The 57,320-nt window shown below is 63.4% G+C and carries 50 protein-coding genes, 2 rRNA genes and 2 pseudogenes (1 of these 54 running past the window's edge); 17 read left to right on the top strand and 37 right to left on the bottom strand.

All coding sequences use genetic code 11. The features are described 5' to 3' along the window. The 11 genes from pks13 to CZ338_RS05760 form a co-directional block, all read right to left on the bottom strand. On the bottom strand, positions 1-2,055 hold the beginning of the coding sequence (gene pks13 / locus CZ338_RS05810; RefSeq protein WP_087117355.1) for a polyketide synthase Pks13. 2,739 nt of this gene lie to the left of the window's left edge; 2,055 of the gene's 4,794 nt are visible here — the first part of the coding sequence; its start codon is at positions 2,053-2,055; the stop codon falls past the left edge of the window. Between the two features lie 83 nt (positions 2,056-2,138). After that, positions 2,139-3,914 (bottom strand): FadD32-like long-chain-fatty-acid--AMP ligase, encoded by a 1,776-nt coding sequence (locus CZ338_RS05805; RefSeq protein WP_087117354.1) that lies wholly within the window; start codon positions 3,912-3,914, stop codon positions 2,139-2,141. 37 nt (positions 3,915-3,951) lie between these two features. Further along, the gene (locus CZ338_RS05800) at positions 3,952-4,884 is read right to left on the bottom strand and encodes a cutinase family protein (RefSeq protein ID WP_087117353.1); all 933 of its coding nucleotides are present in this window, start codon (positions 4,882-4,884) and stop codon (positions 3,952-3,954) included. Between the two features lie 26 nt (positions 4,885-4,910). Beyond that, positions 4,911-5,402 (bottom strand): DUF732 domain-containing protein, encoded by a 492-nt coding sequence (locus tag CZ338_RS05795; RefSeq protein WP_087117352.1) that lies wholly within the window; start codon positions 5,400-5,402, stop codon positions 4,911-4,913. Positions 5,403-5,415: 13 nt separating this feature from the next. Next, entirely contained in the window at positions 5,416-7,389 is a 1,974-nt protein-coding gene (locus CZ338_RS05790; RefSeq protein ID WP_087117351.1) for an alpha/beta hydrolase-fold protein, read from the bottom strand. A gap of 119 nt (positions 7,390-7,508) precedes the next feature. Further along, positions 7,509-8,765, bottom strand: coding sequence for a glycosyltransferase family 87 protein (locus tag CZ338_RS05785; protein ID WP_162287312.1), 1,257 nt, complete (start codon positions 8,763-8,765; stop codon positions 7,509-7,511). Between the two features lie 13 nt (positions 8,766-8,778). Continuing rightward, positions 8,779-9,792 (bottom strand): alpha/beta hydrolase, encoded by a 1,014-nt coding sequence (locus CZ338_RS05780; protein WP_087117349.1) that lies wholly within the window; start codon positions 9,790-9,792, stop codon positions 8,779-8,781. 99 nt (positions 9,793-9,891) lie between these two features. Next, on the bottom strand, positions 9,892-11,700 hold the full coding sequence (gene zomB / locus CZ338_RS05775; RefSeq protein ID WP_087117562.1) for a flagellar motor control protein ZomB: 1,809 nt from the start codon (positions 11,698-11,700) through the stop codon (positions 9,892-9,894). A 10-nt stretch (positions 11,701-11,710) separates the two neighbouring features. Beyond that, positions 11,711-12,694, bottom strand: coding sequence for a decaprenyl-phosphate phosphoribosyltransferase (locus CZ338_RS05770; RefSeq protein WP_087117348.1), 984 nt, complete (start codon positions 12,692-12,694; stop codon positions 11,711-11,713). Then, positions 12,691-13,230, bottom strand: a complete 540-nt coding sequence (locus tag CZ338_RS05765) for a phosphatase PAP2 family protein (protein WP_087117347.1) — start codon at positions 13,228-13,230, stop codon at positions 12,691-12,693. Before CZ338_RS05765 ends, CZ338_RS05770 begins: the two co-directional genes overlap by 4 nt. Continuing rightward, positions 13,220-15,166 carry a glycosyltransferase gene (locus CZ338_RS05760; protein WP_087117346.1) on the bottom strand — a complete coding sequence of 649 codons (1,947 nt, stop codon included), beginning with the start codon at positions 15,164-15,166 and terminating at the stop codon, positions 13,220-13,222. The genes CZ338_RS05765 and CZ338_RS05760 overlap by 11 nt, the downstream gene beginning before the upstream one ends. Before the next feature lie 555 nt (positions 15,167-15,721). Between CZ338_RS05760 and CZ338_RS05755 the strand changes: the two genes are divergently transcribed. After that, positions 15,722-16,891, top strand: a complete 1,170-nt coding sequence (locus tag CZ338_RS05755; protein ID WP_204211880.1) for an HNH endonuclease signature motif containing protein — start codon at positions 15,722-15,724, stop codon at positions 16,889-16,891. 54 nt (positions 16,892-16,945) lie between these two features. Here the strand turns inward: CZ338_RS05755 and CZ338_RS05750 are convergent, their stop codons facing one another. Further along, the gene (locus tag CZ338_RS05750) at positions 16,946-17,179 is read right to left on the bottom strand and encodes a three-helix bundle dimerization domain-containing protein (protein ID WP_087117344.1); all 234 of its coding nucleotides are present in this window, start codon (positions 17,177-17,179) and stop codon (positions 16,946-16,948) included. Between the two features lie 320 nt (positions 17,180-17,499). On the opposite strand from CZ338_RS05750, the gene CZ338_RS05745 reads away from it, so the two are divergent. Next, a complete protein-coding gene (locus tag CZ338_RS05745) occupies positions 17,500-18,756 on the top strand; it encodes a glycosyltransferase family 87 protein (RefSeq protein ID WP_087117343.1) in 1,257 nt (418 codons plus the stop codon). On the opposite strand, the gene CZ338_RS05740 is transcribed toward CZ338_RS05745, so the two are convergent. Both CZ338_RS05740 and CZ338_RS05735 read right to left on the bottom strand, forming a co-directional pair. After that, positions 18,665-20,293 carry a cation:proton antiporter gene (locus CZ338_RS05740; protein ID WP_087117342.1) on the bottom strand — a complete coding sequence of 543 codons (1,629 nt, stop codon included), beginning with the start codon at positions 20,291-20,293 and terminating at the stop codon, positions 18,665-18,667. The genes CZ338_RS05745 and CZ338_RS05740 overlap by 92 nt on opposite strands. 162 nt (positions 20,294-20,455) lie before the next feature. Beyond that, positions 20,456-21,028 (bottom strand): TetR/AcrR family transcriptional regulator, encoded by a 573-nt coding sequence (locus CZ338_RS05735; protein ID WP_087117341.1) that lies wholly within the window; start codon positions 21,026-21,028, stop codon positions 20,456-20,458. 75 nt (positions 21,029-21,103) lie between these two features. Here CZ338_RS05735 and CZ338_RS05730 point away from each other — a divergent pair, with 75 nt between their 5' ends. After that, positions 21,104-21,778 (top strand): GAP family protein, encoded by a 675-nt coding sequence (locus tag CZ338_RS05730; protein ID WP_087117340.1) that lies wholly within the window; start codon positions 21,104-21,106, stop codon positions 21,776-21,778. On the opposite strand, the gene glf is transcribed toward CZ338_RS05730, so the two are convergent. Then, entirely contained in the window at positions 21,775-22,962 is a 1,188-nt protein-coding gene (gene glf / locus CZ338_RS05725) for a UDP-galactopyranose mutase (RefSeq protein ID WP_087117339.1), read from the bottom strand. The genes CZ338_RS05730 and glf overlap by 4 nt on opposite strands. Positions 22,963-23,104: 142 nt before the next feature. Between glf and CZ338_RS05720 the strand changes: the two genes are divergently transcribed. Continuing rightward, positions 23,105-25,180 (top strand): N-acetylmuramoyl-L-alanine amidase, encoded by a 2,076-nt coding sequence (locus CZ338_RS05720; protein WP_235839468.1) that lies wholly within the window; start codon positions 23,105-23,107, stop codon positions 25,178-25,180. On the opposite strand, the gene glpK is transcribed toward CZ338_RS05720, so the two are convergent. From glpK to serS, 4 genes are read right to left on the bottom strand one after another with little or no spacing between them, the layout of a single operon-like run. Then, entirely contained in the window at positions 25,181-26,701 is a 1,521-nt protein-coding gene (gene glpK / locus CZ338_RS05715) for a glycerol kinase GlpK (RefSeq protein ID WP_087117337.1), read from the bottom strand. A 22-nt stretch (positions 26,702-26,723) separates the two neighbouring features. Continuing rightward, positions 26,724-27,545, bottom strand: a complete 822-nt coding sequence (locus tag CZ338_RS05710; protein ID WP_087117336.1) for an HAD family hydrolase — start codon at positions 27,543-27,545, stop codon at positions 26,724-26,726. Between the two features lie 57 nt (positions 27,546-27,602). Continuing rightward, entirely contained in the window at positions 27,603-28,478 is an 876-nt protein-coding gene (locus CZ338_RS05705) for a lysophospholipid acyltransferase family protein (RefSeq protein ID WP_087117335.1), read from the bottom strand. Between the two features lie 7 nt (positions 28,479-28,485). Beyond that, a complete protein-coding gene (serS, locus tag CZ338_RS05700) occupies positions 28,486-29,748 on the bottom strand; it encodes a serine--tRNA ligase (protein ID WP_087117334.1) in 1,263 nt (420 codons plus the stop codon). Between the two features lie 60 nt (positions 29,749-29,808). Here serS and CZ338_RS05695 point away from each other — a divergent pair, with 60 nt between their 5' ends. Beyond that, positions 29,809-30,873 (top strand): septum formation family protein, encoded by a 1,065-nt coding sequence (locus CZ338_RS05695; RefSeq protein ID WP_087117561.1) that lies wholly within the window; start codon positions 29,809-29,811, stop codon positions 30,871-30,873. A gap of 22 nt (positions 30,874-30,895) precedes the next feature. Further along, positions 30,896-31,243, top strand: coding sequence for a metallopeptidase family protein (locus CZ338_RS05690; RefSeq protein WP_087117333.1), 348 nt, complete (start codon positions 30,896-30,898; stop codon positions 31,241-31,243). A 12-nt stretch (positions 31,244-31,255) separates the two neighbouring features. Here CZ338_RS05690 and CZ338_RS05685 read toward each other — a convergent pair whose 3' ends face one another. The 3 genes and pseudogenes from CZ338_RS05685 to pheA all read right to left on the bottom strand — a co-directional run. Further along, on the bottom strand, positions 31,256-31,885 hold the full coding sequence (locus CZ338_RS05685) for a histidine phosphatase family protein (protein WP_087117332.1): 630 nt from the start codon (positions 31,883-31,885) through the stop codon (positions 31,256-31,258). Beyond that, a pseudogene (locus CZ338_RS11405) lies at positions 31,879-32,304 on the bottom strand (ACT domain-containing protein); the annotation flags it as partial. The pseudogene CZ338_RS11405 and the gene CZ338_RS05685, both read right to left, overlap by 7 nt. Before the next feature lie 3 nt (positions 32,305-32,307). Further along, a pseudogene (gene pheA / locus CZ338_RS11400) lies at positions 32,308-33,024 on the bottom strand (prephenate dehydratase); the annotation flags it as partial. A 24-nt stretch (positions 33,025-33,048) separates the two neighbouring features. Here pheA and CZ338_RS05670 point away from each other — a divergent pair. Then, the gene (locus CZ338_RS05670) at positions 33,049-33,759 is read left to right on the top strand and encodes a CPBP family intramembrane glutamic endopeptidase (protein WP_087117331.1); all 711 of its coding nucleotides are present in this window, start codon (positions 33,049-33,051) and stop codon (positions 33,757-33,759) included. 232 nt (positions 33,760-33,991) lie between these two features. Continuing rightward, positions 33,992-35,365 carry an LCP family protein gene (locus tag CZ338_RS05665; protein ID WP_087117330.1) on the top strand — a complete coding sequence of 458 codons (1,374 nt, stop codon included), beginning with the start codon at positions 33,992-33,994 and terminating at the stop codon, positions 35,363-35,365. Here CZ338_RS05665 and CZ338_RS05660 read toward each other — a convergent pair. The 3 genes from CZ338_RS05660 to CZ338_RS05650 are packed head-to-tail and all read right to left on the bottom strand — an operon-like array spanning position 35,362 to position 38,492. Beyond that, positions 35,362-36,747 carry an amino acid permease gene (locus tag CZ338_RS05660; RefSeq protein ID WP_087117329.1) on the bottom strand — a complete coding sequence of 462 codons (1,386 nt, stop codon included), beginning with the start codon at positions 36,745-36,747 and terminating at the stop codon, positions 35,362-35,364. The genes CZ338_RS05665 and CZ338_RS05660 overlap by 4 nt on opposite strands. A gap of 29 nt (positions 36,748-36,776) precedes the next feature. Further along, positions 36,777-37,688, bottom strand: coding sequence for a DUF5926 family protein (locus CZ338_RS05655; protein WP_087117328.1), 912 nt, complete (start codon positions 37,686-37,688; stop codon positions 36,777-36,779). A gap of 24 nt (positions 37,689-37,712) precedes the next feature. After that, positions 37,713-38,492 carry a glycerophosphodiester phosphodiesterase family protein gene (locus CZ338_RS05650; protein ID WP_087117327.1) on the bottom strand — a complete coding sequence of 260 codons (780 nt, stop codon included), beginning with the start codon at positions 38,490-38,492 and terminating at the stop codon, positions 37,713-37,715. A 187-nt stretch (positions 38,493-38,679) separates the two neighbouring features. Between CZ338_RS05650 and CZ338_RS05645 the strand changes: the two genes are divergently transcribed. Further along, a complete protein-coding gene (locus tag CZ338_RS05645; RefSeq protein WP_087117326.1) occupies positions 38,680-40,620 on the top strand; it encodes an alpha/beta-hydrolase family protein in 1,941 nt (646 codons plus the stop codon). Between the two features lie 12 nt (positions 40,621-40,632). Here CZ338_RS05645 and msrA read toward each other — a convergent pair whose 3' ends face one another. Next, positions 40,633-41,274, bottom strand: coding sequence for a peptide-methionine (S)-S-oxide reductase MsrA (gene msrA, locus CZ338_RS05640; protein ID WP_087117325.1), 642 nt, complete (start codon positions 41,272-41,274; stop codon positions 40,633-40,635). Positions 41,275-41,486: 212 nt separating this feature from the next. Between msrA and CZ338_RS05635 the strand changes: the two genes are divergently transcribed. After that, positions 41,487-42,089, top strand: a complete 603-nt coding sequence (locus CZ338_RS05635; RefSeq protein ID WP_087117324.1) for a superoxide dismutase — start codon at positions 41,487-41,489, stop codon at positions 42,087-42,089. 251 nt (positions 42,090-42,340) lie between these two features. Further along, complete coding sequence (locus tag CZ338_RS05630) at positions 42,341-43,549, top strand: MFS transporter (protein ID WP_087117323.1); 1,209 nt, start codon at positions 42,341-42,343, stop codon at positions 43,547-43,549. Here CZ338_RS05630 and CZ338_RS05625 read toward each other — a convergent pair. Next, positions 43,535-45,031: a TM0106 family RecB-like putative nuclease gene (locus tag CZ338_RS05625; protein WP_087117560.1), complete on the bottom strand. Its 1,497-nt coding sequence runs from the start codon at positions 45,029-45,031 to the stop codon at positions 43,535-43,537. The genes CZ338_RS05630 and CZ338_RS05625 overlap by 15 nt on opposite strands. A gap of 129 nt (positions 45,032-45,160) precedes the next feature. Here CZ338_RS05625 and CZ338_RS05620 point away from each other — a divergent pair, with 129 nt between their 5' ends. Both CZ338_RS05620 and CZ338_RS05615 read left to right on the top strand, forming a co-directional pair. Further along, positions 45,161-45,799, top strand: a complete 639-nt coding sequence (locus CZ338_RS05620; RefSeq protein WP_087117322.1) for a DUF6474 family protein — start codon at positions 45,161-45,163, stop codon at positions 45,797-45,799. A gap of 115 nt (positions 45,800-45,914) precedes the next feature. Beyond that, a complete protein-coding gene (locus tag CZ338_RS05615) occupies positions 45,915-46,229 on the top strand; it encodes a histone-like nucleoid-structuring protein Lsr2 (protein ID WP_087117321.1) in 315 nt (104 codons plus the stop codon). 5 nt (positions 46,230-46,234) lie between these two features. Here the strand turns inward: CZ338_RS05615 and CZ338_RS05610 are convergent, their stop codons facing one another. Both CZ338_RS05610 and CZ338_RS05605 read right to left on the bottom strand, forming a co-directional pair. Continuing rightward, the gene (locus tag CZ338_RS05610; RefSeq protein ID WP_087117320.1) at positions 46,235-46,873 is read right to left on the bottom strand and encodes a LuxR C-terminal-related transcriptional regulator; all 639 of its coding nucleotides are present in this window, start codon (positions 46,871-46,873) and stop codon (positions 46,235-46,237) included. Next, positions 46,870-48,132 carry a sensor histidine kinase gene (locus CZ338_RS05605; RefSeq protein WP_087117559.1) on the bottom strand — a complete coding sequence of 421 codons (1,263 nt, stop codon included), beginning with the start codon at positions 48,130-48,132 and terminating at the stop codon, positions 46,870-46,872. Before CZ338_RS05605 ends, CZ338_RS05610 begins: the two co-directional genes overlap by 4 nt. A gap of 4 nt (positions 48,133-48,136) precedes the next feature. Here CZ338_RS05605 and CZ338_RS05600 point away from each other — a divergent pair, with 4 nt between their 5' ends. Both CZ338_RS05600 and CZ338_RS05595 read left to right on the top strand, forming a co-directional pair. Further along, positions 48,137-48,721, top strand: coding sequence for a DUF2020 domain-containing protein (locus tag CZ338_RS05600; protein ID WP_407919366.1), 585 nt, complete (start codon positions 48,137-48,139; stop codon positions 48,719-48,721). A gap of 21 nt (positions 48,722-48,742) precedes the next feature. Beyond that, a complete protein-coding gene (locus CZ338_RS05595; RefSeq protein WP_162287311.1) occupies positions 48,743-49,795 on the top strand; it encodes an SGNH/GDSL hydrolase family protein in 1,053 nt (350 codons plus the stop codon). 13 nt (positions 49,796-49,808) lie between these two features. On the opposite strand, the gene CZ338_RS10970 is transcribed toward CZ338_RS05595, so the two are convergent. Then, positions 49,809-49,961 (bottom strand): hypothetical protein, encoded by a 153-nt coding sequence (locus CZ338_RS10970; RefSeq protein ID WP_087117318.1) that lies wholly within the window; start codon positions 49,959-49,961, stop codon positions 49,809-49,811. Between the two features lie 4 nt (positions 49,962-49,965). Beyond that, the gene (locus CZ338_RS05585; RefSeq protein ID WP_087117317.1) at positions 49,966-50,796 is read right to left on the bottom strand and encodes a class E sortase; all 831 of its coding nucleotides are present in this window, start codon (positions 50,794-50,796) and stop codon (positions 49,966-49,968) included. Positions 50,797-50,849: 53 nt separating this feature from the next. Between CZ338_RS05585 and yidC the strand changes: the two genes are divergently transcribed. Then, positions 50,850-52,052 (top strand): membrane protein insertase YidC, encoded by a 1,203-nt coding sequence (yidC, locus tag CZ338_RS05580; RefSeq protein ID WP_087117316.1) that lies wholly within the window; start codon positions 50,850-50,852, stop codon positions 52,050-52,052. Here the strand turns inward: yidC and CZ338_RS05575 are convergent. The 4 genes from CZ338_RS05575 to CZ338_RS10965 all read right to left on the bottom strand — a co-directional run bounded on the left by CZ338_RS05575 (position 52,040) and on the right by CZ338_RS10965 (position 54,406). Next, a complete protein-coding gene (locus CZ338_RS05575; protein WP_162287310.1) occupies positions 52,040-52,678 on the bottom strand; it encodes a TetR/AcrR family transcriptional regulator in 639 nt (212 codons plus the stop codon). The two genes, yidC and CZ338_RS05575, sit on opposite strands and share 13 nt — an antisense overlap. A 160-nt stretch (positions 52,679-52,838) precedes the next feature. Next, on the bottom strand, positions 52,839-53,105 hold the full coding sequence (locus CZ338_RS05570) for a GlsB/YeaQ/YmgE family stress response membrane protein (protein ID WP_087117314.1): 267 nt from the start codon (positions 53,103-53,105) through the stop codon (positions 52,839-52,841). A 150-nt stretch (positions 53,106-53,255) separates the two neighbouring features. Then, positions 53,256-54,158, bottom strand: coding sequence for a universal stress protein (locus tag CZ338_RS05565; RefSeq protein ID WP_087117313.1), 903 nt, complete (start codon positions 54,156-54,158; stop codon positions 53,256-53,258). Positions 54,159-54,259: 101 nt separating this feature from the next. After that, a complete protein-coding gene (locus CZ338_RS10965) occupies positions 54,260-54,406 on the bottom strand; it encodes a hypothetical protein (RefSeq protein ID WP_204211876.1) in 147 nt (48 codons plus the stop codon). Positions 54,407-54,425: 19 nt separating this feature from the next. On the opposite strand from CZ338_RS10965, the gene CZ338_RS05560 reads away from it, so the two are divergent. Then, entirely contained in the window at positions 54,426-55,400 is a 975-nt protein-coding gene (locus tag CZ338_RS05560) for a pseudouridine synthase (RefSeq protein ID WP_204211874.1), read from the top strand. 63 nt (positions 55,401-55,463) lie between these two features. On the opposite strand, the gene rrf is transcribed toward CZ338_RS05560, so the two are convergent. Continuing rightward, positions 55,464-55,581 (bottom strand): 5S ribosomal RNA (gene rrf, locus CZ338_RS05555). 187 nt (positions 55,582-55,768) lie between these two features. Beyond that, positions 55,769-57,320 (bottom strand): 23S ribosomal RNA (locus CZ338_RS05550); the annotation flags it as partial.

Raw genomic sequence — 57,320 nt, 5'->3', positions numbered from 1 at the left:
CGTCTGCTCGTCATCAAGAATGATGTCCAGCATGGACCAACCGGATTCGAATCCAACCACCTTGTCCAGCTCCTGGATCCGTGCGCGGAACGCCGGTGAGAGCTCCACTAGTGGCTTGACCATCTTGCGGTGCTGGGAACCGAAACCGGAGTAGACGAACACAGGACCGGTAACCTGCGGCGAATCCGCCGATGCGACACCCTGGGTGACCTTGCCCTCCGCCACGTAGCCGAGGCGCTTGCGCGCTTCCTCAATGGTAGAGGCGGTGACAACTGCGCGGGAGCGGCCGTGATTGCGGCCGGCCAGGGTGCGGGCGACAGCGCGCAGGTCTGCCTTGTCGGTCAGGGACTCCGCAATGGCACCGGCGAGCTCGCGGCGGCGCGACGGCAGCAGACCGGAAACAGGCAGGAGAACCAGATCCGGATTCGCCGGGTCGATGAGCCCGGCCGACGGCTCAGGTGCTGGGACGTCGTAGTCCGCTGGGTCAAAGTCGCCCACGACGACGTGCGCGTTCGTGCCGCCGAAGCCGAAGCCGGACACGCCCGCGATGCGGCGGCCGGAGTACTCGGGCCACTCGCGGGGATCTTCGACGACCTCGATCTTGGTCGCGTCGAAGTCGATGAATTTGTTGCCTTCGGTGAAGTTCGCCGTCGGCGGGACCGTGCCACGGGTGAACGCCTCGAGCACCTTGATCATGGCCACGACACCAGCGGCGGACTCGGAGTGGCCGATATTGGACTTGGCGGAACCGAGGAGCAGCGGGTCCGCGTCCGGGCGGTTCACGCCCAGGACCTGGCCCAGAGCCGTCGCCTCGATCGGGTCGCCGAGCGCGGTGCCGGTGCCGTGGGCTTCCACCAGATCGACCTGCGCGGGATCCACGCCGGCGTCGGCGTAAGCGCGGCGCAGCACATCCACCTGCGCCTCCGGGTTGGGGGCGGTCAGGCCGTTGGAGTGGCCGTCAGAGTTGGTGGCGGAGCCTTTGATCACGGCGAGAACCTCGTCGCCGTCAGCGATCGCGTCCTCGACCCGCTTGAGCACGATGAAGCCGGCTGCCTCCGCACGCACGAAGCCGTCCGCGTCGTCGGAAAACGCACTGATCTTTCCGGACGGGCTGATCACACCGAGCTCCGCGAAAGCGGTGGAAATGAACGGGGATGCCAGCACGTTCACGCCGCCGGCGAGAGCCACGTCCGCTTCGCCGCCACGCAGGGCGCGCACCGCGTGGTGCACCGCCACCAGCGAAGACGAGCACGCGGTGTCCACGTTCATGGACGGTCCGCGGAAGTCGAAGGCATAGGAGATGCGGTTCGGAATGATTGAGCTCGACGTGCCGGTCAACGCGTACGGGTGCGCGGATGCCGGGTCCGAGGTGATCAGCATGCCGTAGTCGTTCGAGGACGACCCGACGAACACGCCTACGGACTCCCCGCGCAGCTCATTGGCGGGAAGGTTCGCGTCCTCGAGCGCCTCCCACGCGAGCTCCAGCATGATGCGCTGCTGCGGGTCCATGTTCTCCGCCTCCAGCGGAGACAGGCCGAAGAACTCGTTGTCGAAGGTGCGGATGTCATCCAGGTACCCGCCCTGGACGTTCTGCTCGCGCATCTTGGCGGACATCACCGGGTCCTGCGAGTACTCGCTCCACCGTCCCTCCGGCAGTGGGCCAGTGACCGAGCGGCCGGCAACCAGCAGATCCCAGAACTCGTCAACGTTCTTGGCGCCCGGGAAGCGTCCTGCGCGGCCTACGATGGCGATGTCACCGCCGGCCAGCCCAGCGGCGCGGGTGCCGCGGGCGTCGCCCGGGGCCGTCGATAAGCCGTGCCCCTCTTTTTTGGGCGCGAGGAGTCCGTGCGCGAGCGCTTCGACCGTCGGGTACTGGTAGGCGACCGTCGGGTCGAGCTTGATGTCCAGCAGACGCTCGAGCTCGCCCGAGAGCACGACGACATCGCGCGATGAGAGCCCGAGGTTGTCCAGCGGAACAGACGGATCGACCGTGTCAGCCCCCGTCGCATCGGAGATCCACGACTGCAACCAGGTGGTGAGCTCGCTTTCCGTCATGCTTACGCCTCGGATCCTTCCTCATTTTCGGTGATCATTCTTACGGCCTACCTATCGGGCATAGCGCCCGGCGCGTTAACGTTTCAGTCTTCTTGCAGGAACTTCGCGCGGTTGACCATGCGCGCAATCTTGCCAGAGCTGGAACGCACGATCTCGTTCGGCGCGTAGAAACGGATGACTTCAGGGCTGATGCCGTGCTTGTTGGACACAGCGCCGCGGATCGCGTCCTCGGCGATCGCGTCCCCGGCTTCATCGGCGCCTTCGACGCGCTCCACTAGCACGACAAGCTTTTCGACGTCCTCCCCCTGCACCGCGAACGCCGCCACCGAATCTGGGCGCACGTGGTCGGAAGCCTCCATGACGGTGGCTTCGATGTCCTGCGGGTAGTGGTTGCGGCCGGCGATGACCACGAGGTCCTTCAGACGGCCGGTGATGTAGAGGTGGCCCTGGTAGAAGGCCACGAGGTCGCCGGTAGCCAGCCATCCGTCCTGATCGCGCAGAGTGTTGTTGAAGGTCTTCTGGGTGTCCTCCTCGCGGCCTTCGTAACCGACAGCGACGTTGTCGCCGTGCAACCACAGCTCGCCGATGGCTCCTTCTTCGACCTCCTCGCGGGTCTCCGGGTCCACCACCGCGAAGCGCATGTCCGGAACCGGCTGCCCGTTCGACGCGAACGGAATTCCGTCCTCCGCCTCCACGATGCGGCCACGGCCGATCTCCTCGCGGTCGAAGGTCTTGAACAGCGGGCGTTCTTCCGTTTGCGGGGTGGCGACAATGAGCGTTGCCTCCGCGAGACCGTACGAAGGGCGGATGACTGTCGGATCAAGCTGGGACGGGCCGAACGCCTCCACGAACGTGTCCACCGCTGCCTTGGTCACCGGCTCCGATCCGACGAGGATGCCGTCCAGCGCCGAGAAGTCGTAGTCCTCCGGGTTCTGCGGCACCGCGTAGCGGGCAGCCAGGTCGAGCGCGAAGTTCGGAACGACGGTGTACACGAATGTGTCCTCGTCGTCCTCGCGTTTGGTGATCTGGTCGACCCACCGCTTCGGCTGCTGGATGAAGTCGCGCGGCCCCATGAGCTCAAATTCAATACCCATGATGGTGACAAAGACAGTGATGATGATGCCCATGTCGTGGTGCAGCGGCAGCCACGTGGACACGCGCAGCGGCATCTTCAGCTCCACTGCGTCATAAATCTGCAGCACGTTGGTCAAAATTGCACGGTGAGTGAGCACCACACCGGCCGGCAGGCGGGTGGAACCGGAGGTGTACTGCAAGAACGCGACCTCATCGATGGGGTCCTTGTCTGTCGGCTCCTCCGGTGCGGTCCAGGACTCCGCCAGGGAATCCGGCAGGGCGTCCACAACGAGAATGCGGGGGCGCTCCGCACGCGGCACCTCGGCGAAGAATTCGCGGACGGCCTTCGCACCAGCGTTGTTGGTCAGCACAGCCGAGGCCTTGGAGTCCGCGAGCACCGCGGTGAGCTGCTCGCCGTGGCCCGGTTCATTCGGGTCGTACAACGGCACCGGCACCTGACCGGCATAGATGGCGCCCATGAACGCGAAGAGGTACTCCGGCGAGTTCGCAGCCATGATGGCCACGCGGTCACCCGGCGCGCCAGTCTGCTGCAGGCGGGCAGCCACAGCCTTGATGCGCGTCATCACCTCGTCGCGGGTGTAGTCCACTGCCACACCGTCGCGGTCTGAAGAGAAATCCCAGTAGCGCAGCTGGTGCACTTCACCGGTGCCCATCTCCGCGCTGCCTTGGTAGAGCATTTCGCACAACTGGAACAGGGACAGTTCCGGCGGCAGATCGATCTTGTCGTCGTCGTAGAACTGATACAGCAGTTGCTCGAGATCCATGGGACTCCTTGGTGAAAAGCTTGGTCGTGTTTCTAGTTTAGTTTTTGCTGTCAATACTTTCGCGAATCCACTCTACGGTCCATTGGCTGGCCGTGGTGCCAGGAATCACGTTCGGGTTCGTGGCGTACATGGCGTGCACACCGTTCGCTTCCACTAATTCGCGCGCCCGACCGAGTGCATTACCCACGTCCTGAGGTGCATCGCAGATGGAATCATCGGGCGCGCAGATCTCGATGGCCCTGTCGCTCAAAGCACCGAATCCGCCGTCGCGGACTCCGCGCATCGTCGCACCGGGCACAACAGCTTGGACGACGCGGTTGAGCGGCTGAAGCGCGATCTCCGCACCGACTCCACCCAGCGGGTTACCTGGGTTGATTCCCACGCCGTTCTCACGGCGACCGTCCGCGATCATCACCGCACCGCGGACCTTCTCCGGTCCGACCACACCGCGGTGGTTGCCAATGTCGTTGGCGATGTCCCCCACGATCACTGCGCCCTGCGAGAACCCGGCGAGAATGAATTCCGTCGAAGGGCAGGTGTCATTGATGAACCGCAGCTCCGCGTTCAAACGGTCGGTGCCCTCATTGCGGGAGTCGTCGTAACTCATCTCCGCGCGGCCTGCCGATGTCTGGATGTTCTTGAACTGCGCCGTATATGGCAGCGTCCACACACGCACATGGTTGATGTCGTACTGCTGCTGCAGCGGCTGAGTGATCGACAGCATGAAGCTCAGCGGATTCGCTTTCGGCGCGAACGGGTCGTCGTCCTTCGCCGACTCCCATGTGCCCGGCACGGAGATGACCTCCACTGCGGGACACCATTCCGGCTCTTTCGCCTTGGTCTCACTGGGTCCAGGATTGAATGGCGGCTCCGGATTCTCCCCCGGCCCCAGCCACCGGGCTGCGCCGAATGCAATGACTCCGACGACGACAAGCGCCGCAATGATCGTGAGAATTCTACGGGTGCGCACGGCGGTGCGGCCCTCCTTTTAGCCTTCTAGCAGAGGTTATCGCGTGCCGCGGAGTCGATGAGCTTGGTCAGTTGATCGAACTCCAGCTGCGTCACCTGCTGCTCGATGAGCTGGCCGGCCACGGCGTCACGCGTGATTGTGCTTCCGCCGCAGATGGTACGAGCGGTACCTACCAGTTGCTCCTCATTTCCCTCGACGTTGACTCCGCCCTGGCGTAGAGCTTCCAGGTACGCCTCATCCTGCTCCGGCCGCATCGGCACTGCCTCGGGGGTATTCTCCACCTCGCTGGCGGCACCTTCACCCGCGGCCGGGTCGTCCGCCGGAGCCGCTGCTTCCGGTGAACTGGCCTCCGTCTCAGTTTCCGTCTCCGTCTCGGTGTCCGAGGCGCTGCTGAGCGATGCCGTTGCGGAAGTCGACGGAGTCGCGGTCACATCGTCGCTGTCCACGGTCGTTCCTCCGCACGCGGCAAGGCTGAGACCTGCCGCAGCGAGGACCGCTGTCAGAAATGTCTTGCGCATACGCTTCGCTCTTCTAGTTCTTCCGCTCGCGGACCTGGCCGAAGACCTGATCCAGGCTTCCGTTCTGGAAGGAGATGGTCAGGCCGCCGGTCGGGATCTCCGTCATGTCGGAAGTCGGCCAACCGAATTTACCCTGCTCCCAGCCGTTCTTGCCCCAGTGGTCGAAAATCGCGCCACGGTAAATCGCGTGCGCCCCACTGGACGGGGACCAGTAGAGGTTACCGTTCTCGAATTCCTGGAAGTAGCCGCCGTTGATCTTCTTCTCGTTGCCCGTCGGGTAGCCCAGCTTCGACGCCGGCCCACCCATCTCGCCGTACTTCGCTCCGAGCGCACCATATACGAAGAAGTGCTTGGTCTCGCCGTCTTTCTCTGGGTTGCGGGTCAGGTAGCCCTTTTCAAACTTCTGCACGTAGCCGCCGCCGACCGACTGGGCCTCCTCGACCGGGTAGCCGAGCGGGCCGCGCTCGTAACCGCCGGCACCCCATGCCGCGAACATGTCGCCGGGGATGGCCTGCGCACCTGTGCCCGGCGTCCAGTAAATGGAACCGTGCTGGAAGTGGACAAAGCGTCCCTTACCGTCCGGAGTGGACAGCTCGCCGGTCTTGGGGAAGCCGAGCCATCCGCCCGGCCCTGCGAGCTGGTTGTACTTGGCCAGGATGGCGCCCACCAGCAGCTGCGCGCCGGTCTCCGGGGACCAGAACGCGGTGCCGCCGCGGAACTCTTCCGCCTTGCCCTTGCCACCGGCAACGTCGTACTCATTGGTGACGCAGCTGCCGATCACACCGCTCTTGGTCGCTTCAGCAATTGCTCCGACCGGGGCACAGTCTGCGCCGCGGTCAGCCTTAGACACGCCCAGAGCATCCGCGATGTGCGGCCACGCCTGAGTCATTTCGAACTGCCAGTAATCCCACGCGTGGACACCGGACGGGCGGTAGCGGGTGATCACGGGCACGCCCGCCTTGTGCGCGTAGCGCTCGAAGGTCTGCGTGGACATGCGGGAGATGACCTCCAGGCCCACACCAGCCGGAACAGCCGGGGCGGATGCCACCGAGTTGGGCTTGCCGTAGTCATCCTGGCCGGAACCGGCGGAGACGTACACCGTCTTGCCCTTGAGGTTCTCAATACCCAGCTTCGGATCGTGGTCGATCCAGTCCTGGGAGCCCAGCGGACCCCACATCGCCTCAGAGTCGTACCCGCCGGCATCCAGCTGCGCCGCCTTGATGGCCAGCGGCATACCGGAAGTGGTGGTGTCCAGGTAACCAGAGAAGGAGCCCACAAAGTCGAACAGGTTCGGGTTGCGCTCGGCCAGGTTGACCGCGGCGGTGCCGCCCATGGACAGGCCGACAACAGCACGCTTGCCGTTGGAGCGGTAGTGCTCGTTGAGCAGCGGGACGAGCTCCTTGGTCAGGAACGTCTCCCAGTTGTAGTGCTTGCCGTTGCTCGGTTTCTGCCAGTCCGAGTAGAAGGAGGACTCGCCACCCACCGGCATGATGACGTTGACGTTCTTGTCGGCGTAGAACTGCTCGATATTGGTCTCGATGGTCCAGCCGCTCTCGTCCTCACGCGCGCGCAGACCGTCGAGCGCCCAAACCTCGGGGAACTTCGCCTGCGGGTTGGAGTGCCAATCGCGTGCCAGCAGAATCTGAACCTGGATCGGCTTGTCCGGCATTGCCGCGGAGTTGATGAACACTGCGACGCGGCGCTGCGTCAGCCATTCGATGCGCTCCACCGACACGCCCGCAGGCAAGCCCGGGATCTGCGGGTGCTGGTCCACCTCAATCGGGGTGCGGGGCGGCGGATCGGAGGGACGCAGGCCGTCAGAAATGCCGCGGCCCGATGACAGGGCGCTGGACATGCCGGAGGAACTGTTCTGTGCAACCGCCGGCATGACGGCTACCCCGACAGCGACGGCTGTGGGAACTGCGGCGACTGCGAGCAATTGGCCTTTGGTGACCTTGCGGGGAGAACGTCGGGGTGAAAAGCGCATGTTAGAGAGCCCTTTGTTAGTTGACGGTACGGCGGACTAACGGGCGCTCCGGCCTAGGGGTTCCCCTCCCCCAGGCCGGGCCCGGTCTTCGCTATGAAGTTTAAGTTTCACTTGAGACTTTACACGGTGACACGCCGAGCAAGTCCGGGCACCGTTGTTTTCTCCGCCAATACCATCGCGGGCGACGACAACGCTGTCGAGGCCGCCACCACCACGACCGTCGCGAACCACAGCACGAAGAGTGCGATGGTGGTCGGGTTATAGGTCTCACTAAACCTGAATTGGTACGGCGCCAACAGAACGAAGCTGCCCACGACGGTGAAAACCACGAGCCTCCGGTCCCCTGCCGCCACGCCGGCCACGAGAATGCCGATCAGCGGCAGTACAAGCGCAGACGAATAGTGGACCCACAGAATATTGGCCACCAACATCGGCCCAAGCAGACTCAACACCACGAGCTGCTTTTCAGGCACAAAACCGACGCGCGAACAGGTCAGCGCGAACGCTCCCAGGACGAGAATGATCACAGCCGCAACCAGAAGGTAGTACCCCGGCCGGGGCTCCACGGCGGCCACGACCGCCTTCCCTCTCATCGGCGCATGCAGCAGCGATCCGAGAGCTGAGTTGATTGTGGAGACGAGCTGCTTGGAGCCAAATTGCCCGAGGGCATCGAACCACTCCGCGTGGGCACGTCCAAGCGTCAACCAGGACAATCCGAAGCTGCTTATCGACGCCACCGCAGCGTACACCCCCGCCCGGCGGTACGACGGAGCCAGAAGGAATCCTACAATTACCACTAGCGGGGTCAGCTTCACGAACGCGGCCGCCGTCAGTAGGCCCGCCGCCACAATCGGTCTAGTACGCGCAAGCGCCAACGCTGCGAAGCAGACCGTGAATATCAACGGGCTCGTCTGGCCCAATCCGAGGGCCGCCCGGAATCCGTCAGTTGCCCACACCAGCAACGACAGCGGAACGAGCAGATTCAGACTGATGGTCTTATCGGCCCAGAAGTAGTAGCTGAGCGCCACCATCAGGGGAGCGCACGCACCGCTCAAGAAAGTGAGCACATAGAGCGACACCGTGAAAGTGGTCACCTCTGTCACTGCGGCCATGAGTATTGCCACACCCGGGTTGTGCACAAAGGGGTGGGCGACACCCGCGGTAGTCTCCTCCAACCGGAGTCGCTCCCACACGGCGGAACCGGTGGCAGCGAAATCCGCGGGATGAATCGAGTAGGCCTCAGCCCACTCACCGCGCCCGGCGAGGATCCCGCCGATCCAGAGACTGGACCAGTCGTCGCCGCTGCTTTGCGGCCCGACGATCAGCGCGGTGAAAAGACCTGTGAAAAGCGCGAACGGCCAGCCCCAACGGGGCATGACCGCACGGTTTTTACCAGGCATTCATGTGATCGAGAACGCGCTTCTTCGTCTTGTACAGCTGGGCACCGAACTGCTCCCAGTTGTGCAGGCCCTGCGCCGGGTAATCCGACGTCACGCGCAGGCCCTGTGCCCGCGCCTTAGCTTCCCACGTACGCGTGGTCAGCATCGAACCGAATTCGAGTGCCGCCCCAGCCGCCTGGTGCTGCGGCAGGTACTTCGCGTCCTTCGGTCCCGGGATACCGGATGCGGCGGAGATGTAGATGTCACTGTTGCGCAGTCCGCCCATGTTCAGGAACGGATCGTTCTCAAAACGACGCGGGTTCAGCAGGGAACCGTACATCGCGTTGAGGTTGTACCCACCGGAATCAAGCATGGCCACGTGCAGCATGGCCTGGGCACCCGGCAGCGTGGTGGTGAGGTAGCCGGAGAACGACAGCACCTGACGGAACTGGTTGGGGTGCTTGGCAGCCAGGTTCATCGCACCGGTGGCGCCCATGGACAGACCTATCACCGAGTTGTTGCGCGGGGACACGCCGAAGTTGCGCTCCAGGTAACCGGGCAGCTCACGAGTCAGGAAGGTCTCCCACTTGTACGGCTTACCGTTGCCGTACTTCGGGTCGTAGTTCCAGTCCGCGTAGAACGAAGACTCGCCACCGACCGGCATCACCAGGGTGATGTTGGAGTGCGCGTAGACCGCCGCCGCGTTGACGTCGCTCACCCACGCATTGGTGCGCTCCGTGGCGCGCAGGCCGTCAAGCAAGTAAAGGCCAGCGTTACCGCCGCGGGCAGCCGGCACGATCTGTACCGGAATGTTGCGGCCCATCGCCGGGGAGTACACGTCGCAGCGCTGGACCCAGTACTTCACTGGATCCCACGTGCAGTGGCCGGTCGCATCTTTGCGCAACCAACCGCGGTTGTCCGCAGCCTGAGCTTCGCCCGGAGCTGCGACCATGAGCGACATCGCGGCAGCCACCGTCATCACCAGGGCGAGAAGCGTGCGACGCATGGAGTGAATCGCGTTCATGAGTCCACCAATCAGATCAGTCAGGAAAATTTGTGATTACACACAGGTGTATCGCAAAGCGTTATCGCGATGTTATCAAGGGGGACGAATCGGTTCCACTCACTTGACAGGCCAGGCGACTTGCTGGCCCGCAAGCCCCACATCTTCACCTTGGGAGATACGCTCCAGCGTTTCGCCGTCGAGATACACAGCCGGATCGTCGGAGACCTGGAGGGTTCGACCCTGGGTGACGGAGAACTTCATGTTCTTGAGAAAACGCTGCGCACTCATCGGCTCACGCGAGGTGGCCAGCAGTTCCGCGATCTCAGGCGTGCGCAGCGCCGCGCGCGCCTGAAGCACTTTCTGCTTATCGACGCCCCACGGCGCCACCTCCGCGTCCATCGCCGTATCCGCGAATTTCCAGTGGGCGGGCAAGTGTTTATCGTGGCCGATCCGGCCACCTTCGAGGCGCGGTTGACGTGCGGCGAGTGGGGTGGCGAGCCCGACATCGTCAAGCACGCGCACATTGAGGTCCGAGTTCGCGCTCACCATGCCCAAGTTGATCAGGTACGCGGTAGTGGGAATGTTCTGCAGGTCCGAATCCCGCTTCGCGCGCTCGAGTGGCTCCCATGTGTACACATACGGATCCTTTTGCAACAAGACGAGGTTCACGGCAGCGGCATTCTCCTCAGCTGCGCGCTCGAGCCCCTGCTCCCAACCGCCCATCAGATCGCTGGCCAGGAAGTCCTCGGCGTAGCGCGGCGGATCCCCGGACTCACGCAAGAGCACCGCCGTCCAGAATTCACGCTCGTCGACAATGGTCAGGTTTTCCGGCCCCTCCTCGAACGGTTCGAAGCCGAGATCGTGCCCCCTGAAGACGACGATGCCCGCCCACAACGCCACAGCAATCGCTGCCACGCTCCCGACCGCTGTCAGGGGCACTGCCGCGACCGGCAGCAAAATCGCGAACAGCGGCAGCAGAACCATTCGCCCGTGCATGAAGTCCCCGCCCACACGTACGACGTACAACAGGTGCAGCACACCGCAGGTCAACGCCAGTGCGGTCACAAGCTTCTCCTGCGACGGCAACCGCAGAGTCCACCACACACCCAGCGCGGCCGCGATAACCAGCGGCGCCCACAGCGCGTACGGGCTGACCGTGTCCCACACATAGCGGGCACCGGTACCCCAATAGGAGCCCGACGCTGATTTCGCTACAGCGGTGTGGGGGGTGAGCAGACCGTAGTACCCCATCCTGAAGATCTGGTACGCCGCCGGCACCGGCAAAGCAGCCGCGAGAATCTTCCCGATGCGCCGCCAATCACTCCTGCTCGCCGCGAGCAAAACGATCCCGGTCAACCCGCCGTAGAGCGCTAGTTCCGGCCGGACCAACCACGACAACCCAGCCCAAAACGCCAGAAACACCTCCGTGCGCGGGTGCCGTTCACTGTGCTGCGACCACGCCACCAGGAGCGCCCACCACACACCGATCCAAGCCAGAGACAGCCCCCACTCCAGACCAGAGGTAGCGAAGTCCCGTGCCGGCGGTAGCGCGAGGTAAATGATCACGCCGAACGGTGCGACCAGACCGGGATGCACCCGTTGCCACAGCCGGCCCGAGGCGACCACCGCCGCGACGACTCCGACGACGGTGCAGATCAAGGCCAGCCACATCGCCACATCTTCGAGCCGCAGCCCCGGGACCCAGCTGAATACCGCAATGAGGTATTGCCACAGGGTCGACGTGTTCGCCTCGACGCGCTCGCCGATATTGAAGACAGGCCCGTTCCCCGCCAGGATATTGCGCACTGTGCGCAGGACGATCAAGCCGTCGTCGCTGATCCAGCGGCGGGCCCACCCGCCCCAGAAAGCGAAAACGCCCGCAGCCGCCGCCGAGATGAGCAGCGATAAGCGGGCGCGTTTTTCCATGCGCGACATATTAGCTGAATGACGGGACAATATAGACAGCCATCACGATGGCGAGGATCCACAGTAGAGCCAGCAGCTGCAGGACGCGGTCTTCCAGCGCGATCTCGTCGGGCGCACCGCCGTTACCGCTGTCAACCTCCGCCGCGTAGCGCAGGATGGCAATGATGAACGGCACCATCGAAATCTGGTACCACAGGCCCTGGCCGGCCTCGACTCCGTCGCTAAGCGTGAAGCCCCACAGTGCGTAGGACATGACCACCGCTGTTGCGGACAGCGTCCACACAAAGCGCAGGTACGTCTGCGTGTAGCCTTGCAGCGACTTGCGGATTTTCGCGCCCGTGCGCTCCGCCAGCAACAGTTCCGCATACCGCTTACCGGAGGCCATGAACAGCGAGCCGAACGCCGCGACCAGTAGGAACCACTGCGAGAGTTCAATACCCGCCGCGACACCGCCAGCCATGGCGCGAAGCATGAAGCCCGAAGACACCAGCGCGATATCGATCACCGGGATGTGCTTCCAACCGAAGCAGTAGCCCAGCTGCAGCGCGATGTATACGCCGACAACGGTGGCCAGCGCAGGGCCATCCGTAGCCAGGAACGACAGGCCGACCGCCGCGACGATGAGCACGACCGACATGACGTAAGCCAGGTTGATCGGCAGCATGCCCGACGCGATCGGACGGAAACGCTTCGTGGGGTGCTCACGGTCCGCCTCCACGTCGCGCGCGTCGTTGATCAGGTAGATCGAAGACGCCCCGAAGCAGAACACCACGAACGCGAGTGCGATATCGACGAACGTGTGCGACGTGAACGAGTCGGCGCCAGCGGCCAGCGGTGCGGCCAACACCAGGACGTTCTTGACCCACTGCTTCGGGCGCAGACCTTTGATCATCGCATCCGGCAGGTTCTTCGGCGGAGTCTTCTTACGGTTGTAGTCGACGCCCTCCGTGTGGGGCTCGGACTTCAGAAACGGCTCGTCTACCGGCTGTGTCACGCTGTTCGCCTCTCAATGTCGATTGCGGCTCGTGCCACCCCAATGCCGAGCAACGCGCCGGCAAGGGTGTCCGTGGGATAGTGCACCCCCAGGACCATGCGGGAGGTCATCATAATTGGGATTCCGGCGTACGGGAGTTTCGACCCAGTGATGTCGGCCACGTGCACCATTGCAGCGCTTGTCGACGTCGCATGTGAACTCGGAAAACTCAACTTCGACGGAGTACCCACGCCGACTCTCACCCGAGGATCATCCGGGCGGCGCCGGCGGACAATGCGCTTGAGCACCACCGACGCCGCATGCGCCGTGAACGCACCCGCGCCCATAGCCAGCCACTTACGCCGGCGCTTCTTGTCGAGGGCCGCGCCCACAGCCGAAATGCCCATCCAGCCCAAGGCATGCTCCCCGAAGTGGCTCATGCCGCGCGCGGCGGGGAGGACACCGGCGGCGTCGAAAAGCACGGCCTGGATCTGGCTGAGAATGCCCGCTTCCGCGTTATCCCACGCGTTCGTGCTGTTCGCGTTCTTATTGCTCATCGAAGATCTTCTCCCAGTTCTCGTGGCTGGTCAGCTTCGGCTTCGCCTCGCGGTACGCGCGGGTGAGCTCCGGCCACCGCTCCCTGATCTCCGCGCGCAGCTCCTTTTGCTCGTTCGCGAGATCAGTAGCCAGCTCCTTGTCGCGCTTGCGGAAGGCCACGCCAGTGCCGCCAGCAGTGGACACCGTCGCGGAATCCACGCGGGAGAGCGTGTACCAGCGGGCTTCCTCCGCCGTCAGGTTGAGCTGCGGGGCTTCCCAGTGCGCACGATCTTCCGGTTTGCGCAGGTGCAAAGCACCCTTGATTGCCAGCGGGATCTTCTTCACCCGGGCTAGGCGACCACCGAACTTCTTCGTCGGCACTCCCGGCGCGCCCGTCGGGGCGGGAAGATCCGCCGCTGACGCGATGACCTGGGCGTCCGGGTAGTCCTTGCGGATGCCCTGGATCCGTGGCAGCGCCGACTCAAGAATGTCGAAGAGCTGGTCGGGTCCTTTAAGGAAGTCCTTCATCGCCTCGTTCTGGATGGCCATCGTGGAATATTCCATGCACAAGTAGTGCTTCGCGGTGGACTTGGCGATGGACTTCAACAGCCCCTTCGGGTCGCCCTCGAGGTACATCGCTGCAACGATCAGGCGGTTGCGCAGGTGGAAGTACGCCTGCCAGTCAATCGCATCGTCCTTGTCCGCCCAGGCCATGTGCCAGATGGCGGCACCGGGCCAGGTGACCGTGGGAAAGCCTGCCTGCCCTGCACGCAGGGAGTATTCCGTGTCGTCCCACTTGATGAACAACGGCAGCGGCAATCCCATTTTCTCTGCCACAACGCGGGGGAAGAGGCACATCCACCAACCGTTGAATTCAACGTCGATACGCCTGTGCAGCGGACGCGACGTGGTCTTGCGGGGGTCGAGGTCTTCTTCCTCCGTACCCACGTAGCCGAGCGGATACTTGGCGAAGTCGTGGTCGTACACGGCATGCGGCGCGCCGCCCCACATGAAGTCGCCGCGGTTGACCTGCTCACCGGAGGTGCGCAGCTGACTGCGGTCCTGCAGGTTGAGCATCTGCCCGCCCACCAGGATCGGGCTCTTGGCGTACCGTGCCACCTGCACCGCGCGCAGAATCGAATCCGGCTCGATCGCAATGTCGTCGTCCATGTACAGGATGAACGGTGCATCCGTCTGGTGCAGCGCTTCGTACATGATGCGCGAGTAACCGCCAGATCCGCCGAGATTGCCCTGGCCGAAAATCTTGAGACGCCCCTGGAGGTTCTCTTCCGCTTCAGCGAAATCGGGCTCATCCGCCGGGTGCTGGTCGCCCTGGTCCGGCATGAGCACATCCGTGATCGCGCCGAGCACCAGCGGGTCTTCCGCCAGCGCATGCAAAGCGTTGACCGCGTCGCGCGGACGGTTGAACGTGGGAATGCCCACCGCGACCTTCTTCTCAGACGGCGCGATCGTTGTTCCGTCCGGCAACACCTGCTCGCCCGGCTCGCACGGCGCGTACCAGCCAGCATTGCTGATCTGTGTCTCGCCCTGCCCCGTCTCAGTCGTCACATCGAACCAGAGCCAGCCGCCGTCCTCAAAGTTGCGCAGCGGCAGAGGGATCTCCACACGCTCATCCGCCGCACTGACGTTGAGGACGGAGATGCGAGTCCCGTCCTGTTTAGAGCGGTACACCGAAATCGTCGCCGCACCCTCGACGTCCATGCCCAGCACCACCGTGTCCAATTGGGACCAACGGCGCCAGTAGGAAGCTGGAAACGCGTTGAAGTACGTCTGGAAGGAGACCTCCGCCCCCTCAGGAACGCTCACCCGCGAACGGTCCGGCCAGCTCACCCGTTGAGTATTCTGCTCCGACTCGATGAGGTAGAGCATTCGCACATCGTGCGGCTCACCTTTGCGGGGCAACAAAATACGTTGCAGGACGTCGACAGCTTTCATGTCATTCACGGACTCAAGGGTAATAGCTGGGCCGGACACGCCCTGGCCCGGCGCGCGGGAGCAGGCCGTAATACTGGCGGCTACCAACGGCATCCGCCCCTGAATATCAGTTGAGTACGTTCCGAAGAACCGCAGGAACTATGCAGGGCATAGGTCGTGGACGCTTCCCTACGATCCGCTTCTCGCGGGCAGGCGGAAGCGGCTTACCCCGCTGCCTGATCTGCGTTGAAATCCGCAGGAACTATGCAGGGCATAGTCGGGCCTCTCTCTGACCGCGCACCGTTCGAATCTTGCCGCGCGACTCATGCCGGACGTTTCCCGCCGGGCGGCTCCGAAAACCGCAGGAACTATGCAGGGCATAGTTCGGGATGTCGGGTGCCCCGAAGTTATCCACAGGCCCCGGTCTTGAGCCCACGTCGATGGTTCACTCCGTTTTGTACAGTCCGTTCAAACCTTCAAACCAACGACAAAACGGCAGGTAAACACATGCGGACGCTGAAGTACGACAACGACGTGATACTCCTCGTCGACCGAATCCGACACTTGTTCCAAGCGATGACTAAGAACAAGGCCGAGCTGCTCCAACTCATATATGACTTCGACGTTAACAACTTCGCACAGGCCTTCGGCTCATCGTGTACGTCGTCATGGCTTGTGCGTGAATTCGGTGTTGCGGCGTCCACCGCGTACGAATGGCAGCGTGTCTCCAGGCAGGCGGTGCACTTCACCTTTCTTATGCAGGCATTCCGCGCCGCCGAGATCGATTACTCCACTGTGCGCCTACTGCTCAAGTATCTGACCCCGGACAACGAGGTAGAGCTTGTTGAAGCCGCCAAGGAGCTCGGCCACGAGCAAATGAAGAGATACCTCGCAGGAAAAGAAACCGCAGAGCCAGAGCCGGAGAAACCCGATCATTACCTGCGCGTTAAGGATCTCCCGAGTGGCGAGGTGGCTGCTGAACTAGTCATGAGCGGCACCGACGGTGCCCTATTCAAAGCCGCCCTGAAAATCGGCGAGACTGCTTATTACGAGCAGGAACACGCAGAGCAACAGTCTGCAGCGGAAGAGGCCCGGCCGGCGCGCCAAACTGTCTCTGGCTACGGTATGCCCATCGGGCGGTCATTGCTCCAGTCCTTCATGGGAATGGTCCACATGGTGCGCACAAAAGCCACCAACACCTTGCGCACTCCGGGCGCACACGTCAACATCGTGCTCAATGCTGACGGTCACGCCTACATGCCAACGGCACCGAAGGTGCCCTCCAAGGCACTGACGAATCTGGTGGCCAACGGGTTAGCGCGCCTCAACGTCGCAGACAGTGCCGGGCTCATTCTCAACGTCGGGCGCGCACAACGCTTAGCGACGGATGCGCAGGTCAATGCTCTGATGACCATGTGGGGCCACCAGTGCGCAATGCCGGGTTGCACGCACACCCGGTTCATGGAGATCCACCATATGGAGGAGTGGGCCGACGGCGGCGAAACGAATTTGGACAACCTCATCCCGTTGTGCAGCGCCTGCCATTCACTCGTGACTGACGGCTGGGCGCAAATCGAGCGGCACGGTCACCAAATCCGCTTTTTCATGGGCGATGGATCGGCGTTCGTTTCCGACAATCATTCGACGACCCGGCGCGACAACTCGATGACGCCCCATCCTGAGAGGGAGAAGTGGGAGGACATCGACTCGTTCTCGGACACCGCGCGCGAACCTGTGAATGTGTAGAACGAAAAAGCCCCGCACCAGGGAGTTCCTGGAACGAGGCAGATTCGGTTCGCGTTATGCGGCAATCAAGGATCCGGAGCGGTCGCCGGTATCGAGGGTGCCGTCTGCGAAGCGCACGAGCCTATCGGCTGCATCGCGGCCGGCGAGCACGGGGACCCAATCGGTCACGCTCGCATGCTGCAGGTGCTCGCTCAAGGTGTCGCGGAAGATCGTCTCGACGATGTGTGCGCCGAGTTCCTCGTCGAACCGAGCGTGCAGGTCCTTGGAAATGTTGTTGATTGCGATCATGGCATCCTCCTTTCGTTTTCTGATTGCCATGAAGTTGAAGGTGTGCCCGAGGGAAACCCCGGACAAGGTTTCGAGCTTCGCTCTTTGTTAACCTGTCGTTAACTTTAGCAGATAGTTGGTAAACAACAAGCATTGATAGATGTCAACGAATTACATAGCCTTTTACCTGGCCGTACGCGCTGAATGTAATTCTGAGGGGTGACAGACATACAGGACGTTTACCCGTAGTTAACCTATTTCGCTACACGCTGCCCCATGTGTTTACCTCTACGTCACTTTCGGTGCGCCTGTAGATTTTTTGGCGTGCTAATCTCCGCGCTGTGCATATCGACGACTCCATAGCCACCCGCCGCATTCCCACGGTCAAGGCCAACCAGGCACTTCGTGTGGCGCCGCCGCTGCTGTACACGCTGATGATGTTTGTGCTGTTCCGGACAGCGCTCATGCTTCCCGCCGCAAACCCCGGCACGGACTTCACTCCGATCTGGAATGCAGCGAGGAAGTACCTTGCCGGCGAGCCCGTGTTCAACTCGGACTACACGATCGATATGCCGCACTACCTCTACAGTCCGGCGGGCACCGTGCTGATTTCGCCGGTGGGATTGTTCCCGAATGAGGCCATGGCGCGCGCCGTCATGGCCTACTTGGGTGCCGCGTGCGTGATCGGAGCGATCGCGATTGCCACGCGAATGGTCGCCCCGCGCTGGTTTCACGTCATCTTCCCAGTCGCTGTGAGTTTCTTCTTCATCACGCCGGAGCCGGTCCGTACCACGCTGGTGTTGACCAACATCAACGGTTTCCTACTGCTGCTCCTCGTTCTGTTCGTATGGTTTTCCCTGCGCCTACGCGAACAACACGTGGGGTGGCTCGGGCATTTCAACCGGCCGGAAGCGTGGATCGCCGGAGTCATAGCTGGGGTCGCCGTGTCCATCAAGCCGCAGTTCGGCGTGCTCTTCATTGTGTCTCTGGCCTACGCCCAAGTCGCCGTTGTCGTCATCGCCGCTCTTGTGGCGGCGGCGACGTTCATTTTCGGGTGGTTCACCATCGCGGAACCCGAGCTGTTCTTCACTAACCTGGTCCCCTATTTGAGCGAACCCCGGCCGCGTTTCAACGGCTCGATCGCCGGCCTCGGCATCGTACTCGAGTGGCCTGATGCTGTGGTGACTGTGCTGACGGTCCTCATGGTGGCGGGCACGCTCGCCGCCATCGCCGCTTTGTGGCGGTGGAAGGACATCGACCCAGTGATGTTCTGTTTCACCGCGGTGGCCGTGTGCTTCGCCGGCGGCTTCATGGCCAGCGGGCTGATGCAGTTCTACTACGCCATCTGGTTCATCCCGTTCGTGCTCACGGTGTGCCGCCGCCACTCCCCCATGCATTGGCCGGTCACGATCGTCGTGCTGCTCTTCACCTTCGCCAACCCTGTTTGGCCGGCGACGGGGGTTGAGGCGTTTGATGAGCAGCCCGGCCACATGCCGTCCTACATGTTCATGGCGCTGCCGTTCGTGGTGGCTGTCTGGGGTCTCGCTGTGCGATCATCTGCCCCGGGGACGCGAAAGCGTCCCGCTCACTCGCGATGACCATCCGGTCGATCTCGTCAAGCACCGCGTCCACGTCCGCGGGGTTGTAGCGCCGCTCCCGGCGAGCTTGCTGCATCTCGGCAGTTGCTGCTTCAAGCGCGATGCGTTGCATGTCAGCAGCAGCTTGTCGCGCTCGCGCAAATGCTTTTCGACGCTCCTTGGACCCCTCCGGATCCACATGCCGCTTCTCCGCCATTGCGTTCAGCCACTCCTGAACCATGTCGTAGGCTTCGGGCGCGTACTCGGGTCCATACTCTTGCACGGCTTTGCGGGCAGCTTGGTACACCCGCTGGTTGAGCTCGGCGTTGACCCTATCGCCTTGCGCATCCGGACCGGAATCTAGGTCGAGCTTGCCCACGAGCCACGGCAGAAGCAGGCCGGGAATGACCATGGTGAAGGTGAGCACGCTGAGGGCGATGACGGAGAATTCGTGGTGGTACTGCGTTGTTCCGGCAGGAATGGACAGCACGAGTGCCAAGGTGACCAAGCCGCGCATACCGGCCCAGGTCATGAGCAGCACTTCCTGCATGCGCAGCGGAGCAACGTCGGTCCGATTCATCCGTTTCTTGAACTGGTAGAGCACCCACATGCAGGCGAACCTCACAACGAAGGCGACGGCAGAGAGGACGAACCCGATGAGGAGCGCTTCCGCGACTTTTGTCCCGGCATCGTCGATTGCGTCGCGCACACTCATTCCGATGAGGCCGAAAGCAACGCCGGTGAACAGCAATTCCACTGTCTCCCAGAAGGATTGGCCTGAGAGTCGGTCCTCGGCGCTGAATGAGGCGCGCGACGACATCTCAACGGCGGCGATCACGATCGCGATCACTCCCGACGCGTGAATCTCCTCAGCCGCAACGTAAATAGCGAAGGGGAGCACCCATGTGAACGCGGTGCGGATGACGGAATCGGGAACAGTGTTCACGAACATCGCCGACAAGCGGCCAACCACTAGACCGATGATCACGGCGGCAGCAGCGGCGTAGAGGAATTTGAGGAATCCCTCGGCGAAGTCGACCTCGCCCCCGGCGACCAGGGCAGCGAGCGCCACGTTGAACGCAACGATGGAGGCCGCGTCGTTGAACAGTCCCTCTGTTTGCAGAGTGCCGGTGATGCGTTTCGGAATCCCCGCGGGTCCCGCCACGGCATCTACGGCTACCGGGTCGGGCGGCGCGATAGCCGCTGCCAGCACCATCGCCCCCGCGAGACCGATGCCGGGCATAAGCCACATCGCTGTCGCCGTCAGCGCCGCGACAGTGAGGAAGACCAGTACCACCGACATCACGAGCACAACGTGCACCTGCGCGCGGATCATGGCCCAACTCGTGCGGCGGGACAGAGACCACAACAACGGCGGCAGGAACACCGGCAGGATCAGCTCAGTGTCCAAACTAACGGTCTCAATGCCGGGAATGAACAGCACCGGAGCGACTGCGATGGTGAGCAGCGCGGGCCACGGGAGACCGGTGCGCTCGCCGATTGCAGCTACAAGGGCGGTGGCAAGAAGGAGGCCAATAATGGCGAGGAAGACTGTCACCCGATCATGGTAGCGGGGAGGCCGAAGCGCTACACCTCGTCAAAGAACTCGACGGTCTGTCCACCGGCGACTTTCGACGGCACATCGATCTTCCTTCTTCAACGATCTCTTCGTACCCCGTCAGGGTGCCGCGGTAGCCGAGAAATTTCTTGGGGAAGGAAGCTAAACGCCGAGAATCAAGCGCAGACCTTCGCGGAGATCTCCGACAACACGATCCGCCTCCGGCTCGGCAGCGCCCACATTGTCGATGGTCAGGCCGTTCACCAGCGCCGTGATCAGCCGCGCTTTGCGCTCCGCCTGCTCCATGTCCCCCAGTACCCCTAGGACTGCTTTCTGGAAATCGCGGATCACCTGACCGTAGAGGTCGGCTATCCATTCACGCGTCGCCGCAGCGGAACCGTAGGTGACCCAGATCGTGGCGTCCTCCTGGCGCTCGCCACCGAGGGGGAGGAGCTCGGAGAGCCGGACGACCCAGGCCTCGAATGCATCATCGGGCACTTGCACCCCGCCAACGCGGGCGGTTTGCCGCTGGATGGAACGAATGAATGCGTGCGCGAGCAGGATCTCCTTATTCGGGGCATGGTACTGCACGGATCCCGCGGCGAATCCGGATTCCTTGGCCACCTCGCGCACGCTCACTGCGTCGAGACCCCGTGACGCGATGATCCGGATAGTCGCATCCGCCACGGCAGCAGCCGATTCGGAGAACTGGTGGTCGAGCGAAAAGTCATTCATGGTTGCACACCAGCCTAGTCTGTCGTACGTTCGTAAGGGTCCCATACGTTCGTACGGCAAAGAAGGTTTCCTGCCATGCACTCCCTCCTTTCGCTCGTTGGTTTGGCCCTGCTCGACAGCTTGAGCATCGGCACGCTCGTCATCCCTTTGGGGCTCATCCTCATGTGGCGATCCGTCCGGGTACCGGCACTCGCCACATACCTCCTCACCGTCGCGGCGGTGTACTTCGCCCTCGGAGTGGCCATGCTCCTGGGCTTCACCGGCCTCGGTTCGTACGTAGAACGAATCACCGACACCCCCGTGTTCCCCTGGATCACCCTCGTTCTGGGCGCGGTTCTGGCCATCTACGGAATCTTTGGGCCCGATCCAATCAAACCCGCCCCAGGTGAGCTACCGAAGCAGCTGAACAAGCCCCTCCAAACCAGCTTGCCCAAGATGATCGCCTTAGGGTCGGGAGCCTCGCTGACGGAAGCAGCGACGATGCTGCCTTATATCGCAGCGATGGGAATCATCAGCGACTGGGATACGCCTATGGCAGGGCAAGTGGCCGCCATTGCCGCCTACTGCGGGATCATGATCGCGCCAGCCGTGATTCTGGCAACGATTGCCCTCGTGGCAGGGCAGAAGTTCTTCCCGCGCCTTGAAAAGGCTGTCCCACGTCTGCAGTACGAGGCCAAGGTGACGCTTCTCTGGATCGCGGCGATTGTCGGTATCTACATGGTCATAGGCAGCGTGGGCGCTATCCGCTAGTGCCCGCGCGGCTGCTCGATGGCCTTGCCGTCCGCGAAGTAGGGGCGGACGTGGTTGTCGAAGACAGACAGCGCAGCACCGATCGCCATGTGCATGTCCAGGTACTGGTAGGTGCCCAGACGACCACCGAAGAGGACCTTGTTGTCGCGGGACTCGGCGGCGGCGAGACGTCGATAAGCTTCTAGCTTCGAGCGGTCCTCGGGGGTGTTGATCGGGTAGTAGACCTCATCATCGTCCTCGGCGAAGCGGCTGTACTCCTTGACAATGACGGTCTTGTCGTCGCCGTAGTCGCGCTCCGGGTGGAAGTGGCGGAACTCGTGGATGCGGGTGTACGGGACGTCCGCGTCGTTGTAGTTCATCACCGGGGTGCCCTGGAAGTCACCGGCTTCCAGCACTTCCTGCTCGAAGTCGAGGGTGCGCCAGCCGAGGCGGCCTTCGGAGTAGTCGAAGTAGCGGTCGAGCGGACCGGTGTAGACAACTGGGGCGTCCGGGGACTCGGCGCGAATCTGGTCGCGGACATCGAACCAGTCGGTGTCGAGCTTCACGTCGATGAGCTCGGACGCCGCCATGTTCTCCAGCCATGCGGCGTAGCCGTCGACGGGCAGACCCTCGTACTTGTCGTTGAAGTAGCGGTTGTTAAAGGTGTAGCGCACCGGCAGGCGGGAGATGATTTCCGGCGGCAGGTCGGTCGGATCAGTCTGCCACTGCTTGGCGGTGTAGTGCTTGACAAAGGCGTCGTAAAGCGGTTTGCCGATGAGCGCGATGCCGCGCTCCTCCAGGTTGGTCGCGGCGGCGGGGTCGAGGCCCTCGCGCTGCTCCTCGATGAGCTGGCGCGCCTCGTCCGGGCTGTAGTAGCGGCCGAAGAATTGGTTGATCAGACCCAGGCCCATCGGGAACTGGTACGCGGTGCCGTCGTGCATGGCGAAGACGCGGTGCTGGTAATCCGTGAAATCGGTGAAGCGGTTGACGTACTCCCACACGCGGTCATTCGAGGTGTGGAAGAGGTGGGCACCGTACTTGTGCACCTCAATGCCGGTCTCCGGCTCCTTTTCGGAGTAGGCGTTGCCCCCGATGTGGGCACGCTTTTCGACGACGAGCACACGCTTGCCCAGCTCGCTCGCTGCCTGTTCGGCGATGGTGAGGCCGAAGAAACCGGATCCGACGACGATGAGGTCATAAGTCATGCACCCCAGGCTAGCTGGCGCTGTCGGTGGGGTACGGCGCACACGCGACACGCCACGAAATCACATTGACAACAGATGCAACATTCGTACCTTAAACTCTAGATTAGTCACAGCTGTCACTATTTACTCAGGAGCGATCACCGTGAAACAACGACGTCGGCTGAATCCGTCTTCTGGCAGGAAGACACCGGTCCTCGCGGCCGTCACCTCCGTCGCGCTCGTCACCGCAGGCGCCTTCGGCGGCAACGAGATCCTCAAGACCCAAGACGTGGGCGGCGGCGACGTGCATGTCACCAGCAGCTCCGCATCCTTCGGCGACGGGGAGAACGTCGTCGTGGAGGACGCCGCCATCGCTACGCAGGGCGAAGGCGACCAGCCCCGCACCGTCAAGGAGTTCACCCGCGACGAGGAATTCTCCATCTTCGGCCTCACGTGGACAGGCGAGCGCGACATCGCAGCCTACGTCCGCGCCCAGCGTGCCGACGGCTCGTGGTCCGAGTGGTACCACATGCAGCCAGAAGCTGGCCCGCAGGGATCCGAGATCCAGGGCACCGAGCCGATCTACGTGGAGCCGACCACAAAGATTCAGGTCTCTACCGCTAACGTCGACCTCGGCGAGACCGACCTCGACTTGGCCGAGACCGTGACCGACCAGGACGAGATCCCCGCCGTGCCGGACGAGACTCTCCCCAGCCCGGACATCGTTGACCTGCCGGAACTTCCGGACCCGGGTGCGCCGTCGGCACTCGGCGACCTGCCCCGCGCGCTGCCGTCGAACCTGGGCGACATTGCGCCGGTAGCGGACGTCGACGAGCTGCCGGAAGAGGAAGCACCCGCTGAAGCAGCCCCCGTGACCAAAGCCGAGGACCTTGAGGCCGTGTTCATCGACGGCGGCGAGGGCACAGTCGACGGTGCAATCGCCCCGGCGCAGTCCAACGCCAACGGCATGCCGCGTGTGATTTCACGTTCGTCGTGGGGTGCCGGCCGCAGCAGCTCGCCGTACTACACCGAGCCGGTGAAGGCCGCAACGGTGCACCACACTGCGGGCTCCAACAACTACACGGCCGCACAGGCGCCAGGTGTGGTCCGCGGAATCTGGGAGTACCACGCCATCACCCGCGGCTGGGGCGACATCGGCTACAACGCGTTGGTGGACAAGTACGGCAACATCTACGAAGGTCGCGCGGGCGGCCTGGACCGCGCCGTCCAGGGTGCCCACGTGGGCGGCTTCAACTCCCACACCTTCGGCATCTCCATGATGGGCGACTACAGCACGGCCGCTCCGTCCCAGCAGGCGCTCAAGGCCATGGGCGAGATGATCGGGTGGAAGGCCGCCGTGTCCAATTTCGACCCGACGGGCAGCTCCTATTTGGCCGCCGACTTCAACTTCGGTGGCTCGAAGTTCCGGGCGGGCCAGGGCAAGACGTTCCCGAACATCAACGCCCACCGCGACTTCCACTACAACGACTGCCCGGGTGACAACCTGTACGCCCAGATGGGCACCATCCGCAGCTACGCCAAGACCAAGTACAACGAGATCAAGAGTGGCAAGACGTCGGCATGGAAGCCGGCTGCGCCGAAACCGCAGGGCCAGTCCGCAACGCCGCCGCAGCAGTCTGGCACCTCCGGGACCGTCGCTAACGCCGACGGCACCAACACCACGTTCAATAATTTGGTCAACACGTCCAGCCAGATCTCCTTTGAGAAACTGCTCTCCGGTGACCCCGCGGCGATCGCAGCAGCAGCCGGCTCCGCTGCCGGCGCACTGCTCATGGTCGCAGCCGCGAGGGACATGATCCCGTCGCAGGTGGCTAATATCGCCAACCTCGAAATTCTGCCTGGTCTGACGGTCAGTGAAGCGCGCCCATTGGTCGGCCAGGCAGTCAACATGGTCGGCAACGAGGACGCGAAGGCCGCGTGGGCGCAGCTCGAGCCGACGCTGGGCAAGCTCGAGGGCGTGCTGCAGGGTGTCGGAGGCGACCAGTACGCGTTCTTTGAGAAGGGCATCGCCATCCTCACCGGTCAGGGCGACGAAATCCTGATGCCGGAGCAGATCGCCGATGCGTGGCTCAAGCAGGGCTTGGATTTGGGTCCGCTCGGACGCCCGGTCAAGAGCGACGAAGCGGCAAACAACGGCGACGTGCGCATCGACTTCGAGCGCGGTTCCATCACGTACGAGGCGAGTACTGGGAACTTGGACGTGAACGTCGATAAGTAATTAGGCGAGATCGAGGGAGCGCGCAACCGCTTCCTCCCACCGCGCGATGAGCCGGTCCCTGTCGGGGCCGGCCATTTCGCTTTTCCAGCCTGTTTCTCCGCCCAAGCTCAGCGGCTCATCGGCCAGGCCCGCGCCCACGCAGGCAGCACTGGCCGCGCCCATCACGGTGGTCTCCATATTGTCGGGGCGGACCACCGCAGCCCCGAGGGTGTCGGCTTGCATCTGCATGAGCAGGTCGTTACCGGTCATGCCGCCGTCCACACGCAGACTGTCCACGGTGATCCCGGAATCCGCCTCCATGGCGCGCACGACCTCCACCGTTTGCAGGCAGGTCGCTTCCAACGCCGCGCGGGCGATGTGGCGGCGGTCGGTGAAGCGTGTGATGCCGGTGATCACGCCGCGGGCATCCGGGCGCCACCGTGGCGCGAATAAACCCGAGAATGCCGGGACGATGACCACACCGGCGGAGTCTTCCACCTGGGCGGCGAGCTCTTCCGACTCCGCGGCGGATGTCAGGATGCCCAGCTGGTCGCGCAGCCACTGGATCAGCGAGCCGCCGACCGCGACCGAGCCTTCGAGGGCGTACACGGGAGGCTTACCCGCGTGCTGGTACGCGACGGTGGTGAGCAGACCGTGCTCGGAGAACTGCGCCTCCTCACCGGTGTTGAGCAGCATGAACAGGCCGGTGCCGTAGGTCATCTTCGCTTCGCCCTCGCGCAGACAGCCTTGGCCGAAGAGCGCGGCCTGCTGGTCACCGAGCACACCCGTGATCGGCACATCGCGGTTGCCCTTCTTGCGGCGCATCGCGCCGAAAGACCCGAAGCTGGGGCGAATTTCCGGAAGGATGGCACGAGGAACACCGATCTCCTCGCACAAGTCGTCGTCCCAGTCCAACGTCTCCAAATTCATCAGCAGCGTGCGCGATGCGTTGGTCACGTCGGTGACATGTTGGACCCGGCTGCGGGTGGTGAACAGGTCGAACACGCCGCTCTTCCTCCCGCTCTGCGCGCCGCCGGTGAGGTTCCAGATCAACCAGGTGTCCACGGTGCCGGCGAGCAGCTCACCCTTCTCCGCACGCTCGCGGGCTCCCTCGACGTTATCCAGGATCCACGCCCACTTCGGCCCGGCCGGGTACGAGTTGGCCAGCAGACCGGTGGTGCGCATGTAGCGGTCTTTCGGTGCTCCTTCCGGACCGAAGTCCTCGGTGCGGGTGTCTTGCCACACAATCGCGTTGTAGATGGGACGGCCAGTCTTTTTGTCCCAGATCACGGCTGTTTCGCGCTGATTGGTCAGGCCAACGGCGTCGACGTCTTCGAGCTCCAAGTCGGCGTCCACAAGCGCCTCGGAAAGGGCGCGGCGGGTGTTGCGCCACAATTGTCTTGGATCGTGCTCCACCCAGCCCTCGCGCGGCATGATCTGGTCGTGTTCGAACTGCGCAGTGCCCACAACCTCACCGTCGTGGGTGGTGATGTAGCAGCGGGTCGAGGTCGTTCCCTGGTCGATGGCGGCGATGAACGGCATGGGGGCTATTAAACCCTACGGACTAGAACCATTGCTCGATGACGCGGGCGACACCGAAGTCGTCGTTCGACGTGGTGGTCACATCCGCGGCGTCGTGCACAATCGGTGCGGAATCCGCCATGGCCACGCCCATTCCGGCCCAGGAGAGCATCTCAATGTCGTTGGGCATGTCGCCGAACGCGACTATCTGCGACGGGTCAATGCGCAGGTCAGCGGCGATACGGGAGACGCCCGCAGCCTTATTTATGCCGGGTGCGCTGAATTCCAGCAGCCCGTCGTTCATCGAATACGTCACGTGGGCGCGCTCGGGGTCGATGGCGGGCGCGACGACGTCGAAAAGCTCCGCCGAGGTCATTGCATTGTGGCGCACGAGAATTTTCGCGGCCGGTACGGACACAAGCTCGTCCACGTCCACAACGCCGTAACCGATATCCCACAGGTCCGTGCTGTAGCCGGGGGTAATCAGGAAGCATTCATCTTCCGGGTCGAAGGCGGAATCACCCACGCGCTCCACGCCGAACCCGAAATTGCCGCGGCCCTGCAGCGCGTCCGATGCCGCTTGGGCGATCTCCCCGAGCGTTTCCGGGTCGAGCTCGTTGCGGTGCAGCACCTCGTCGCGCGACGGATCGTAGACCACGGCGCCGTTCGCGCACACGCACATTGGGGTGAACGGCAGCTGGTCCAGCACCGGCGCGAGCCAACGGTGGGGCCGCCCGGTGGCCAGCGCGACTGTGGTCCCAGCGCGGACTGCGCGCGCGAGGGCGTCACGCAGACGCGGGCTCACCCGGCCGTTACTGTCCAGCAACGTGCCGTCGATATCGCTGACAATGAGCTTCGGCGCCATGTCCCCTACCTCCCGTTTTCTAGTTCGGCGTACTGCGCGCGGGCGCTAGAAAGCAGCTTATCGACGGCCCCTTTCAGCCTCCCCGTCACCTTCCGCTTCTTTGGCTTTCTGCTTCTTCGCCTGCTTCTCGGCGCGCTCGCGGGCCAGGATCTCCGTGGCCTCCTCGAGCGTCGGCGCGGAACCGCCAAGCGATGCCGGCATCCAGTCCAACCCCTGCGGGAAGGGGCCGAAGCGCTCGGCGTATTCTTCGCGGTTGCGTTCCAGCAGCTCCTGCATGGCGGCTTTCACGCGCTCGGTGTCGCGCTCGGCGTCGCCAGTGGTGGTGACGGGTTCGCCGTAAGACACGATGATCGGGGTGCGCGAGCGCCCAAGGTTCTTCTTCAACCCCTTGGTCAGGATGCGCTGGGACCCCCAGATCACCGTCGGGATCATGGGCACGCCGGCCTCGTCGGCGATGCGCGCCGCACCGGACTTGAACTCCGACAGCTCGAAGGAGCGGGAGATGGTGGACTCCGGGAAAATTCCCACGAAGCCACCGCTGCGCAGCCACTTCACTGCCTCAGTGATCGATGCGGCGCCGGCCGCCCGGTCCACCGGCACATGTTTCATGCCGTGCATGAGCGAACCCACAACTTTCATGTCGAAGACCTCTTTCTTCGCCATGAACCGCACCAGGCGGTTGCCACGGAGGTGCGGCCCGATTCCAGCGATGATGAAGTCGTAGTAGCCGGTGTGGTTGATCACGAACAGCGCGCCGTCTTCTGTCGGCACATTCTCCGCGCCGTGGACGTAGAACTGCAGGCCCTGGGCCTGCATGATCTTCTTGAAGCCCCCGATGATCCCCTGGTAGAACCGCTCTTTCGATTCCACCGGGTGGGGTTTCGGGCGCTCGAAATCGTCGGGGACGTTGAACAGGCGGTGGATGCGGCGCATGGTGTTTCTACCCCTTCTCCGGTGTCAGGACATCTTTGCCCACCCACGGGCGCAGAGCTTCGGGGACGACCACGGAGCCGTCCGGGCGCTGGTTGTTCTCCAGGATGGCCACGAGCCAGCGGGTGGTGGCCAGGGTGCCGTTGAGCGTGGCCACGGTCTGGGTCTTGCCGTCGGCGTCGCGGTAGCGGGTGCCCAAGCGGCGGCCCTGGAAGGTCGTGCAGTTCGAGGTCGAGGTCAGCTCACGGTAGGTGTCCTGCGACGGGACCCATGCCTCGGTATCGAATTTGCGGGCGGCGGAGGACCCGAGGTCACCCGCCGCGACGTCGATAATGCGGTAAGGCACCTCGACGGCGGCGAGCATCTCGCGCTCGAGTCCCAGCAGCTTCTGGTGCATTTCTTCAGCGTCTTCCGGCTTGCAGTACGCGAACATCTCCAGTTTGTCGAACTGGTGGACGCGCAAAATGCCCTTCGTGTCCTTGCCGTAAGAGCCAGCCTCGCGGCGGAAGCAGGAGGACCAGCCCGCGTAGAGCAGCGGGCCGTCGGACAAGTCGATGATCTCGTCTTTGTGGTAGCCGGCAAGAGCCACCTCGGAGGTGCCCACGAGGTACATGTCGTCGCGCTCGAGGTAGTAAATCTCCTCGTCGTGCGCATCGAGGAAGCCCGTGCCAGCCATGATCTCCGGGCGCACCAGCACCGGCGGAACCATGACCTTGAAGCCGACCTCGCGCGCTTTCTGCGCGGCCAGCATGAGCATGCCCAGTTGCAGCCACGCGCCGTCGCCCACAAGGTAGTAGAAGCGTGCGCCGCCGACCTTCGTGCCGCGCTTCATGTCGATGATGCCCAGCGCCTCACCGAGATCCAGGTGGTCCTTCACCTCGAAATCGAATTCAGGCACCTCGCCCACATGCTCGAGCACGACGAAGTCTTCCTCGCCGCCGGCCGGGGCACCTTCCACGATGTTGGCAATACGGTATTGCAGCTTTTCGACGTCCTCTTCCGCCGCCTTCTGCGCCTCCTCCGCCGCCTTGACCTTCTCCTTCAGTTCGTTCGAACCCTCCAGGAGTGCGGGGCGGTCCTCGGGAGCGGCCTGGCCGATCTTCTTGCCAAAGGCCTTCTGCTCACCGCGCAACTCATCCGCCTTCTGGATGCTGGCGCGGCGCTCTTCGTCGGCGGCCAAGAGCTGGTCCACCAGCTCCGGGTCTTCACCGCGGGCCTGCTGCGAGGCGCGGGCAACGTCAGGGTTTTCACGCAGAAACTTCAGATCGATCACGGGTACTAACCCTACCCCGTGGGATTAACCTGTGGCCCTACATAAGGCATGATGGACACCATGGCTGCACAGAAATCCTCTCTGAGCACATCCGGTCTGCGCACCATCTTGGTGGCGACCTTGGCAGGTGCTCTCGGCGTGGGCACCTACGCCACCGCGTCGGACTACTCCAATGACGATCAGGCGGATGCCGACGCCGCCCGTCCCACCGCTCACAGCGCCGCGGATGCCTCGGAGGAGCCCACCCCGACATTCACTGCTGCCGACCGCGGCACGTGCCTGACGTGGGATGTGGGCGCGGATGGCGCCGTCACCGGTTTCACTGAGACAGACTGCGCAGGCGAGCACCGCTTTGAGGTCTCCTCCCGGGAGGATCTGAACACCTACCCCACCGCAGAGTTCGGCCCGAATTCCGAGGCCCCGAACCCGACGCGGCAGGCGCAGTTGCGGGAGGAGCTGTGCCAGACAGCTTCCATCCGCTACCTCAACGGCCGCTACGACCCGGCTGGCCGGTACTCCATCGCCCCGATCCTGCCTCCGGCCGAGGCATGGGAACGCGGCGACCGCACCATGCTGTGCGGACTACAGGAGACTGACAGCGAGGGCACCCCGATCCTCACCACCGGCCACGCCGCCGACCAGGACCAGGCCCGCGTCGCCGAGCCCGGCACCTGCGAAGTCACCGACGAAGCGAAGAATGTTCAGTACGTCGACTGCTCCGAGCCGCACCACATCGAGGTGACATCTGTCGTCGACCTCGCACCGGTGTTCGCGGACCGCACCCCGTCGCCGGAGGACCAGGACAAGCACCTTGGCGGGGTATGCGCCAAGGCTGCTGAGGACTACCTGGGCAACGAGGAAAATCTGTACCAGTCCACCCTGCAGGTCTACTGGGGCACCATTTCCACCCAGGCGTGGGACGGTGGCAGCCGCTCCGTCAACTGCGGGCTGGTCGCTCCGAAGGACGGCCGGTTCGCAACCATTACGGGCACAGCAAAAGACGGCCGCGAGGCACTGAAAGTCGACGGACAGACCCCGAAGGCACCGCCGGAGCGCCGCCCGCTGCGCGAAGAGCAGAAGAAGCAGCAGGCGGCTCAGAGCGCAGCACCCGCTCCGCAGCAGTGATGGACCTGGTGATGAATCTGGTATGAACCCAGTCAGCGACGAGCTCTTTGAGAGCATGATCAACGATGCCCTCGACGAGATCCCCGAGGACTTCGCCCGCAACATGACCAACATGGTCGTGCTCGCGCGGCCCTACAACGAGGACAACCCGGAACTCCTGGGCTTATTCGAGGGAGTGCCGCTTACGGAGCAGCACTCAAACCACACGGGGTACCTGCCCGATGCGGTGTTCATCTACAAGGACGCACTCGAAGCGATCTGCGCGGATGAGGAAGAGTTGCGTCACGAGGTCAAGGTGACCGTCTTCCACGAAGTCGGCCACTACTTCGGGCTCGAGGAGCACGAGCTCCACCACTTGGGCTGGGGCTAGCGCGAACCGCTCCTAGCCCGGCAATTCGTAGTCGGCCCAGCGGACAACGCGCCACTGCCCGAAATCCTCCACCGGATCACCGGTCGGGCCCGCGGTCGGGTCGAGCACCACGTACTGGCAGTTCGGCAGGTAGCTCATCTCGGCGAAGACGGGATCGACCTCGCAGGCATTCGCTGAAAAGGCGCGGATCGCGCCGCCGTGGGACACAGCCACAGTCGTCCCGCCCTGAGCGGCGTACGGGAGCAAACCGCCCTTGTAGCGGGAAAGGAAGAGGTCGAGGGTATCGCCGCCGTCGATAAGCGCCTCGAGCTTGCGGCGGTAGAAATCGCGGAACGCGGTCAAGTAGGCCTCGTGCGCCTCCCGCGAATTGTGCATTTCCCAGCGACCGGCGTGGACCTCCTGAATGCCCTCAACAGCGGGAATGTCGCCGAAGCGCTCACTAAAGGCGATCTGCGCTGTCTGCTTCGCTCGGGTGGCCTGGGAAGAAATGACACGGTCGACATCATAGGTGGCCAGGATCTCCTCACCGGCAGCTTTCGCCTGCTCGCGGCCAAGTTCCGTCAGCTCGGCGCCGGGCAAGAGAGTGTCCAGCTTGTGGTCCACATTCGAGGTGGTCTGGCCGTGGCGCAGCAAGATCAGCATGATGCTCCTCCTCGGGCCGCGCGGACCCACTCTTCGGCTTGTTCGAGGCGCTCCGGGTCGACCACGCGCTCGTCCCCGCCACCGTCACCGCTGTCGAACCGCGGCCACGACCCGAGGAACGCGATCGTGGTGGTGCGCAGCCACAGGGAACGCAGTGCTTCGGCGACCGGAACGTCGTCGATGTGGCCGACGAGGTCGACGTAGAAGTTGTACGTGTGGGCGGTCTCCCGCGTCGGGCGCGACTCGATGCGGGTGAGGTCCACACCGCGGTACGCGAATTCCTGCAGGGCACCAACGAGCGTGCCCGGCTCATTGGGCAGCTGGAACACCACAGACGTCCGGTCGTTGCCGGTGCGCTGTGTGGGCACGCCGGACGGCCCTGCCAGCACAAAGCGCGTGCGGGCCTCGCTCATGTCCGCNTTGTACGTGTGGGCGGTCTCCCGCGTCGGGCGCGACTCGATGCGGGTGAGGTCCACACCGCGGTACGCGAATTCCTGCAGGGCACCAACGAGCGTGCCCGGCTCATTGGGCAGCTGGAACACCACAGACGTCCGGTCGTTGCCGGTGCGCTGTGTGGGCACGCCGGACGGCCCTGCCAGCACAAAGCGCGTGCGGGCCTCGCTCAGGTCCGCGATGCCCTCCGCGTGCACCTCGAGTCCGAACAGGTCCGCGGCCCGGCGCGGGGCTGCCGCCACATCCGCCTCGCCGTCCGCCACAGCTTGTGCGGCGGCGGCATTAGAGGAGGCCGCGGCGAACGGCACGCCGGGGAGGTTCTCCTCCAGCCAGTGGCGTACTTGGCGGTGGGCGACAGGATGCGTGGAGAAGCGCTGCGCGTCACTCAACGGGAAACCCTGTCGGGTCATGATGGCGAAGCTGATGGGCAGCTCCACCTCCCGGTAGATCATCACCCCGCCGCCTTCCACAAACGCGTCGGACGTGCTGGTCACCGAACCGTCCACGGAGTTCTCTATCGCCACCACGGCATAGTCTGCGTGCCCCTGACGCACCGCGTTCAGCGCGGCGGACGGGGATTCGACGGGCAGCGGCAAGATCTCGCCCGGAATGTGGTCGCGGAACAACCACAACGCTTCCTCAGTGAACGTCCCGGCAGGGCCCAGATACGCGACGGTCGTGCTCATGGTCCCCCAGCCTACAGTTGACCCATGACCACCGACCGGCGTCGCCTTTCCATCGAAGTCGCACTCGTCCTCACCATCACATTCGGCATGTCCGGCGTGCGCGCAGGGCTCAAGCTTATCGACGCCGCCTTGTCCCCCACCCCCCTCAACCGCCAGCGCACCGTGCTTAACGACGCCGCCTCGTCCCTCTCCTGGCTCGACATCGCCTTGCAGCTCGCATCGGCCGCGACGCTCATGGCATGGGGCGGTCTGGCGCTGTTTCTGCTCGGTTCCAGCCTGTCCCGCCCCCGCTGGCGCGACTGGGCCTGGGGCGCCGGATTAGCCGCGCTCATCGGCATACCCGGGCTGGTGCTCTACGTCGTGTCGCTGCAGCTCGGCTTGACCAAGGAGGTCATCCCCGCCACCGACGCCGCAAAAGTGCCGCTACTGCTTGTCTGGTCCGCCGCCAACGCCTTCGCCGAAGAGATCGTCGTAGTGATGTGGCTGGTCACTCGCCTGAAACAGCTTCGCATCCCGGTGTGGGGTGCCATCGCCGCCTCCGCCGTCCTGCGCGGAACGTACCACCTCTACCAGGGCTTTTCCGCCGGCCTGGGCAATATCGTCATGGGCATTGTCTTCGCCTACTTCTACCACCGCACCGGGAAAGTGTGGCCGCTCATCCTCGCCCACTTCCTCATCGACGCTGTCGCCTACCTGGGCTACCTCTTCCTCGACCTGAGCTGGCTGGGGTTGTAGCGCGGGTGCCCCGCCGCCGTCCCCGTCCCAGTCTCTTCCCCCGCTTCACCTGCCCATGCGGCCATCCCCCCCCGCTTCACCTGCCCATGCGGCCATCCCCGCCCCGCTTCACCACGATGGCCATGCCAGCCACACGAACCACCGAGCCGGGTCGGCAAGTGCCCCCAAAGGCCCCGTATGTGACAGCCGTAAAATACTGTGACTCCTGATGCTGGCGTTTAAGATGAATGCCATGCCGACAACCCCGCACTCCAACGACCCCAGGGACAACCCCGGGGAATTTCTCGTGGGCAAAGACGGGAAGCCGTTGATCGACCGGTACGGCCGCCCGATCCAGAAGCGATCTGCAAGTGGACCTCAGAGGCCGGCACCGCAACGGCCACAACCGCAGCCTCAGTCGCCACATGCTTCCCGCCGGGACGACCGCCCGGTCCGGGAGACGCTGCGTCCCCGGCAGCCTCTGCAGCGGGAGACCTACTACGAACCACGTCGCACCCCGTCGCCGGAGCGCCGCGTGACACCACATGACCCTGATCGACCTCAGCGGCCGCAACGCCCCCAGAGGCCGCAGCAACAGCAACGCCCGCGGCAGGTCCTGCCGAGTCGCGAGGACCGCTGGGAGCCCCAGCTAGAGCTGTCGCCGCAACGGCGAATCCACCCGGCGCAGCCCGCAACACAACCGCGTGGCCAACGGCAGCTCCCTAAACTGCCGCGCCCCCGCGCGGGATGCATCCCCACACTGTTGTCGCTGCTGCTCGTCCTCGTCATCGCGGGAACGTTGCTTGCAGATGCCCGACTGACCCGCGTCGACGCCTTCCCCGATGCCCCGGTCGCTAACACAGCCGGCACGAACTGGCTCATCGTCGGGTCCGACTCGCGTGAGGGGCTGAGCGAAAAGGACGTGGAGCGGTTGGGCACCGGCGGCGACATCGGCACCGGCCGCACCGACACCATCATGCTCATGCACATCCCCAACGGGGGCAAGGCGACACTGGTATCCATTCCGCGGGACTCGTACGTGGAGATCCCCGGATACGGCATGGACAAGATCAACGCCGCATTCGCATTCGGCGGGCCGAAACTGCTGGCAGAGACGGTGGAGAACTCCACGAATCTGCGCATCGACCACTATGCGGAGATCGGCATGGGCGGCTTGGCGGGCATCACCGACGCTGTCGGCGGCGTGGAGCTGTGCCCTGCTGAAGCGATCGACGACCCCCTCGCCCAGCTGAATGTCCAGCCCGGCTGCCAAAAAATGGACGGTCCCACGGCACTCGGCTACGTGCGTACCCGCGCCACGGCCATGGGCGACCTGGACCGCGTCCAGCGCCAACGTGAGTTCGTCGGTGCGCTGATGAAGCGCGCGCTGTCCCCGGCAGTGCTGCTGAACCCGTTCCGTCTCATCCCGCTGGTGCTTCGAGGCAGCAGCATGTTCATCGTCGGCGAGGGCGACCACGTGTGGCACCTAGCCCGGATGGCGCTCGCGCTGCGCGGCGGAACGAACACGGAGACCGTCCCCATTGGAAGCTTCATCGATGCCGACGTGGGCAGCGTCCTCGTTTGGGACGACGTTGCGGCAGAACAGCTTTTCGCGCGGCTGCGCTAATCGACGCCCACGGCGACCGGCTCCTCCTGAAGCTTGTGGCGCCCTGTGATGTAGTACAGGGCCACAACGATGACGCTGAAGGCGAGCCCCACGAAGAATGCGCCCCGGAACTCCGGCAGCCAGAGCATGATGCCGAAGGTGAAGAGGATGAAGAAGATGGCGAAGTACTGACCGAACGGATAAAGAGGCACCTTGTAGTCCAGTGCGGCAACCTGCTCCGGAGTCATCGCCCGGCGCGAAGCCAGGTGGGCCAGGAGGATCATCAGCCACACGAAGATGGTGGCGAAGGTGGCCAGGGACGCGATGATCTCGAAGATGCGTTCCGGCATGAGGGTGTTGGCGACGACACCGACGACAAGGACGATCAGCAGGATCACAGTGGTCATCACCGGCACGTCGCGGACCGTGCGGGCCATGATCTGCGGAGCAAGTCGCTGCTTGGCCAGGCCAGTGAGGACGCGACCAGCACCGAAGAGGTCGGCGTTGATAGCTGAGAGTGCGGCGGTGATTACCACGAAGTTCAGCAGGCCAGCAGCCCAGTTCACCCCGAGGGTGGAGAAGATTTGGACGAACGGAGATTCTTCGCCGGTGATAGTGCGCCACGGGTTGATCATCAAGATGACCAGGATGGACAGCACGTAGAACAGCAGGATGCGCACCGGGACGGTGTTCACGGCCTTCGGCACCGCCGTCTTCGGGTCGGTGGCCTCACTGCCAGCCACACCGATGATCTCGGTGCCGCCGAAGGCGAAGAGCACGAGGATGAAAGACGCGACCATTCCGCCGATGCCGTTGGGGAAGAAGCCGCCGTCGTTGACCAAGTTCACGGGGCCGGTGGTCTCAGCGGTGGAGAGACCGAAGACGAGAACCGCCGCACCGGCGACGATCATGGCGATCACGGCGCCGACTTTGATCACGGTGAACCAGAATTCCAGTTCACCGAAGGCTTTCGCGCTGGCCACGTTGGCGGCGCCGACGATGAGCAGAGCGGCCACGATCCACACCCACCGGGAGACGTCGGGGAACCAGAACCCCATGTAGATGCCGATGGCGGTGAGGTCCGCAAGAGCCACGATGACCATTTCGAAGGCGAACATCCAGCCAGTCAGATAACCTGCGGCGCCGCCTAGGTACGCGCGGGTGTACTCGGCGAAAGAGCCTCTGACCGGGTGATGGACGGACATCTCGCCGAGGGCGCGGAGCAGGAAGTACACCACCGCGCCACCGATGAGATAGACCAGCAGAACCGACGGACCAGCCGCCTGGATCGCGCCGGCGGACCCATAGAACAGTCCGGTGCCGATCGCGGAGCCGAGTGCGATGAAATTCAGGTGGCGCGTGCTCAGACCGCCGCGGGAAGACTGGGACGTCTCGGATGCCATGACCCTAACCCCTATTTGTTTGTGTTGTTTTAGATGGTTACCTGACGCGACTTGATGTTCTCCAGCTGCTTGCGCTCGTCAGCGCTCAACTGTGCATCGTTGTCGTACTCGACGGCGATCGCCTCGTTGACCTTGGCCAGTGCGTCGCCGTAGATGTCGGCGGCGACAGACGGGTCGAGGTCGAAGACCGGGACGACCAGGCCGTGGGTGCGGAATGTGCCGGCGAACTTGGTGCCTTCGCCCAGGTTCAGATCGCCGCGGGCGGCGATGCGCGCCAGGGCGTCGAGAAGCTTGCGCTCGTCATCCTCCGGGCGGACCCAGCGGATGTGGGCCTTGCCGCCGCCCGGGTTGACCCACCAGATGGAGCCGGGGAGGTCGGTGTCGATCTCGGTGGACGGCAGCACAGCGTCGTTGGCGCGCGCCAGCGCCTGCTGCACCTGCGGGTTGCCGGCGGCGGAGTCGGTGAACCACCAGTTGAAGTCGTCGTGGGCGGTGATGTCCAGTTCAGCCGATTCGCTGATAAGCGTGTTCAAGTCCGGCTGAGTGCCGTCCGCTGCCGTGGAGTTCAACGTCGCACCCGGCTCCGCCTCGAGCACCCAGTTGAGCGCGTAGGCGAGGTCGCGGTTCGGGTTCTGGGAGTGGGACTGCACCTGAAGGGCCACGAAGCGCTCGCCGCCGTCCTCCTCCGGGCGGCGCAGAGCGGCGCCGGCACCGGGAAGAACAGTAACGATGTTGACCTCGGTGCCCTTCACATCCACCTTCGCCACAGCGGAGGGGACGAATTCCTGCAGCGCCACCAGGTCCGTTTCAGCGGCGAGACCCTTGTAGGGGCGCGGATCCTTCTGCAGTGCTTCGCGCTCGGCGGCACGTGCAGCCAGCTTCGCCTGGCGGCGGCTCATACCCTCGGGCAGATCTTCCTTCTTGCGGTTCTTCTTGGCCATATCGACCAATTTACCGGGGTCAGGTCAGTTCACAGTGCCTGGGGTGCGGAAAGTCTCCACGGCTACCTGGGGGTGGTCGGTGGCGAAGACATCGACCCCGTTGTCGCGGCACCAGCGCATATGGTCCGGCTCATTCACGGTCCACGTGTACGTCTTCAATCCGCGGTAGCCCAGGAGTTTCGGCTTGCCGCGCAGGTGGGCGAGCGCCGGGCCGACACCGTAGGGGCGCGACAGCATCGTGTTTGTGGGGTTCCACTTCTTCTCGCGCAGGCGAAACAGGTAGAACGTCTCGAGCTCAGGCGCGACGTGAGTGAAATAGCGCATCGCTGAGTGGGAGAAGGAGATGAGGTGGACGCGCGGGTCTTCCTTCATTCCGCGGTACCAGAGGGTGCGCACGGTCTGCTCGTCCACTTCCGGGCCGAAGCGGGTGGGGTGCTTCGTCTCAATGTAGATGTGCTTGTCGGGGTAGTCCTGCAGGAGGTCCAACAGTTCGTCGAGAAGCAGAAGCTGCTGCGGGTCGTCTTGGGTGCCGTAATTGAATTGGCGGAGGTCCGCGAAGTCCATCTTGGCAATGCGCCCCGCGCCGTTGGAGGTGCGGTTGATCAGCGCGTCGTGGTGAACGACAAGGCGGCCGTCGCGCGTGAGGCGCACGTCGCACTCGATGCCGTGCACGCCGTCCAGCTTGAGTGCCTCCTCGAATGCCCGGAGCGTGGATTCCGGGTGGAGCCCCGATGCGCCGCGGTGGGCGACAATGAGCGGATGGGTGCTGGGTGCCGAAATCTGGGCGGAGGTGACGATGGTCATGCCTGCGGAATCTCCCCGAAAAGCGCGTGCAACTTGCCACCCGACCATAGGCGCGCGCATGTGAACGCAAAAGTGCTGGCGGGGGTAGACACAGAAGTATCACGCGAAAATAACGCGCTGTTCACCTGACGTTGGTTTAAGGGCCAAACGACGGCGCGCGAATGCGATCTTTGCCACAATAGTTCGCATGTCTATTACGCCTCTCGACGCATCGTTTCGGACACTACGCACCCGCGTCGGGGACGCGGCTACCAGCGCGAAGAGCAAGGTGCAGGAGCTGTGGCCGCGCCGCACGCACGCGGTGCGCGCGCCCCTGTACGCCGTGGAGCTGCTGGCGGATCTGACCCCGGTCGTGCGCATGTCGGGTCTGCGCCGGCTCCCGGATGATTTCGCGGCGGGCATTTTGGGCGCGGAGGTGGCCACGTGGAGCGCGATCTCGCCGTCGCTGCTCCCTCACCCGTGGTGGGTGACCACGGCGAATGTCGCGATCAGCCAGGCGGCGGGCCACACGGTCGGCGTCGGCGCATCGAACCTCGCGGCATCCATCGCGAGCGCGCGCAACTGGAACTACCCGCGCAAGCTGCGCCGAAAGACAGCAGTTCCCGTGCAGATCACCATGGGTGCCGTCACGGTCGCCACATACCTCTCAGCCGCTTTACGACGTTCCGAGCAAGAACGCCTCGTCGAGGACCCCACCCGCCTCGGGCCACTGCAGACCCTCGCAGGAATCGGTCTCGGCTCCATCGGCTACGGCGTGCTCCTGCTTTTGGGTGAGGGCATCCAGGTCACCGCCGACCGCTTCAACCGTGAGCTGCGCCGCTGGATGCCCCCCGTTGTGTCGTGGCCGCTGGCCATCGTGGGGTTGAGCGCCGCCGGTGCTGTGCTCACGGACAAAGTGGTCGTGCGCCAGATTCTCAACAGCGCCTACCGCAACGCCGACGAGCTCAACCGGGAGTTCCTGCCCGGCGCGGACAAGCCCAGCGAACCGGAGCGCTCCGGCTCACCGGATTCGCTCGAGCGTTGGAAGTACCTGGGCCGTCAGGGTCGCGCCGTGGTGGCAGGAGGACCGCGGAAGGCCGACATTGAGAAAGTGCTCGGTGCCGACGGCGCACGCGAGCCGATCCGCGTCTTCATCGGCCTGAAGGACCGCAGCCCCGAAGAGCAAGCCGAGATGGCTCTGAAGGAGATAGACCGCACCGACGCCTGGTCCAGGAAGGCGATCGCGGTGCTGTCCTCCGCTGGCACGGGCTGGATCAACGACTTCCACACCTCCGGCTTCGAGTTCTTGAACCGCGGCGACTGCGCGATCGTGGCCCAGCAGTACTCTTTCATGCCGTCCGCGTACTCCTACGCCTCCGACCGCGAAGTCCCTGTTCGCAGTTCGCAGGTGCTGATCAGCGCCATCCGAGAGCGCCTCGCCGAAATGCCGGAGGACGAGCGCCCACGGCTCTACGTCGGCGGCGAATCACTCGGCGCCTACGGTGTCGCTGACGCCTTCGACAGTGTCGACTCGTTGCTGGACAGTGTCGATGGTGGCGTTTTCACCGGCACCCCCGGATTCACAGCCCGGCACATTCAGCTCACCCGGGACCGCGACAACGGCAGCCCGGAGCGCCTCCCTGTTGTGGACGGCGGCCGCCACGTCCGCTTCACGGCTCACCCCGACCACCTGGAGAACACTTTCGACGGCAGCGAGTACAGCCAGGAATGGGAGTTTCCCCGCGCTGTCTTCGCCCAGCACGCCTCCGACCCCGTAGTGTGGTGGGACTGGAAGCTCTTCGTGCGCAAGCCTGACTGGCTGCGTGAACCGGGCTCACGCGGTGTGAAGGCGCCGGAGGCACAGCGTGTCGATGTCCTGCAGGGCATGCGGTGGGCGCCGTTCATCACCGGCTGGCAGGTCGGTGTGGACCAGTTGCTCTCGCAGAACCAGCCGGGCGGCCACGGCCACCAGTACCACGACGAGACGGTGGCTTACTGGAACGCGGTGCTGGATGCCGGGGCGAGCGACGAGGAGATCTCCAAGATTTCCGAGTGGATCCACCAAGATTCCACCCGCATCCGCGCCACAGCCGCCTCCGCGGCGAAGGAGTCGGCGCAGAACACCTTCAACCGCTCCAACTCTTCCTAAATCCCTAGTTCCTTAAATCCCGCAGGCCACTCCCGTGGAGTGGTGCGGGCAGTAGCCGTCCGGCACCTTGTGCAGGTACTGCTGGTGCTCGTCCTCGGCCAGGTAATAGTCCGCGCCTGCTCGCACTTCGGTGGTGATGGGGCCGTATCCGGCGTCGATAAGCGATTGCCCGTACTCTTTCACCCACCCGCGGATGAGCTCGGCCTCGTCCTCGCTGTCCGCGTAGAACGCGGAGCGGTACTGCGTGCCCACGTCGTTGCCCTGGCGGAAGCCCTGCGTCGGATCATGCGCCTCGAGCGCGGCGCGGACGAGCTCCTTCAGGGAGATTTTCTCCGGGTCGTAGACGACCTCCACGAGCTCGACGTGGTTCGTCTGCCCGGAGCACACCTCGCGGTACGTCGGGTTCGGCGTCACGCCGCCGCCGTAGCCGACGGATGTGGACTCCACTCCGTCCATGGTCCAGTACATTTTCTCCGCACCCCAGAAGCAGCCGATGCCGATGAGCAAACGCTTCTGCCCCTCGCGCCACGGCCCCGTGATCGGGGTGCCCAGCACGGCGTGCGGCCGCGGGTTGGGCAGAACCGGTTCGGTGCGGCCGGGCAGCGCGCGGTCCGGGTCGACGAGTTCAGGGGAGCGTCCGAAGAAGAATGCCATGTCCTCATCAACGGCTGGGGCCACTGAATGATTCCCTTAATCACCATGCTCGTCTTTGTCTGGTGAAGTGAAACCCCAGGAACTATGCAGCGCATAGTTCACCTTGGATGCCGCGCCACATTGCGCCTCAAAAACGAGACCTGGCGAATTTCCCTATCATGGGCGACGTACGGCGCTCGGAAGGGCGCGAACAAAAGAGAAAGGACACAGACATGGCTGTTTACGAGCTTCCTGACCTGCCTTACGCATACGACGCACTCGAGCCGCACATCTCGGCCGAGATTATGGAGCTGCACCACGACAAGCACCACGCGACCTACGTCAAGGGCGCGAACGCTGCGCTGGAGGCACTCGAGGCAGAGCGCAACGGCGAGGCTAACCCGGACAAGCTGCGTGCACTGTCCAAGAACCTGGCCTTCAACCTGGGTGGCCACACCAACCACTCCATCTTCTGGAAGAACATGAGCCCGAACGGTGGTGGCCAGCCGGCTGGCGAGCTCGCCGAGGCTATCAACCGCGACTTCGGCTCCTTCGAGGGCTTCCAGAAGCAGTTCGAGGGCGTCGCCACCTCCCTGCAGGGCTCCGGCTGGGCTGTCCTGGGTTACGACCACATTGCTGGCCGCCTGATCATCCAGCAGCTGACCGACCAGCAGGGCAACGTCTCCGTCGACTTCACCCCGGTCCTCATGCTGGACATGTGGGAGCACGCTTACTACCTGCAGTACAAGAACGTGAAGGCTGACTACGCCAAGGCGTTCTGGAACGTTGTCAACTGGGACGACGTCGCTGAGCGTTACGCGAAGGCTTCCGCCTAAGCGCTAACGGGAAGGCCCTCGCGGAAGGGCCTTCGGTAAATAGGAAGGACCGCGCACTGACCCAGAAACAGTGCGCGGTCCTTTTTGCGCTGTCCCGGGGCTGGAGGAACCCGGGCCGGCACAACCTGATTTTCGCAACGAGATACGGGGTTTGTTCCGCTCTCGAAAATGAGTATAGGTTAGCCTGACCTTAGTGCGCAAGAGGGTGGCCACGTGGCCCGAGTCACGCGACCGTGTTTGAATGGATGAACATGAGGCCACACGCACGAGAAGGGATCCATAAGGGCACGCCCGAATACCGGCGGGCGAGTATCGCACTTCTTTTCGCGGGTCTGGCCATCTTCAATTCGCTCTACGCCACGCAGGCGCTTCTGCCCACGCTTACCGACGCTTTGAGCATGACCGAAGGCCAAGCCGCCCTGACCGTGTCCGCCACCACCGGCGGCTTGGCACTGTGCGTGGTGCCAGCGTCGATCCTGTCGGAACGCTTCGGGCGCGGGCGCGTGCTGATCATTTCCGCGCTCTTGGCCACCGGCCTCGGCCTCTTCCTGCCCTTGGCCCAGACAGGCGGTCAGCTCATCCTGATGCGCTTCATCCAGGGATGTCTCATCGCAGGCACCCCGGCAGTGGCCATGACCTGGATCTCAGAGGAGATCGCAGCTGAGGATTCCGCGGGAGCCATGGGCCTGTACGTCGCTGGCAACTCCATCGGCGGGCTGATCGGTCGCCTCGTCCCAGCCTTCACTCTCGAGGTGGCCAGCTGGCGGTGGGCCCTGCTCGCAGGCGCTGTGACCGCCTTGACCTTCGCCCTGATCATGTCGTTTCTCCTGCCGCCGCAGCGGCGCTTCGAGGCAAAGACGCTCAACCCCGGCCACGAGTTCTCCGCAATGCTGCGCCACCTGTCCGACTGGCGCCTGGCTGGGCTATACGCCTCCGCATTCCTGGGCATGGGCATGTTCGTGTCGGTGTACAACATGTTCGGCTTCCGGGCTATCGAGCACTTCGGGCTGCCGCCGGCGCTGGCCGGGCTGGTCTACCTCATGTACCTGTCCGGAACGTGGTCGTCCGCCCGCGCGGGCGTCTACGTCAAGCAAGCCGGGCGCGGCCGGGTCATGGTGGTGTCGGCGGCGATCATGCTGCTCGGCGCGCTCATTCTGATCAGCGGAAACCTCTGGTTCACGCTGGCTGGCCTGCTGTTGTTCACCGCCAGCTTCTTCGCCATGCACTCGGTCGCCTCCGGCTGGGTGGGGCAAGTGGCCACACGCGACCGCGCGGAGGCGTCCAGCACATACGTGTTCTTCTACTACGTCGGCTCGTCGGCACTAGGCGCGCTGACCGGCTGGCTGTTCCAGTTCCTTGGCTGGGGTGAGTTCATCGGCGTAGTGGCGGGCTTCCTCGTCGTGCTTCTCAGCATCGCGGCGTGGCTGGCGCTCACGGTGAAGAAGTCACAGCAGCGATGACAGCCGTGGAATCCCGGGCGCCCCTGCGCTGAGGAAGTGCCGGACCGCGGCGGTGGCGCGGCAATCGTCCCCGTTGTATCGCACGAGCATTTCGCGGGCTTCAGCGCTGCCCAGGCGGGCCTCGCGTCTCAGAGCAACGGAACGCTCACCGTCCATGTCATCATCATCCCAGGTGAACCCGGCGACCGGCGCCACGACTTTCAAGCCCAATCCCTCAGTGCCCACGAGGTAGCGGCGCACGTAGGTGAACACGTCCACCCACTCATCGGAGGAGATGAAGGCGCGGACCTCTGCCTCATCCACAGAGGCGAAACGCCGTGCGGAGGCCATCAGCCAGTGGTTCTCCCCGCCGGACGCGTAACAGTAGGCGCGGAACGTCTTTCCCTCCTCGTGCGCCCGGCGGCGCACTGACTGCAGCCATGTCCAGAAAGCCAGAAAATTCTCTTCTTCCGCCGCGCTGCCCGCGCCTCCCACCTCCTCCCAGGTGGCAAAGGCGCGGTACTCAGTGCCATCGAATGCACCCCATAGGTACGCACCCTGGTCCAGGTAAGCCTCCATATCTACATCGATCTCCACATCGGCACGCAGCTCGGGCAAAGCCGGCACATTGCCGAGCGCCAGCACCGGGATCCCGTCCCGCCACGCACGGGCGATCTGGCTCGGCTCCCCGAGATTGGCGGCGATGGTCTCCTCCACTGTGGTGATGCCGCGTTCACGTAAAGGACGAGCCTTCTGGCCGGGGAAGACGAGGGAGATGTCGTCCATCGCTTTCAGCTCTGGCTCGCACAGCGCCCAGTAGCGGCAGCTCGCGCACTGCTTCAACCGCATCGGCCTTTCCGGTGTCGGCTGGGCCAGAGCATCGCGCAATGCTTCGACGTGCTTAGTCGCGTCGCCCAAGTAGGCACGCTCGCGGTCCTGCCCCACGACCGCTCCCTGGCCCGAGGCCAGACCCGCCTCCTCCAGCAAGAGGTGAGCCAATGCGATCCGGTAGCCGTCCACAGTGTGGTGGCGGGCTTTAGCACCCGTGTCCAAGGGCTTGCCCAAGCCCAAGCGGCGGGTGGGAATGAACTGCATAGTCGATGTCGTGCTCGCTCGGGCCACGCGGTGATTGGACACGATCACGGGCAGGTACGAGCCGTCCTCGCGGCGCACGAGAATGTCGATCTCCGCCAGCATCGGCACACCGTCGACCTGTCCGGTCAGTGCCCCGTCAATGATCAAGGTGGCGCGGTCCTTCAAGGCTTTGCGGGTAGCAGCTTCACGGTCAGCCACCGGCAGCGTCGGGTCGAGGATGAGGCGGGAAAAGGTTTTACGGCGGCCGTCGCCAAGCGCCCGCTTCGTTGGCAGCAACCCGAAGACCGCCGCGCGCCCGGCATCGACCTGGGGCTGGCGTTCCACCGCGTCGGGCAGCGGCGGGATATCAGGGTGGGACAAGCGCTGGCGCAGACGGTACCTGCACCCCACGAGGTCGCTCGCGCGCATGAGCGAAACGTCGCCGCTTCCCAATTCTTTCACCGGATCTTTCACCGAGCCCCAGCCTATCGGCTTGAGATAGGTAAAGTTGAACGGGACAAACAGCGACGATATTTACGCGATCCAGGAGTACCGACCATGGGACTGTTCGAGACCATCCGCGCTTCCCGCGCCAAGACCAAAGCAGAGATCAAGGCCGCGGAAGCCCGCGCACGCCAGTTGGCTAAGGAGGAGGCCAAGCAGGACAAGCGCACTGCCAAGCTCCTCGACAAGGCGGAGAAGCGCCTGCTCAAGGAAGAGAAGAAGGGTCTGAAGAGCAAGCAGAAGCACGAGAAGAAGATCGCCCAGACCGAGCTGAAGAAGATTCAGGAAGCTGGCCTGACCAAGAAGAAGGCCAAGCAGTGGGTCGGTGCGTCGCGCATTCTCCTGCCCGTTCTCATTCCGCTGGCCTACCGTGCGCTGACGTCTTACCAGGAACGTCAGGTCAACGACCGTGCCCGCGCCGCCGGTCTCACCGCCACCGACATGGCGCGCTATTCCAGCCAGGGCGCGGAGCTCAAGGGACGCGTCCAGGCTATCCGCAAGCAGGTTGAGGACAACAACGACCTGGACGACAAGTTCCGCCGCGATGCGCAGGTGCGTCTCGACGAGCTGGATGCTGCCGTGAGCAACGTCGAGCAGATGAATGACGCTCAGCGCCGTCTCGCCCACGAGACGATCGACCGCGACATCAACAAGCTCACCGCCGAGATCCAGGAAAAGACGCTGCACCACTAAGCACGGCCAGGGCCCCGCGGGGAGTTTCACCGCCGAATTCGGTGAGTCAGTTTCAAACAGCTAGTATGTTTTTACACGTAAGTATTTTGTGAAACTCTCTGCGGAAGGGACTCTTATGGCTCGGCGCGAAGTCACCCAGTTCTTCGACGACCTCGACGGCTCGCCCCTGTCCGAGTCCGAGCACCAGGCAGTTCATTTCAGCTTCAACGGCACGGAATATGTGCTCGACTTGTCTAAAGACAATGTGGCCAAATTCCACGAAGCCTTGATGCCTTTCATCGCGGCCGCGCGAGAAGTTCCGGCGGACCCACGCAGCAAAGTCGACGCATCCCAAATCCGAGCCTGGGCACGGAAGAGAGGCATGAAGGTCGCTCAGCGCGGGAAAATCCCGTTCGAGATCATCGACGCGTACCGCCGCGCGAACGCCTAACGGCGCTAGAGCACACCCTGCTCGCGCGCTGACGCAACGGCGGAGGTGCGGGAGCGCACGCCGAGCTTGTCGTAAATGTGCACGAGGTGGGACTTCACCGTCGCTTCCGACAGCATGAGCTGTTGGCCGATCTCCCGGTTGGAGGAGCCGCCGGCAACGAGCTGGAGAACTTCGAGTTCACGCGGAGTGAGCGAAGAGCGCGGTGTGCGGTCGCGAGTTTGCAGCCTGTTGCGCACTATCGGCGACATCGCTTGGTCGCCCTTCGCAGTCGAACGCACGGCGGCAAGCAACTCGCTCGGCGGGGCATCCTTGAGCAAGTAGCCGACGGCGCCCGCCTCGATCGCGCCGAGAATGTCCGCATCGGTGTCGTAATTGGTCACCACCAGCACCTTCGGCGGGTTCGCCATGGTCGCACGTATCTCCGCCGTCGCCTCCGCACCGGTGGTCACGCGCGCGCCTTGAGCGCCGGCGCCGAAGCGCAGGTCCATGAGGATCACATCGATTCCGCCCGCCTGCGCAGTCGCAATGGCCCCCTCGGCGGTGGCCACTTCGCCGACGACGATGATGTCGTCGGCGGCCTCCAGCACAGAGCGAAGGCCAAGGCGGACGATCTCGTGATCGTCGGCAAGCAAGACGCGAATCATTCTTCCTCCTCAATCTTTCGGTTGATCCTACCTCCACTTCCCTCAGCCGCGTCCACCGGCACGGCGACGGACACCGCAGTGGGCCCTCCCGGCGCGGATTCGACGATGAGCTCGCCGCCGAGCTCCTTCGCCCGCGTCCGCATGGCGTCCAAACCGAGGTGCCCGAGACCCACGGGTTTCTCCGGCTGCGCGTCGGCATCGAAGCCGCGGCCGTTGTCGACAACATCGAGACGGATCTCTGCAGGAGCGAACGTCAAGGTCACGCGCGCACGAGTCGCGCCAGAATGCTTGACGACGTTCCCCACCGCCCCCTGCGCGATCCGCAGCAACCCCGCCTCCACTCGCATCGGCAACTGCTGTGGTTCCCCATCCACCTCGACGTCGATCGCGATGTCCCCGGCGCGGGAAAAGGATGCCGCGATGCGTTCCAGCGCCTCCGGCAGGGATGTCTCCGATAACGGTGCCGGCGTGAGCGCGGCGATCATGGCGCGCGTCTCCGACAGGTTGTCCGAGGCGGAATGACGCGCCGCCTCAATCCGCTCCAGCGGGACCTTAAGCTCCTCGTGGCTCAAGCCGGTGCTGCGCAAATCCCGCTCCGCCGCGTGCAGCAGCATCTGGATGCTGGACAGGGACTGCGCCACCGTGTCGTGGATCTCGTGGGCCAGACGCTGCCGTTCCTGGGCCACGCCGGCCTCACGCTCGGAGGCGGCGAGGCGGTCTTGGGTGCTCACCAGTTCGTCGATAAGCTCCTGCCTTTCCGCGCTCACGCGCACGATGACTTTGAAAGCGTAAGTGATCATGACCACCACCAACGCGGAGACCGCCGGCCCCATCACCCCGCCGAGCGTGAGGCCGCGCGGGGCCTGCATGAGGATCGCGATTCCCAGCACCACCATCACCCCGGCGATGCCGATCCAGTTGTCCACCGAACGCATGAACAGGAAGAACAGGGTGAACACCCAGTAGACCGCCACGGGCGTGACCATCATGGCCACAATCCACACGCCCGTCAGGCCCAGTAGCCACACCAAGCGGCCGACTGTGTTCCAGCGCGGCATGTTCATCGCACCGAAGGTGTACATGAAGCCGAACACCGCGATCAGGAGGATGAGCACGGCTCCATGCTCGAAACTCGCGCCGAAGACGCCGCCGATAGACACGACAAGTAACGACAATGTCAGCAGCGCAATACCGACATCCAGCGCCCGCGTGCCAGGGGCCTCAACGCTGTTTTCCCCGGTAGGTAGCATGGTTGTCATGCGAATGAGCGTACCCTCCCGCACGCGTCCGGCCACCCGTGCCTTTGCCTGCGCAGCCGCGCTCATGGTTGCGTCCACTGCCCTAATGGCGTGCTCGCCTGACACCGGAGAGGAGGCGGCCCCGACTCTCGCCCCCACTTTTGACTCGGGGCTCCCCGCCGACGCGCTGCCCGAGGTTCCCCGCGAAGGCATCACAGATTGCCCGTACCTGGATACCCAGTTCGTGGCCGAGAGCAACGGACAGAAAGTGACCGCCGCAGGCACGGACACCCGCTTTGACACCCCTGCCTGCGTGTACTGGTCCTATCCGGAGGAACCGCAGTTACAGGTCATCGTGCGCCACTCCGCCACGCCGGAAGAAGCGCGCGCCGTAGTCGACTGGGCCGCGCCGGTTGACCTCACCGATCCGGCGGAGGAGCCCACCGGGTGGAGCGGCGGCCGCGCCGGTGGCGGGGTCATCCCGGGCCGCAGCGGCGCCGTCTATGCCGTGGCGAAAGACAGCACAGCCGTTGTGGTGCTGACCAACCAGAAAGAGTCCGTCAAAGCCCAGCTCATCGCAGAGAAATCAATTGCGAATCTCGGGCTGTGATATGCGTTTAATATGTGGTGCATGAACGCCTCCCGCGCCCGTTCCCGATTCCGCGCCGCTACTGTTCCCGCAGTCGCCTTGTCCACGTTTCTTGCCTTGTCCGGTTGCAGTTCAGAGGGCGAATCTGAACGCGTCACCGTCGAAGTTCCCACCACCGTCACGGTCACAGCGGACCCGACGGATCTGCCGTCCTCCTACGACCTCTATGTCGCGCTCGGAGATTCGTACGCGGCCATGGGCTCCGCCTCCGGCCCATTCGAGGGCCCCGAGTTCTGCGCCCGCAGCGAGGACAATTACCCGCACCAGCTCGCCGAGATCTACCCCGGCATCAACGAGAAGCGCGGCTTCATCGACGCGTCCTGCCAGGGCGCCACCACCGAGCACCTTTTCAACGAGCGCCGCATTAACGAGAACCTCGACCCCGAAGAGGCCCTCGACCAAGAGGAGTTGAACGCAACGACCTCGGAAGCGGCGGCAAGCACTTCGAGCACGCCCACGGGCACGGACAGGCCCGGCGTTCTCAGCCCGCAGATCGACGCGCTCGAACCAGATACAGACCTGATCACTTTGTCCATCGGCGGAAACGACATCCACTTCGGGCCGTGGAGCCGCTGCGTCACCGGCATGCTCGAGGGCAAAGGCGAGGCGGATTGCGATGACGGGCTGTACGAAGACACCGCACGCGCGCTGCTCGACCTGCCGGGCCGACTCGACGACATCTACCGCCGCATCCACGAGAAGGCCCCAGAGGCGACGATCATCACCACCGGGTACATGCCCATCGCGTCGCTGCAAGACGAGTGCGAATCCACCGCTGACCTGCCCAGCGGAACTTTGAACTGGGCGGCGGGCCTCACCGTGACCATGAACGCCATGGTGCGCGATGCCGCCGCCCGAAACGGTGCCCTGTACGTGATGCCGCCCAACGCGGACTTCCACTCCGTGTGCGCACCGACTAACGAGCGCTGGACGGATCCCACGGGCAAGGAGACCGATTCCTTCCCGGCGCACCCGACCCACGCCGGCCAAAGGGCGATGGCGGAGGCGGTAGCTGAGGTGCTGTCGAAGCTCTAGCTGCGTATGCGGCTTACACAGCTACGTCGTTATACGGCATCAGCTGGGAGAGCCAGGGAAATACGACATCCATGAGCAGAAAGAACACCGCGGTGAGCAGGACCAGCACAATGAGTAGCTTCACCAGTGCGGGGCCCGGCAGTGCGCGCCATAAAGCTCGGTACATCAGACTAGTTCCCCTTTCCCTCTGTCAACGCTGGCGGCGGGCCAGCTGATTTATCGCGCGCCTCAGTCTGCACGGCATGAATGATCATGCGCTCCGCATTGGAGAATTGCGGGTGGCACGTGGTCAACGTGATCACGCGTCCCAGCTTATCCGCCGGCACCCCCGGGGCCCCAGGCAGAGGCGCGAGAACCGCGGTATCGCTCGGCACAGTGATATGCCGCCCGGGAACGTGCGCATAACGCCCCGACGCGACCTCCTTCACCAACGGTTCATCCAAGCAGCTTTTCGACGCCGCCATGCGCCCCTCTTCCCCCTCCTCCATCGGAAGCACCCGGTAGGTGAACCACTGGTTCTGGGTTTCCACCACAATGGCGTCGCACGCGTTCAAGTGGCCTAAGTCGTTGAACGGGGAGCCTTTACCCACACGGTGTCCCGCCAAGGCGAAATTGCCCGGCTCATCCGGCATCTGGGTATCCGTGTAGTGCCCGGGTCCCGCGAGCAGCGTGTCTTCGTCGGTTCCCTCCAGCACCGCGTAGTGGTAGTCCGAACCGAATGCGGGAATGTGCAGCTGCGCGAACGCTTCACCCAACTCGGGGAGGTGGGTAGTGCGGGGATTACGCCATTCGTCGTCAAGCTGCTGCTGCGCTTCGCCCTGTAACTCTCCCGACCTGATGTCGGTCCAGAATGCTTCGTAGAACGCGAAGAGAAGAAGCAGTACCCCGAGAGTGACGAAGATTTCCCCGGTGACTTCCCGCACCGTCACCGGCGATGCGTCCGGCGTGGCGGACACACGTGCAGGTTCACCGCGTCCGGGAATTTTCGCCGTTGAGGACATGGCCTAACATTAACCCACAGTTTGTCGCCGGCCTACGGAGGAGTACACGCACCATGCTCGAAGCGTTCGTCTGGCCGGTGTCCGCGGTAATGAAGCTGTGGCACTGGTTGCTCGCGCAGGTCTTGGGTGTCGCCCCCGACACCGCGTGGGTGATGTCCATCGTGCTGCTGGTGCTCACCGTCCGCGGCTTCCTCGTGCCATTCAACTGGGCCACATTCAGATCCAGCCGGATGATGCTGATGATGCGCCCCGAGCAGGAAAAGCTCGAGGAACGGTACGGTGCTTCCACCGAGCCGGAGGATGTCGCCGCCCACGACAAGGCCTTGAAGGATCTGAACAAGGAATACGGCTACAACCCCATGACGGGGTGCATCCCGCCGCTGGTGCAAATCCCGTTCATCCTGGGCCTGTACCGCCTACTCATGTGGATGTCCGTGCCGGAGAACGGCCGCACCGGTGACAATATCGGGCTGCTCACGCCTGAGGATACCGCGAGCTTCCTCCACGCCTCTTTCATGGGTGTGCCTCTTCCCGCGTACGTGTCCATGTCAGCCGAGCAATTCGCGTCCCTGGGCACCACGAGCGAACAGGTCCGGGAAGTCGCGATTCCGCTGCTCATCTGCGCACTGATCTTCACCACCGTGAACACCGCAGTTTCGCAGCTGCGGTCACGCACACACATGGACTGGAACCAGGCTGCCTCGCGCAACATCTACAAATGGATGTGGTCCATGGTCATCCTCACCCCGATCATGCTCGGTTTCGTGGGCATGACCGGCCTCATCCCCGTGGCGCTGCTGCTCTACTGGTTCCTGGGTAACTTGTGGACCCTGTGCCAGTCCGTGATCATGTGGTACCTCCTGACACGGAAGTACCCGCTGCGCGACGTGCACCGCGAGCAAATCCACACCTCACGCACCAAGGTGCTCGGCGACATTCGCGCAGAGAAGAAGTCGAAAAAGACTGCGAAGCGCTCGTGGCGCCGCCGCAAGGTCGCCGCTCTGGCCCGTCCGACATCCATCCCTCAGGTCCGCCGCGACATCAAGGCTGAAAAAGAAGCCTTCATAACAGAACGGAAAGAGCGGAAATCCGAGGAGAAGAACCTCAAGAAAGAACGCAATAAAATACGGACAGACAACCGGAAAGCGGAAATGGAACGGCGCCGCGAGGAGCGCAAGCGCAAACGAGAAGAGAGCGCCGCATCCGAACCCTCCCCGGAGGGAATCAGCGAAGACGCGACGAATCAGATGGAGTAGTCAGCTGGCGGCGCAGACAGCATCTGGCGGGCGAGGTCCTTCGCGGTGAGCAACGGACCGTTATCGCGGCTGATCCGCGCGCCCGTCATTCCACCGTCGAGGAAGATGAGCAATTGGCTCGCCTGCGTTCCAGACGGGTAGCCATTCTTCTTATCCAGAAGCTCCGTCATGGTGCCATGCATCCAATCACGGTGATCCACGCACGCGGCGACAATATTGCGTTCCGACTCGGTCTCCGGGCGCGGATACTCGGTAGCAGCGTTGACGAACGGGGAACCGCGGAAGTCTTTCTCCGGTTCCTCCTCAATAGCCATGTCGAAAAACGCGAGAATTTTCGAGTCCGCGTCAGTCATGCCAGCCGTCCGCTCCGTCCAGCGCGCCCGGTATTCACCATCCAGACGCTGCAGGTATGCGATGACCAGATTGTCCTTGGAGCCGAGAAGAGAATACAGCGATGCCTTAGCCACATCCGCCTCGCGGAGAATGCGGTCGATGCCGATGACGCGGATGCCCTCTTCGGTGAACAGCTTCGTCGCGGCATCCAGAAGACGCTGGCGGGGTGCCGGCCTGTTGCGGCGGCGCGAGGCCGGCTTCTTCTTCGCGGTGGCGGCGCTGTCCTGAGTCACCACGTCTCTCCTTTCAGCTCAACGAACACACCACATAATAGACAAACCGGTACGTTCACTCAACGCGGGTGCAGGTCAGCAGCGCATGAAAAAGCTCCCGCCTCCCCGTATCCGGGGCTGGCGGGAGCTGCGACAGCCGACTCGCGCGTTACAGCGACTGTTAGCGACGGCGTCCCGAAATCATGTTCACGATCCACAGGACAATTACCGCGCCGAGGATGCAGGTAAGGAAGCTAAAGAACATACCCTTGCTCTGCACGTCCACGAATGCGCTGAGCAGCCAGCCGCCTAGCAGACCACCGACAACACCGCAAGCGATGTTGGCGAAGATGCCCATGGAAGCGTCGCGGTTCATAATCATGGAAGCAATCCAGCCGGCGATACCGCCGAGAACGATCCAGCCGATGAGACCCATAGAAATAGTCATGGTCAATTTCCTCTCGTTGAAAAATTGAATGAAATTCTGTCTCCATTATGCCCGCGCAACAAATAACACTGGGCAACAAAAACCCCACGGTTAGGTAACAAACAGTTCACCTACCGCGGGGTTGAACGCTAACGCAGCATTGCCGCCGTTCTATTTGGGCAGACGCTCCGGGCGCACGACCATCATCGGGCACGGCGCAGCCTGCAGCAGAGCGCGCGAAGTAGAGCCGAGAAGCATGCCCTTGAAACCGCCGCGGCCGTGGGAGCCGGTGATCAGTAGCTGAGCATTCTTCGACTGATCCACCAGCGCGCGAACCGGACGGTCACGGGTGACCACCTTCTTCACCGTCACGTCCGGGAACTCTTCCACCAGCGGGGCGAGCTCGCCGTCGAGCTTCTCTTCGCGCTCGCGCTCGAACTGCTGCCACTGCTCGTCGCCCAAGATGGCACCGGCCATCGGTTCGTGCACCTGGTTCTCCAGGTAAGTGTGCACGGCCACGAGCTCAGCACCGCGTGCATGTGCCTCCTCGAAGGCCACCCGGGTCGCTTTCACGGAGACATCGGAGCCGTCGACACCGACGACCACGGGACCATACTTGGTCTCGTCCGTCACCGCGTTGTCCTCGCGAACCACGACAACCGGGCAGGAAGCGTGGGCGACCACAGCGGCGGAGACAGAGCCGAGCACCATACCGGACAGGCCGCCGAGACCACGGGAACCCATCACGATCATCGTCGCGTCCTTAGACAAGTCCAGCAGCATGTCGATCGGGGAACCCTCGACAACCGTGTGGCCGATCTCAATATCCGGGGCGACTTCTCTCGCGACATCCCGGGCGGCCTCGATCTTGTTCAGGCACTCGTTCTGAAGATCGTCGAAAAGCTCCTGCGGCGGGACCATGCCCTCCGCGTACAGGAATTGCGGCATGGTGTACGACGACGCGAGCTGCAGAGGAACACCACGCTTCAGGGCAGTGTTCGCCGCCCAGCGGACAGCGTTATTGGAGGGCTCACCGCCGTCGACGGCGACGATGACCAAATCTTGCTGGCTCATGAGAAAGTGCCTTTCCGTAACCTACGACGTGACGCTCCCAGAGGTGGCAGTCACCTGACACCTTCATTGTAACCCCGCCGACACCAGGCGAAGGGCAGAGCTTAACGCGGGATCGGGACCGGACGCGCCGCCTCCGCGTTCGCCGGGAAAATGAAAGTGTAGACCGCCCACAAGACATCCGAAATCGTCTTACCAATACCATGGCTGGAGAACTGGGTGAGCTGGGAAACAATCGCATCGAGATTCATGTGACCTAAGTTAATACATGTGACTCAATCAAGGAAACGGAGAAGGCAACCGCCCCTCCCGCCGCGCGGTGGACTCGGTGCCAGCCGTGCCCGTGTGCCCGAGGGCGAGCCGATCCGCGCCCACGATTTCATCTGGCATCTCGTGTCCACGCAGCGCCACAGGCACCCGGAGGACGACGAAACCGCCGTACGCGAACGGTTCGAACGCAACGAAGTCGTGCTTCTCGACGCCTCCGCTGTCTCCCCCGACACCCTCCTGCCCCCGGGTACCGACGTCTACTTCTACAGACGCCCCGCCCCCGAAGTGCGTGTCCCGTATGACATAGAAACCGTATACGAAGACGAGAACATCATGGTGGTGAATAAACCGCCCTTCCTCGCGACGATGCCACGGGCATCACACATCACCGAGAACGTCACTGTTCGTCTCCGCCGTGCCACAGGTAACGAGGAGCTGACCCCAGCCCACCGCCTTGACCGCATGACCTCCGGCCTTCTTCTCCTGACTAAGAATTCAGAATTGCGGGGCTCCTACCAAGAGCTGTTTGCCCGCCGCGAGGTAACGAAAGTCTATGAAGCCGTAGCCGACGACAATGGCTTGCGCGCGCCGCTGCGTTGGGAGCACGCAATAGAGAAGCGCGAAGGCGAACTCGCCGCACACATCATTCCGGATGCCGCACCAAACGCTTTGACGTTGGTCTCCGACATCTCGCCGCTTCCAGGGGAGCCTGGCGCGGCCCGGTATCTACTGCACCCGATCACTGGCCGAACCCACCAGCTGCGCGTGCAAATGAACGACGCCGGCGTCCCGATCTATGGGGACCCCGTGTACCCGACCCTCTTGCCGGCGGAAGATGAGGACTTCAATGAACCAATGCTTCTGACAGCAGTCGCCTTGGGCTTCACGGATCCACTCACCGGTGATTATCGTCAACTCCACACAGCCGGTTGGTCCGGATTGCCAATCCCCGAACACGTCCGCACCGGCATATAGAGACGAGAAAACCGGCTACCGCACCTCGTTAGTGCGGTAGCCGGTCTTGCGTTTTAAGTTTTTGGTCGGCGGTAACTTACTCTCCCACACCCTCCCGGGTGCAGTACCATCAGCGCGGGTGGGCTTAGCTTCCGGGTTCGGAATGGGTCCGGGCGTTTCCCCACCGCTATCAACCACCGACACACCTTATGGGGGTTCATGTCATGGTCGCATCACACTAGTTGGTGTGTGCGGGTTATTGAGTTATCTGTTTGTGTGGCCACACGTTAGGGGTGTGTGGTGTGTCAGATACTGCATAGTGGACGCGGCAGGTCATTTTGTCTGCGTTTTTTGCGTGTTTTCGCCCGTGTCGGGGTTGAACAATTGTTGTGGTTTGTTGGTTGGTGTATTAGTACCAGTCACCTTCGCACGTCACGGTGCGTCCAGATCTGGCCTATCAACCCCATCGTCTATGGGGAACCTATGAAACCTCATCTTGAAACAGGCTTCCCGCTTAGATGCTTTCAGCGGTTATCCCTTCCGTACGTAGCCAACCAGCGGTGCTCCTGGCGGAACAACTGGCACACCAGAGGTACGTCCGTCCCGGTCCTCTCGTACTGGGGACAGCCTTTCTCAAGTTTCTGCGCGCGCGGCGGATAGAGACCGAACTGTCTCACGACGTTCTGAACCCAGCTCGCGTGCCGCTTTAATGGGCGAACAGCCCAACCCTTGGGACCTACTCCAGCCCCAGGATGCGACGAGCCGACATCGAGGTGCCAAACCATCCCGTCGATATGGACTCTTGGGGAAGATCAGCCTGTTATCCCCGGGGTACCTTTTATCCGTTGAGCGACACCACATCCACAAGTAGGTGCCGGATCACTAGTCCCGACTTTCGTCCCTGCTCGACTCGTAGGTCTCGCAGTCAAGCTCCCTTGTGCACTTACACTCTAAACACCTGATTGCCAACCAGGCTGAGGGAACCTTTGGGCGCCTCCGTTACTCTTTGGGAGGCAACCGCCCCAGTTAAACTACCCACCAGGCACTGTCCCCAACCCAGATCATGGGCCAAGGTTAAGACATCCACTACGGTCAGAGTGGTATTTCACTTGACGACTCCACACCCACTAGCGTGAGCGCTTCTAAGTCTCCCACCTATGCTACACAAACCGCAGTAAACACCAATACCAAGCTATAGTGAAGGTCCCGGGGTCTTTTCGTCCTGCCGCGCGAAACGAGCATCTTTACTCGTAGTGCAATTTCACCGGGCCTGTGGTTGAGACAGCAGGGAAGTCGTTACGCCATTCGTGCAGGTCGGAACTTACCCGACAAGGAATTTCGCTACCTTAGGATGGTTATAGTTACCACCGCCGTTTACTGGGGCTTAAATTCTCCGCTTCGGACACATATGTCCTAACAGGTCCTCTTAACCTTCCAGCACCGGGCAGGCGTCAGTCCGTATACATCAACTTAACCGTCTTCGCACGGACCTGTGTTTTTGATAAACAGTCGCTTCCCTCTCTTTTCTGCGACCCCAACCAGCTCACCAACGCATGTTCGGATCACCAGTTGTGGCCCCCCTTCTCCCGAAGTTACGGGGGCAATTTGCCGAGTTCCTTAACCACAGTTCACCCGACCGCCTGAGTATGTTCTACTTGACTACCTGTGTCGGTTTCGGGTACGGGCCGTATATACACATCGCTAGAGGCTTTTCTCGACAGCACAGGATCACTACCATCACCCAACAAGGGTTACGCATCACGCCTCACACATAAGGCACCCGCATTTAACTAGGTGCCGTGCCGCACGCTTGCACCACAATCCACTAAGTGGCGTAGCTACCAATCTGTGTCACCCCATCACTTGACTACTACAGATCAGGCCCCACGCATCACACCCACCCAACCATCAAAGATGATCATGGCAGGTGGTCAGGGTGGT

Origin of the sequence: Corynebacterium urinipleomorphum (genome assembly GCF_900155535.1) — a bacterium.
Taxonomy (GTDB): domain Bacteria; phylum Actinomycetota; class Actinomycetes; order Mycobacteriales; family Mycobacteriaceae; genus Corynebacterium; species Corynebacterium urinipleomorphum.
Note: the sequence above shows the minus strand (reverse complement) of the source record. Positions and strands in the feature narration are given on the sequence as shown.

Excerpts from the sequence above, each read along its gene's own strand:
- CZ338_RS05690 (WP_087117333.1), top strand. The coding sequence starts at position 30,896 with ATGAACCCAGTCAGCGACGAGCTCTTTGAGAGCATGATCAACGATGCC.
- yidC (WP_087117316.1), top strand. The coding sequence starts at position 50,850 with ATGCTCGAAGCGTTCGTCTGGCCGGTGTCCGCGGTAATGAAGCTGTGG.
- CZ338_RS05595 (WP_162287311.1), top strand. The coding sequence starts at position 48,743 with ATGAACGCCTCCCGCGCCCGTTCCCGATTCCGCGCCGCTACTGTTCCC.
- glpK (WP_087117337.1), bottom strand. The coding sequence starts at position 26,701 with ATGCCGTTCATCGCCGCCATCGACCAGGGAACGACCTCGACCCGCTGC.
- CZ338_RS05755 (WP_204211880.1), top strand. The coding sequence starts at position 15,722 with ATGACTAAGAACAAGGCCGAGCTGCTCCAACTCATATATGACTTCGAC.
- CZ338_RS05620 (WP_087117322.1), top strand. The coding sequence starts at position 45,161 with ATGGGACTGTTCGAGACCATCCGCGCTTCCCGCGCCAAGACCAAAGCA.
- CZ338_RS05585 (WP_087117317.1), bottom strand. The coding sequence starts at position 50,796 with ATGTCCTCAACGGCGAAAATTCCCGGACGCGGTGAACCTGCACGTGTG.
- CZ338_RS05565 (WP_087117313.1), bottom strand. The coding sequence starts at position 54,158 with ATGAGCCAGCAAGATTTGGTCATCGTCGCCGTCGACGGCGGTGAGCCC.
- CZ338_RS05635 (WP_087117324.1), top strand. The coding sequence starts at position 41,487 with ATGGCTGTTTACGAGCTTCCTGACCTGCCTTACGCATACGACGCACTC.
- CZ338_RS05765 (WP_087117347.1), bottom strand. The coding sequence starts at position 13,230 with ATGAGCAATAAGAACGCGAACAGCACGAACGCGTGGGATAACGCGGAA.
- CZ338_RS10965 (WP_204211876.1), bottom strand. The coding sequence starts at position 54,406 with ATGAATCTCGATGCGATTGTTTCCCAGCTCACCCAGTTCTCCAGCCAT.
- CZ338_RS05605 (WP_087117559.1), bottom strand. The coding sequence starts at position 48,132 with ATGACAACCATGCTACCTACCGGGGAAAACAGCGTTGAGGCCCCTGGC.
- CZ338_RS05650 (WP_087117327.1), bottom strand. The coding sequence starts at position 38,492 with ATGACCATCGTCACCTCCGCCCAGATTTCGGCACCCAGCACCCATCCG.
- CZ338_RS05670 (WP_087117331.1), top strand. The coding sequence starts at position 33,049 with ATGACCACCGACCGGCGTCGCCTTTCCATCGAAGTCGCACTCGTCCTC.
- CZ338_RS05655 (WP_087117328.1), bottom strand. The coding sequence starts at position 37,688 with ATGGCCAAGAAGAACCGCAAGAAGGAAGATCTGCCCGAGGGTATGAGC.
- CZ338_RS05615 (WP_087117321.1), top strand. The coding sequence starts at position 45,915 with ATGGCTCGGCGCGAAGTCACCCAGTTCTTCGACGACCTCGACGGCTCG.
- CZ338_RS05610 (WP_087117320.1), bottom strand. The coding sequence starts at position 46,873 with ATGATTCGCGTCTTGCTTGCCGACGATCACGAGATCGTCCGCCTTGGC.
- CZ338_RS05625 (WP_087117560.1), bottom strand. The coding sequence starts at position 45,031 with ATGCGCGCGAGCGACCTCGTGGGGTGCAGGTACCGTCTGCGCCAGCGC.
- CZ338_RS05805 (WP_087117354.1), bottom strand. The coding sequence starts at position 3,914 with ATGGATCTCGAGCAACTGCTGTATCAGTTCTACGACGACGACAAGATC.
- CZ338_RS05665 (WP_087117330.1), top strand. The coding sequence starts at position 33,992 with ATGCCGACAACCCCGCACTCCAACGACCCCAGGGACAACCCCGGGGAA.
- CZ338_RS05760 (WP_087117346.1), bottom strand. The coding sequence starts at position 15,166 with ATGAAAGCTGTCGACGTCCTGCAACGTATTTTGTTGCCCCGCAAAGGT.
- CZ338_RS05780 (WP_087117349.1), bottom strand. The coding sequence starts at position 9,792 with ATGAACGCGATTCACTCCATGCGTCGCACGCTTCTCGCCCTGGTGATG.
- CZ338_RS10970 (WP_087117318.1), bottom strand. The coding sequence starts at position 49,961 with ATGTACCGAGCTTTATGGCGCGCACTGCCGGGCCCCGCACTGGTGAAG.
- CZ338_RS05600 (WP_407919366.1), top strand. The coding sequence starts at position 48,137 with ATGAGCGTACCCTCCCGCACGCGTCCGGCCACCCGTGCCTTTGCCTGC.
- msrA (WP_087117325.1), bottom strand. The coding sequence starts at position 41,274 with ATGGCATTCTTCTTCGGACGCTCCCCTGAACTCGTCGACCCGGACCGC.
- CZ338_RS05570 (WP_087117314.1), bottom strand. The coding sequence starts at position 53,105 with ATGACTATTTCTATGGGTCTCATCGGCTGGATCGTTCTCGGCGGTATC.
- CZ338_RS05730 (WP_087117340.1), top strand. The coding sequence starts at position 21,104 with ATGCACTCCCTCCTTTCGCTCGTTGGTTTGGCCCTGCTCGACAGCTTG.
- CZ338_RS05735 (WP_087117341.1), bottom strand. The coding sequence starts at position 21,028 with ATGAATGACTTTTCGCTCGACCACCAGTTCTCCGAATCGGCTGCTGCC.
- CZ338_RS05630 (WP_087117323.1), top strand. The coding sequence starts at position 42,341 with ATGAGGCCACACGCACGAGAAGGGATCCATAAGGGCACGCCCGAATAC.
- CZ338_RS05785 (WP_162287312.1), bottom strand. The coding sequence starts at position 8,765 with ATGCCCCGTTGGGGCTGGCCGTTCGCGCTTTTCACAGGTCTTTTCACC.
- glf (WP_087117339.1), bottom strand. The coding sequence starts at position 22,962 with ATGACTTATGACCTCATCGTCGTCGGATCCGGTTTCTTCGGCCTCACC.
- CZ338_RS05645 (WP_087117326.1), top strand. The coding sequence starts at position 38,680 with ATGTCTATTACGCCTCTCGACGCATCGTTTCGGACACTACGCACCCGC.
- CZ338_RS05710 (WP_087117336.1), bottom strand. The coding sequence starts at position 27,545 with ATGGCGCCGAAGCTCATTGTCAGCGATATCGACGGCACGTTGCTGGAC.
- CZ338_RS05750 (WP_087117344.1), bottom strand. The coding sequence starts at position 17,179 with ATGATCGCAATCAACAACATTTCCAAGGACCTGCACGCTCGGTTCGAC.
- CZ338_RS05660 (WP_087117329.1), bottom strand. The coding sequence starts at position 36,747 with ATGGCATCCGAGACGTCCCAGTCTTCCCGCGGCGGTCTGAGCACGCGC.
- zomB (WP_087117562.1), bottom strand. The coding sequence starts at position 11,700 with ATGGAAAAACGCGCCCGCTTATCGCTGCTCATCTCGGCGGCGGCTGCG.
- CZ338_RS05795 (WP_087117352.1), bottom strand. The coding sequence starts at position 5,402 with ATGCGCAAGACATTTCTGACAGCGGTCCTCGCTGCGGCAGGTCTCAGC.
- CZ338_RS05790 (WP_087117351.1), bottom strand. The coding sequence starts at position 7,389 with ATGCGCTTTTCACCCCGACGTTCTCCCCGCAAGGTCACCAAAGGCCAA.
- CZ338_RS05705 (WP_087117335.1), bottom strand. The coding sequence starts at position 28,478 with ATGCGCCGCATCCACCGCCTGTTCAACGTCCCCGACGATTTCGAGCGC.
- CZ338_RS05695 (WP_087117561.1), top strand. The coding sequence starts at position 29,809 with ATGGCTGCACAGAAATCCTCTCTGAGCACATCCGGTCTGCGCACCATC.
- CZ338_RS05685 (WP_087117332.1), bottom strand. The coding sequence starts at position 31,885 with ATGCTGATCTTGCTGCGCCACGGCCAGACCACCTCGAATGTGGACCAC.